Below are 57,671 nucleotides of genomic sequence, written 5' to 3' on the forward strand. Positions count from 1 at the left end.
TTTTACGGAAGCCGTCATACCTCTCATATTATAGGTAAAACTCAGCATGAAATACCGCGACAAGGTTGCCACACGACGCTCGGAATAATAGTTCTGACTCGTGTTCTGGCTGATACCCAGGTTTCTTTTGAACACGTCGTTGGCAGTAAGACGGATTTCGCCTTTTTTGTTTTTCAAGATCAATTTGTAAACCGAAAGCGTCAAAATAGGCACCTGCTGGTTGAAACCGAACTGATCGTTTTTATAAGTCCGGTAATTGAGACGGCCGTTGAAATAGATCTCTTTCGGCATCTTGATATTCATGTCGGCATTGTAATTCGCATTGAGGATCTTCTGGTTCTGATTCGTGTTAATCGAATACTTTGTTTCACTGATATTCCAGTTTGCATTGGTATAAAGTGTAAACACATCGCTCGGCGTCAAATCCAGTCGTGCCCCAAAGTTGTAGCCATCTGTATTCGTCTCGTTTTTGACATTGTTAATATAAGTCAGGTTATTACTGAAGTTAATACCTGTATTCACCCCAAATGTCGCCTTGGTCTTCTTCAACGGAAACCCGAAACCGATGTAAGTACCATAATTGTTTCCTCCGCTGATGTTCATCGGCTTGGTTGTCGTTACCAGATCAGCATTGATGGTCCGGTTATAGACGATCTGATCCTCATTATAATTGTAATAGGCATTGATATACAAGTTGGTGAAGCTCGCCGGGTTGAACATATTGAAACCTGCATATGCATTGTGCGTCGTCTGCGGGATCAGGTCCGGGTTACCTTCCACGATGTAGAGCGGATTACTGTTGTCCACGATCGGTTGCAAATCGGTAATCGACGGCTCGCGTACGTTCAGCCCATACTCGGCGTAGAGGTATTTGTTGTTTTTCAGACTATAATTCAATGAAACGTTCGGTACCAGCTTTTTGAAGGTCCTGTCCACACGCGTCATGTTATGCTGCGACTCATCGAGCGCGAACTTGCCTTTCAGATCAAACTGCACGCCCGCGAGTCCCAATGCGAGGTTCAGTCCCTTGTGTGAATAGCGCACGCTGGTTCCGAGACGATTGAAGGTGAAGTCGTTGGTATAATAACGCGTCAGGAACGGATTCACTTTATCCTCTGTACCTTCGACATCAAAAACATCCCGATCGACTTTGTCTTTCCGCATGCTGTAATTATAGAAAGTCTCCCAGAAAAACTTCTTGGCGAAAGGCTCTACGTACGACAAGCTTCCTTTAAAATTTCCCCGCGTGCTCTCGGTTTGCTGCAATTGGTTGATGACACTATTCTTGGTAGAATCCTGCAAGAACAGGTTCTCCGAGTTTTGACGGCGGTCTTCATCGGAATTATTGATATTATAACCTACGCTGGCCGCAAAGTTTCGTCCCTTTTTCTTGAACTTATGACGGTACAACAGCAGGTTGGCCATGGCAAACGAGTTATAATCGCTCAGATTCTTCACATCCGACCGGTTGGTGAGCATATTCGCATTGCGATAGGACTGCGTTTCGCTCGAATACTCATTATCTCCACTGTTGATCCGCGAGTTGCTGATCAGGATCAGCGTGTTGAGCGAGTCGATATTGTGCTCGAAACGGAATGCCGGACGATGATTGCCCGTAAACCCAAGCGTCTTGTTTTTACCTGCCGTGATATAGGAATCATTGGTGAGGAAGTTCTCGGAGCTAGTCTCGACGTCCGTAACCGAGCGCGTCGAGTTATAAAAATAGCTGGTACTCAGCTTGGTTTTCTTGGTATCGAAGTTATAGTTGGCACCGCCGGCCCAGTTTTTGGTAAAACCTTCCGAGCCTTGTCCGCCCCAGTTGGGCTGGATCGTAATGTCGTCGCCACCGTAATAGCGGCCACTGCTGAAACCGAAATCACCGTCATCGCCCCAGTTGAACGACTGGCTGCCCTTGAAGTCCTGGTAATCATTCCGCGCGATACCCGACTGGTTGGTATTGTTTCCAAATCCAAGCACGGCGAATTGCTGTTTTTCATCGAAACGGTTGTAGCTCACCTTACCTTCGAGCCGCGAGTCCGTTCCAACACCCGCAACGGCCTTACCGAAGCCGCCCTTTTTATGGCTGTCCTTCAATTCCAGGTTCATGGTTTTCTCCCGCTTGCCATCGTCCACACCGGTCGCTTTGGCCTGCTCTGTCTTACCATTAAAAACCTGTACTTTGTTAATAGCCTCAGCCGGGAGGTTTTTCGTGGCCATTTTGGGATCGTCGCCAAAAAAGCGCTTACCGTCTACCGTTACACGTTTGATCTCTTCGCCCTGTGCCCGGATGTTACCGTCGCCATCCACCTGTACGCCCGGGAGCTTACGCAGAAGGTCTTCTACCGATGAGCCCGGAGGTACCTTAAATGCCTTGGCGTCAAATTCGACCGTGTCCCCACGTATACTCAGCGGTGCCCTGGCGGTTTTGATTACCACTTCGTACAATTCCTTTTGCAGGACCTTCATTCTAGCCTTTCCAATATCGACAACTTCCTGATTTTTAGGATCTATTATCTCCTGATAAGGTACATAACCCACGTAGGATACTTTAAAAATGTAAGTTGCACGTTTAAGGTTCTTCATTTCGAATGACCCGTCTTTGGCGGTCCTTCCGAAATTGACGAGCGAGGAGTCCTTAGGCAACAGCAACATGATCGTCGCTTCGGGTAATATCGTCCCGGAGGTATCGGTGACGGTTCCTTTTAACGTAAATCGCCCTCCGGTCTGCGCGTGCGCAGCGAGCATAGGAAGGCATAACCATAACAGAAGTAGGATTTTTTTCAAGGCTAGTTTTTTGGTGGTTATGTGAGTAGAGGTTTGTAACTGAGGTATTACATTTTTGCAATTATAGAGAATGCAAACCAAGTTTACAACTAAAAATATAGTTAAAACGTGATTTTATATCGAATTGAGAAATATTTAACTTTTATTAAGAATAACAACTGTGAAAGTACTCTTTTTGGTATATATAAGTTACTTTAATTCGATAAATTTTTTGTTAAATTATTCCTGGCTGGATTTCATTGACCATATTTGCCCTCTAGTTGTTATAGTTTTAGCTTGAAATGAAAAGTATCGGAGTAATATCAGACACACACGGCTACCTGGATGAACGCGTTTTCGATCATTTTGCCAATTGCGACGAAATATGGCACGCAGGCGATATAGGCTCGGCGGAGATCGTGAGCCAGTTACAGGCATTTAAGCCTACCCGTATTGTTTTTGGAAATATCGATACGCCTCAGGTTCGCGCACTCACATATGAAAACCTGCATTTCGAAGTGGAAGGCTTTCGCGTGTGGATCACACACATCGGCGGCGCACCACCGCGTTATAACCCGCAGGTAATGCCAACATTGAAGTCAAATACACCGGACATTTTTGTGTGCGGCCACTCCCACATTCTTCGGGTGATCCGCGACAAGTCTTTGAATAATATGCTCTATATCAACCCGGGGGCTGCGGGGCGCGAAGGGTTTCATAAATTCCGAACATTGCTCCGTTTCAACCTGCATGAAGGACTGATCAGCCAGATGGAAGCGATTGAACTAGGTAAGCGGGGGGCGATAATTAATGATTGAATGAGTGAATGATTGAATGACCGAATAATAGAGGGGACTTTACAATCATTTGAAAGTCAGGTTACAAATTCCCTGGACCTATTCAATCATTCAGTCATTCAAAATTCATTCATTCAAAACGTCACCCTAACTACCTTCGTTTCGCTCCCACGCAGCAATTCTGCCTCGACGGTCTGCCCTTTTTCGTGTTTCCCGAGGATTTCCATGTAATCATAGATGGTGCCGATCGGCTCACCGCCCAGCCTGGTAATGACATCTCCGACAAGTATCCCGGCCTTTTCGGCTGGCCGTGCCTTTGATACGCCATCGATCTTCAAACCCTTTCCGGTGTAGCTGTAATCGGGCATGACCCCGAGTGTTACCTTGAAATTGCTGGTCGTATTTCCGGAATGCGGGTTACCGGCCGTGAGGAACTCCGGTTCTGCAGGTTCTTTGTCCAGGCTTTCCAACAACCCGGATATCAACGTGAGTATGCTGGCTTCACCTTCGTAATTGATCTTGTCCGGATCGTCGGATATTTTGTGGTAATCGCCGTGGGCTCCGGTGAAGAACTGTACCACCGGGATATTTTTCAGGTAGAACGAAGTATGGTCCGATGCTCCCACCCCTGACGAGTCAACGGTATATTTCAAGTTCTGACGTTTGGCCAGATCCGGGATCAGTTTTCCCCAGACTTTACTCGTGCCCCACCCTGATATAATAATGCCTTTCTGCGCATCCAGCCGGCCGATCATATCCATATTGATCATGGCCGAGAAGGTGTTCAACGGAAGCGTCGGCTTTTCGACATAATGCTTGGAACCCAGCAATCCCAGCTCTTCCCCTGAAAACGTGATGAACAGGTAATTATGCCTCTCTTTCACATTATTACCTGCGAAGAACCGTGCCAGTTCCAGCACACCGGCAGTTCCCGAAGCATTGTCGTCAGCCCCGTTATGGATTTTGTTCTTGCTGTCGGGTGAAAGCGAGCTCCCCTGAAAGCCTTTGCCTAAATGGTCGTAATGCGCGCCTATTACGATGGTTTTGGCAGCACCGTTGTCCAGAAAACCGGCCACATTCCGACCGGTCAGGTCATGGGCCTCGCCGTCGATCGCAAATGAGACATCAAACGGCTGAAAATACCCTTTTGTCCCCGCGGGCTTCAAACCGATTTCTTTGAAAGCGGCAGCAATGTAATTGGCCGCACGCACCTCCCCGAGACTGGCCGTTCCGCGGCCCTCGAGGTCATCGGAAGCAAGATATTCAATGTGCTTACGGATCGGCGCGGTCTGAAACCGCTGCCCAAAAGTCGGTGAAGCGCACGCCAGTGCGATTACGGCCGGAAAAAAGTATTTCATTTAGAGTACTTCCTGAATATCCGTCAAAAATTTCCTTACCCGCATAAGACGTTGGATCAACAGCTGGGCTTCTTCCTTGCGGCGCAACTGCTCGCGCGTGCCCTTGATGGTACGGCCCTGCTTATCGCGCTGGTGCATGATTTTGCGGATAATCTCGATGTCGCGCTCGGTGTAGCGCCTGCGGTTTCGCGAATCGCGTTTGGGGTTGAGTTGCGGAAATTTCTTTTCCCAGAAGCGTAGAGCGGAAGGCTCACAGCCTACCATTTCAGCAACTTCGTTGGTGTCGTAGTATAATTTGGTATTGGGTTCCATAAGTTCAAAGCGGTTATTACAAAGATAATCGTGCCCGCTGTTAAACCCGGTTTTCCGACAAATTTTTGATTTTTTCGAGTGCCATCTCCGCAAATTCCTCCGAGGATGCGTAATAATCCTTCCCGTCCGGCAACACCGAAAAATCGCCTATTTCCAGTTCCAGGAGCGTTGTTTCCCCTTCTTCTGCCAGTCTGTAACGGTAAGCGATATCGTAGTATGAAGGGGGGTGCTCCCATTTCGATACATAAAGCGAAAAAATGAGCAGCTTGTTCGGCTCGTACCCCGTGACCGTAAGCCGCGTCATCCCCGACCAATCGATTACTTTTCCGTATTCGAGATAGTAATCTTCGAAATCGTTCGGGAGATCGTCCCACTGCCGGATATATTTAGGGGCTATCAACACTTCCCACACCTTCGCCACAGGTGCTTCAATGGTAATTTTCTTGCTGACGGTAAGCTCCTGTGCCATAAAAAGATATTTTGTTTTATTCTTCCAGACATCGAAAAAACTGTGCCGTATCAGGGGTACTGATATTTTTACTTATTGTGAAGGAAAAGCACTTTTTGCTATCTTTCCCCGCTGACACGGTTCGAGCTATTTCGGTGTCAAAGTATTCAAAAACGAACAAATAACTTATCAATTCTCATCGGAATGGGACAGGAACAAGGCCCGGGCCGCGTCACTCGTGAATCCAAATTAGACAGCATTCAGGTTTTGAGGGGCATTGCTGCATTGTACGTCACGATTTATCATTTAAAAGACGTGATCCCCGGTGACGCCCCTTTCCGGAAAGAAATTGATTTCATTGCGGGATCCGGCCCGGCCGGGGTAAGCCTATTTTTCGTGATCAGCGGTTTCATTATGGTGTATATCACCCGCAATACCGTGCCGTCGATGGGGAGTATTTTCCGCTTTATCGCCAAGCGGCTCATCCGCATCTGGCCTGCGTACGCGATCATTACCCTCGCATATTGCCTGCTTCACAGCCGCATGTCACCCAACCCCGAATGGGCGTCCGAACTTTTGCGCAGCCTGCTCTTTATTCCTTTATCCAATACACCGGCGCCTTTTTACGGCTATGCCACGCTCAATGTAGGATGGAGCCTCAACTATGAGATCTATTTCTATCTTTTGATCGCCATTTCGATGCTTTTTTCGCGCCTCCGCTGGTATGCGTTCTTCCTGATGATCGCGGTTACGCTGGCAGGCATTCCGGCCTATTATGGGGTTTTTACTTTAAAAGCGGATAAAATGCAGAATCTAGGGGCGCCGTACCTTAATATGATCACCAACCCGATTATCTGGAACTTTGTATGCGGCGTATTCCTGGGACTGGCCTATTACCATAATTCGATGCATGAGCGGATCCGCGCATTGCTTTCCATCAAAATGGTTGCGCCTACGGTCCTTTGCCTCGCTATATGGCAATTCCTTTCAGGCTTCCTGGGCGGATTCGGACCGTTGGAATGGGGACTCGGATCCACGCTCGTTTTTGCGGCATTCGTATTTCATTATCAGGAACGCATTCAGAAATTCCCGCCGTGGCTCGTCCGTTTAGGGGATATGTCGTTTTCGATTTACCTCTTGCACGTTCCCATCGTCGTAGGACTTGGTTTTCTGTTCCGCAAGCTGGGCTTTCCGGTTTACAGCGAAGGCACGGCGATGTTCCTGTTATCGCTGGCTCTGACACTTATCGGTTCACGTATTTCCTATGAATATATTGAAGTAAAACTCACCTCCTACCTGAGCCAATGGCTTCGTAAAAGCAAGCAGCTGCCCGTGAAAAAGCACGCAAGCAACCAGGTCTAACGGAGTTTTACATCTTCCACGGTTTTATAGCCGTTGTTGGTGATCTGCCGCGGATTCTGCGACCACAGCCGTTTCATGAAACCGGCATAACGCCCCACCACATATTCCTCCGGATAGCTGAGCTGATGCCCTTCCAGGTTTTCGAAGTTCAGTTCAAATGGTATTTTAAACTTTTTCAGCTGATCCGAAGCGACTTTCGCGCCTACCATCCCCGGATAGGTAGGACACGAAAGGAAAGTACCGCCATAATACGGTAACACATTATCCCCTATTCGCTGGAAAAAGACCGTCGGCATGGCGTTCGACGCATTAATATACTCGCTTCGGAATATCCCGTAACCCATCTTTGTAAGCAGCGCCCGCACCCGGAAAGGACTGTCCTCAGCCTGGGGATCGAGACGGCCCAATGCCTTGGTAATGCCTGGTGCAAGTGCCTCGAAATCCGCTTCATTCATGTAAACCAACGCTGTGATGGTAATAGCTCCGGCGCTGCTGCCTGCCAGCATGATCTGGCGTGTATCGATACCGAACTCTTCCGCACGGTCCACGAAGTAATGGATCGCGGCATAAGTATCTTGCACGGCGCGGTACACTGCACGCACTGCTTCCTGGCTGTTGCCTCCGCAAGCGAAACCTTCGCTCGCCCCGTTGAATCCAAGGCGATAGTTGATCGACGCCGCTGCATAACCTCGCTGTGCAAGCCCGCGGGCCATCCCCATTTCGTTGTCCAAATCCCCAAAAATAAATGCTCCTTCGTGTACCATCAGCACAAAAGGCCGGTACTGCAGGGTATCGTTATTGGGAGCGACAAACTTGTATTTCAATTCTGTGGCTTTTCCGCGATAATCGGTTGCCGTATCGAAAACCCCCTCGCTGGTTTTGAGATTGGTGTCGGTAAAAATTTTATCAGCACCAAAGCGGGCGGTATTTGCAAGGGAAGAATCAGGGTTCTTGGCCGGAATCGTGTCGATAATCACGGTATCGGGCTTATTAGGCACCGTCGTGTCATCGCCGCCTTTCGGTCCCGGGTCTGAGGCCGGGTAACGGCAGCTTACAATCATCCCGATCAGTACCACCAGACCATACGTCCAGTAAAATTGTTTCAACATTTTTAGGGTCAATAATTTCTGATAGGGTTTGCCGGTTCGTGGTAACGCAAAGACGGCCGGACAATGAATACCGGCCGTCTCTATGCTATCCCGGCAATCCGTACACGAAAATACGCTGTTTTCGCTTTAAGTGTGTCCATTCCCGGTGCGATTGATTTAATTATTTATGTTTTTTCTGACGGTACTCGAATCCCTGGTGGTGTCCTGCTCTGCCTGATGATAGAAATACCCCTCGGTTTTGTTCTTTTTGGCCATACCTTCTTTTTCCGTGTTACCCGCCTGCATGCGCTTCCCGCACGAGATCACGAACAGGAATAGGACAACCCCTGTTATGATGCCAATGGCTATGCTCTTTTTCATGATTGATACCCGTTTAGTTTGTCGATTTAACAGACGGGCCATCTACAAAAAAGATACCAGCACCAGCCAGCCAACAAGGCGTCAGAATGCTTTTGGTATGGTTTTTACAAGGCGTTGGCAATCACCCACTATATGAAGTCATGGATATCATCATTTTTCTCAAAGTAATCGGCAACCTTCTTTTCGCAGTGATACTCTTGCTGGCGGTGGCATTTTCGTCCGCCTTTTCGGTACTGACATACATGTTCCGCAGCTCCCGGCCATCGGCAGCCGGGATCAAAAGCCTGGTCAGGAGAAAATACACATCGCGCTAAGGCCTACGAAAGCAGGTTTTGCCGGAGCAGGAATTCGAGCTGACCGTTGACGTCAATCAGCTTTTCGATCAATTCCTTGTTTTCTTCCCGCAAGTGGAAGATTTCGTAGGCATTCTTGATGATAATGCGTAGCTGCTGTTCGTCCCAGGGTTTATTGAGATAATAGTAGATATGTCCCTTATTTACAGCGTCGATCACTGCGGTAATATCGGTATAACCCGTAAGCAGGATGCGCACGGGATCGGAGTAATCCTTTAACACTTCTATCAGAAAGTCCACACCCGTCATCTCCGGCATGCGCTGATCGGTAATGATCACATGCACGACGTTGTGTTTCAAAAGTTCGAGACCTTCTCTTCCCGAAGTTGCAATTAAAATGTTGAAGTCTCTTCTGAAAGCGGCCTTGAATGAGTTGAGGTTGTTGATTTCATCATCCACATACAGTACGCTTATTTTTCCTTTTTCCATTCTGAATACTTGGTGCTTGACAGGGTAAGGAGATGTCCACCCCGAACTAATTGATAATATTATAATATTAATTCTATATTCGCATCAACAGCCACGGCACTTTCGACAAATTTTTCACACAATGCATAAGCGCAAGCTTCTGCTAATAAGGGAATTTTACACGCATACGTCCAAATATTTTGTCCCCCATTGAACCAGAGGTTAGTTTTACAAAAATAAATTCAGCAATTTGTGTAATTATTGAAGCGAGTAAAAATGCGTGAATATACGAGATTCAGGCTATGCGATAGCCGGTCCGGTGAATTTTATACGAAGATCGGCACAATTTTGTGATTTGTTAAATCCGGCCACGGCCCATAGAAGGACAGGCTTCACAATTATTCTAAAATGCACCATAACATAGAGATCAACTATATCTACAAACCGGTTTTCATCTCCAAAGAGCGCCACGCAGATAAAACAAGTTTCCTCTCCTTCATTGAAGACTATCGCGGCAAAACCATTCTGGATTTGTTTGCTTCCCAGAAACAAGAACTCATTCGGATCAGGCATCCCAAAAAACGGCTCAATGCCGCGGAAACAGAACAAAGATACCGCGAATGGGCCGAGGGTAAGGATACTGATGCCGAGGGCGTATGGGTATACTATCCATGGTCGGAACGACTCTTGCACCTGGTCGATGAAGCGGAATTCATTGAACTCAGGACAAGCCGTAACCAATACAAAATCACGCCCGATGAGCAGCTGCACCTTTCCAAACGCTCAATAGGCATTATCGGACTATCTGTGGGGCATTCTGTGGCGCTGAGCATTGCCACTGAACGGGCGTGCGGGAAACTGAAACTGGCTGATTTTGACACGATTGAACTCAGCAACCTCAATCGTATACGTACAGGGCTTCACAACATCGGCGTCAACAAATGCATCGTGACCGCCCGGGAGATAGCCGAAATCGACCCCTTCCTGGACATCGAATGCTTTCCTGACGGTATTACCCGGGAGAACCTGGATGGTTTCCTGCTCGATGGTGGGAAACTTGATATCCTGGTCGACGAATGCGACGATATTGCACTGAAAATAAGCGCGCGTATCCGTGCGGCGCAGCTCAGTATTCCGGTTGTGATGGAAACCAGCGACCGCGGCATGCTCGACGTTGAGCGGTTTGACACGGAGCCGGAGCGGCCCATTTTCCACGGTTATTTGCAAGGGCTCCCGCTGGACAAATTCGAACATATTTCCGAAGAAGACCGGCTTCCGCTCGTGCTTCGGATCGTGAATGCAATCAACGGCTCCAAAAGAGGCAAGGTCTCACTCGTCGAAATCGGTCAGAGTATCGGTACCTGGCCGCAGCTGGCCAGCGCGGTGACGCTCGGAGGCGGTGTTGTGACGGACGTGTGCCGACGCATCCTGCTTAACCAGTTCCATGAGTCGGGCAGGTACTATATTGATCTGGAAGAACTCGTCGGCGATAAATCGGAGAAGTCCCAGGGCTATTTCAGGCATAACCCGCATGCTCCTTTCGACTTCACCGAAGCGGTTCGTATAGCTGATTCGTTACCTCAAAAACAGACAGTAGCTATCCCGGAAAACGTGTTGGCCGACATTGTGAATGCTGCCTGCCAGGCTCCTTCCACGGGGAACGACCAGCCCTGGAAATGGCTCTACCACCACGGCAGGCTGTTCCTTTTCCACGACCGTTTTCGTTCGTTCTCTTTCGGTGATTTCGACCAAATCGCTTCCAACATTTCCTTCGGAGCTTCCTACGAGAATATATTATTAAAGGCTCATGAGGCCGGGCTTGGCGTAAAAGCCGAAATTTTCCCGCTGGGCGAGGATTCACCACTCATCGCAGCGATCGATTTTCAGCATAACGACGCAAACGGTACCGAACCGGTCTACGCCCCGGAGGCCGTCGGCGTGATCTACGAACGTTGCACGAACCGCAACCCCTCAACGCCGGTAGAAATTCCGGAAGCAGTCGTTCATCAATTAAAGGACGCAGCCGAAAGCGTCGCGGGAGCGGAATTCCATTACTTTTCCGACAAACAGGATATTATGGCCATCGGTGAGATCATAGGCGAATGCGATCGGGTGCGCCTGCTGAACCCGGAAGGACACTACGATTTCGTGCACCGCGAAATGAAATGGTCGCCTGCCGAAGCCGAATTATCCAGAGACGGGATCGACGTACGGACACTCGGGCTCAACAATGCGCAGATAGCCGCGCTTTCGATCATCCGCGACCGGGAAATTTCCCAGACATTGAAAGGCGTGCAGGGAGGCGGTGCGCTGGTAGACGCGGCGCTAAGATCGGTCAGTACAGCCTCTGCCCTGGGGATGATCACCATGCCGAAGTACAGTTACAAGGACTTTTTCCTGGGCGGAATAGCCATGCAACGCCTGTGGCTTCGGGCCGAACAGTTGCAATTTGCGATCCATCCATTAATTTCCCCGTTTTATTTGTTTCCCCGCATTACGAAGGGCGACAATGCAGGCCTCGATGAAGCGGAAGCTGCGAGATTACGTACTTTAAGAAAGAGATTCATGGAACTTGTACCGTTTGGAGAGGACGCGGCAGAGGTGTTCTTGTTTAAGATTGCAAAAGCGGAAAAACCCGGGATCAAGAGTTACCGATTGCCGTTAAACGAAACGCTATTTATTGTAAACCCATAACAGTACATGGTAGCACATATTAAAGCATACCGTGCACCGGATGATGTGGAAACGAGCCTGAGATATGTCGACGGACACCGCAGGGTACTCGAAGCATACGGCGTGAAGCAGGTGACATCGGCCAATCACACCTGGTTGGAAGACCCGAATACTTACGTGATCATCGTGCAGTCGGAGGACGGCAAGGACATTTATGGTGGTACCCGGGTGCAGGTCCGCTCGGCAAACCTCAAAATGCCGATGGAGGATGCAATTGCAAAGATCGACAAGAGCATTTACAGTTACGTCGACAAGATCGGCGACTATAACGTGGCCGAGTTTTGCGGGCTTTTCAATTCGAAGGAGGTAGCCGGTTATGGCATTGGTAGCGTATACCTGGGAAGAACGGCTATGGCGATTGCATCGAAAGTCGGGATTCATTGCCTGATGGGCCTTTGCTCACCTATCACCTTGGTTATCAGCCAGCGGATCGGGTTCGAGGTATTAACCGACCTGGGCAACAACGGGACATTTTATTATCCCAAAGAAGGATTGATCGCCACATCGCTGATCGCCAGAGATCTGATCAACCTGCCTTTTGCCACCGATGAGGAACGTGAAAAAATATTCAGCCTGAGAGCAAACCCCACTCAAACCGTTGTTGAAACCGGTCGGCGCGGGGACCTAACCATAGTTTACGATATTAATAAATGGATGTAAAGTTCTACCGCAGGATTATTGGAACCCTTCTGCTACTGATGAGCTTGCTTACCCACGCTCGTGCAGGCGAAGTCGTGTTCAAGGGCAACGACGTGACGATCGGAAGGCAGGTAGAAATACTGGAAGACACTTCCGCGTCATTGACGATAGACGAAGTAAAAGCCCATGGAAAATTTACGCCCAGCTTCGAGGATACACCCAACTTCGGCGTCAGTGCTTCCACTTTCTGGGTGCGCGTTAATATCAAGAACAATAGTGCCGAGGACAATCTGTTTCTTGAACTCGCATATCCCCGAATTGAATCGGTAACATTGTACTCAGCGGAGCGTGGTAAAACCAAGGAGGAAACCATTTCCTGGAACGACGCTTTCGACAAACGGCATGTCAAACACCAGAATATTGTATTCAAACTCGATATTCCCAGGCAGACTGCCCAAACCTACTACCTGCGAATCCACGGAAGCGAGCAGATTGTGGTCCCGCTCATCGTCCGTAGCGAGATGGGCTTTTTCCAGTTTGCATTAACCAACGAAATCATATCCGGTATACATATCGGAGTACTTTTCGTGATGATGCTCTACAACTTCTTTGTGTACTTCTCGATCCGCGAAAAGAGCTATTTATATTACGTGCTGTATATCCTGTTCATTGGGCTCACACAAACGACCATCACGGGCTATACATTCAAATTTCTCTGGCCTGAAACACCGGCCTTTAATGAATATTCGATCATCCTGTTCCCGGCGCTGGCGGGAAGCTTTGCATTGCTTTTTTTCCAGAACTTCCTGCACATCCGCGAGCGATCTGCCATCAATTACCGGATCATTATCGCGATCATCGTTACCTACGGCATAGCGGTGGTGTTCAACCTCCTGGGATTAAACATGGTCAGCTATCGTATCATCGATCTGCTTGCGCCTTCGGCTGCGCTTTTCGCGCTTGTGGTGGCGCTGATGTTGTCCCTGGAAGGCTACCGCCCGGCGAAGTTCTTCCTGGTTGCCTGGTCGATATTCCTGGTGGGGATCGTACTCTACTCGCTGCGAAACCTCAACATCCTGCCTTACAACAGCTTCACGAACTACACAATGCAGGCAGGTACGGCCATCGAGGTGATATTGCTGTCGTTCGCATTGGCGGATAAGATCAACATTTTCAAAAAAGAGAAAGAAATATCCCAGGCGCAGGCACTGCGGATTTCGATGGAAAACGAGAAAATCATCCTCGAACAGAATGCCTTCCTCGAAAAGAGCGTCAACGAGCGCACTGCCGAGTTGCAGTTTGCCAATACCGAGCTCAACCTGGCCCTCACCAAGTTGAAAGACGCACAAACCCAACTGATCGACTCGGAAAAAATGGCATCGCTCGGCCAGCTCACCGCGGGCATCGCACACGAGATCAACAACCCGATCAATTTCGTCAGCTCCAACATCCGTCCGCTGCGGAGGGATATCGACGATGTCCTGGAAATCCTCGACTCCTACGACGGCATCAGGGAGATCGATTCCATAGAAGGACTTCAGGGAAAAATAAAGGAGATCGAACGCCTCAAAGAAGATCTCGATCTGGACTACCTCAAGACCGAGCTCGGCACATTGCTGAAAGGCATGGAGGACGGCGCCCACCGTACCGTCGAAATCGTGAAAGGTTTGAAGATATTCTCCCGCGTGGATGAAACCGATCTGAACCTGGTGAATATCAATGAGGGAATCGAGTCCACACTCATTATCCTCAACTACCAGATGGGGAATTCGATCACGCTGGTGAAGGAACTGGGCAATATCCCGAGCATAGAGTGCTACGCGGGTAAACTCAACCAGGTATTTATGAATATCCTGACCAACTCGATCTACGCATTGCAAAAAGAAAAGCAAGAAGGCAAAACCCCGACCATTTGGGTAAAATCATGGCTGAAAGACCCCGAGACGGTGGCGATATCGATGCGTGACAATGGCCCGGGCATGACGCCGGAGGTCCGTGCCAAGATTTTTGAACCGTTTTTTACCACCAAGCAGGTGGGCGACGGGACCGGTTTGGGACTTTCAATTGTCTTTAAAATTATCGAAGTTCACAGCGGTAACATTCAAGTAAATACCGAGGTCGGAGAAGGAACAGAATTTTTGATCACACTGCCAGTAAAAAGAAAAGCACGCCCAATCCCTGATTTTCAATGAGCGAAAAAGCTATCACCATTCTGTACATTGACGACGAGGAGCACAACCTGCATTCGTTCAAGGCTTCGTTCCGCAAGCAGTACGATATCACGATTACCTCTTCGGTAGTGGAAGCGGAGCAAATGCTGGACGAAAAGGACTTCTGCATTATTTTGGCAGACCAGCGGATGCCGGGGCTGACGGGTGTTCAATTTTTCGAAAAAATCAGGACCAAATTCCCGAAACCAATACGTATCCTCATCACCGGGCATACTGATATCGGGGCGGCAATCGACGCGATCAACAAAGGGGAAGTGTTCCGGTTTATAGACAAACCCTGGGACTACAAGTATGTTGAAAATGCGATTTCCAATGCATACGATATTTATAAAACCCGCGAGGACCTCAAACAGCGGAACATCGAACTGCAAAAGGCCAACGAGGAACTCGACAAGTTTGTGTACAGCGCCTCGCACGACCTGCGCGCGCCGCTGATGTCGGTGCTCGGCATTGTGAACCTCGCATTGCTGGAAGAAGACGTCAAATCCCAGAATGAATACCTGGAACTGATCCGGCAGTCGGTGAAGAAGCTGGATACTTTCATTATCAACATCATCGATTATTACAAGAATGCACGCGGCGTTCCCGTCGTAACGGACATCAGCTTCGAAGAGCTGGTTACCGAAGTGCAGGCCACAATTCAGTACCTGCCCGAATATGGCAATCTGAAAATGACAACCGATATTCAGCAGGACGGGGTATTCCATTCGGATGTGATGAAACTTCGGATCATTTTCAATAATCTTATCAACAACGCGATCAAATTCCAGGATAAGAACAAACCCAATCCGTTTGTTCACCTGACCGTAAAATCCACCGATTCCGACGCACGAATCATCGTCGAAGACAACGGGACCGGCATCAAAGAGTCGGATCAGGATAAAATTTTCAAAATGTTTTACCGCGCGGGGGCTACCAACAGTGGCTCAGGAATAGGGCTTTACATCGTACACGAGGCGATCTCTAAACTGGGAGGGGAAATCAGCGTAACTTCAAAAATCGGACAGGGTAGTATTTTTGAAATCAATATTCCTTCTATTAACAAATAACCCGACATGGAGCCACTGCTTAACTTCTTTTTGATAGATGACAGCGCATTTGACCTGTTCATCTACGAAAAGTTATTGATCAAAAGCGGGATTACAAATTCAGTCAAAACCTTCAACTCGGCGCGCGACGCCCTCAAACACCTCATTGCCCAGGCCGAAAGCCTGCCGGACACGATCATTCTGCTCGATCTCCAGATGCCCGACATGAATGGCTTCGAGTTCATCGATGAATTCGATCGGCTGCCGGAAGCGCTTCGGGAAAAAGTCAGGATTTTTATGCTCTCCTCGACTATCGATACACGGGATATCGAAAAAGCCAAAGCCAGCCAGCACATTATTGACCTGCTGCCAAAACCATTGGAGATTCCTTTCCTTAAAAAGAAGCTTGCTATCTAAATCTTTGTAGTATAATTTTTTTAGGATATTAAATTAAGTGGACGAGCTCGCTAGCATTTCCTTCCACGGTTAAGGGTACGTCCAGCGTTAAATGGCCCTCCGTCGCATTTTCGGAGGGTAAGACGTCAGATGGAGCCCCTATACGTTGATTGTCAAGCCAATAAGCCAACAATCAAAATCAAACGCACCTCCACAAATTGTCCTATAATGTAACAATCAGCGCGACCATTGTCCGAAACAATGCGTGGTAAGAGTGCTGTTCCCTAAACGATACTATAAGGTTTCAAATCAAGAATATAATTTTTCAAATAATAAAAGATCTTACGAAGGGTTGGGTACGTTCTTATTGCATACTATCTGACAACCAGTGCAAACTTTAACACAATGTTTAATGAAAACTGATAGCAAAACCCTGGCCGAGATTTTGAAATTGCACGCACAGTACGTTAAAGAGGTTGAGTTCAGTGGCATCAAGCCTCTATCCATGGAGATTTACAAAACTAACTCCCACAATTTTGTACGCTGGATCCAAGACGAATTTCACCCCGGAAAAAAATTACGCAAAGAGGCCCTGTCCTGAATTGCAAGCAAGCACTCATTATACTCAACGTTTTATGACTGATGCTGCCGGTGAATGGGAACACCGGCAGCTCTTTTTTTATAGCGCGTTCTTTGCTAAGTTTGGGTATATGATGGGTTATCCGCCCTTAGTTACCTAAAGAATATGATTTTCACGATTTTCAAACTGCTGAAAGGCCGTTTTTCCAAAGACGCCATCGAAGAAGCCAAGTCCAACGAAAAAGCGATGACACGCCAGGAAGCATTGCAGCAAATGCGCAACATCGCCAGTCGCCGGTCGGGAAGCAGTGGCTCTACTAAAAAGAACTAGCAGCCCTGGCCGTAATAGGCATCCTTGCCGTGCTTTCTGAAATAATGCTTGTCGCACAGGCTCTGCTTGATCGCCGCAGCCGACGGATTGATCTGCAACGTCAGATAGGCCATTTTCGCAATCTCTTCCAGTACAATTGAATTGTAGATGGCCTTGGCCGGGTCTTTTCCCCAGGTAAATGGCCCGTGGCAGGCCACCAGCACCATTTCCACTTCTTCATAGCTTAGTCTTTCCCGCGCAAACAGATCGAGTATCTGGTTGCCCGTTTCGAGCTCGTAATCGCGCTGGATCATTTCATCGGACATTACCTCCGTCACCGGGATCGATACTGTCAGGTGATCGGCATGGGTAGTGCCGAGGTTCGGGATAGGCCGGATCGCCTGTGCCCACGCCACTGCGTACGTGGAATGCGTATGACACACGCCCCCGATCGACGGGAAACTTTTATAAAGCAACGTGTGCGTCTTGGTATCGGAAGACGGTCGCATATTTCCTTCTACCAATGCATTGTCCAGATCTACGATCACAATGTCTTCGACTTTCAACCGGTGGTACGGCACGCCGCTGGGCTTGATCGCCACCACGCCTGCCGCCCGGTCGATACCACTGACGTTACCAAAGGTCACGATCGCCAGTTCCTCCCGCGGGATCTCCATATTGGCCTCGTAAACCTGCTCTTTGAGGTATTGATATTTCGACATTTCGGATTATCTGTAATAGGCTTCACTCCAACGCAACTCGTTTTTCAACTGGCGCAACGTGGTATTTTTATCGATCACCACCAGTTCCACACCTACCATTTCGGCAAAGGTTTCAATATATTCCGTGGTAAGATTCTGGCTGAATGCCGTATGGTGCGCGCCGCCGGCGTAAATCCAGGCTGCGCAGCCAGTCTGCATATCCGGCTGAGGTTTCCAGAGCACGCGTGCCACCGGCAGCTTCGGCAATTGTTCGGTTGCTTCTACGGCTTCCACTTCGTTCACTAATAAGCGGAAACGATTGCCCATGTCCACGAGCGAAACGTTCAACGCGGGCCCGGCCGTCGCATTGAATACGAGCCGCACAGGGTCCTCCTTACCTCCTATCCCCAGCGCATGTACTTCCACGGAAGGCTTGCCTTTGGCAATGCTTGGGCAGATTTCCAGCATGTGCGATCCCAGCACCAGGTTATTCGATGGATTAAAATGATAAGTATAATCCTCCATAAATGAGTTGCCGCCCGGCAGGCCACTGGCCATTACTTTCAAGGCGCGCACCATCGCCGACGTTTTCCAGTCGCCTTCGCCGGCATAACCGTAACCCGCCGCCATCATGCGCTGTGAGCCGATGCCCGGCAGCTGTTTCATGCCATGCAGGTCTTCGAATGTATTGGTATAGCCTTTGAAATTGCCGTCTCTGAGAAAGTATTTCAAACCCAGCTCGATCTTCGCCGCGTCTCGCAAACCCTGGTGGCGCTGGCCGCCGTTCTCCAGGCCCGAAGCGAGTTGATACACGTCGATATACTCTTCAATCAATGCGGAGATTTCGGCATCGGAAACCTGGTTAATTACCGCTACCAAATCGCCAACTGCATACGTATTTACAGAGAAACCGAAAGTCATCTCGGCAGCCACCTTATCACCATCGGTAACGGCTACTTCCCGCATATTATCGCCGAAACGAACAAATTTCGCCCCTTTCAGGTCGTGACGGCCGGCGGCTACCCTCGCCCATCGCCCGAGGCCTTCCACCACATGATCCTGCTGCCAATGCCCGACGATCACCTTCCGGTTCAGTCGCATGCGCGTCATCATAAACCCAAATTCGCGATCGCCGTGTGCCGACTGGTTCAGGTTCATGAAATCCATGTCGATCTCGGCCCAGGGGATATCGCGGTTGTATTGGGTATGCAAATGCAATAGCGGCTTTTGCAGGATCTGCAAGCCACGAATCCACATTTTTGCAGGAGAGAAAGTGTGCATCCAGGCTACGATACCGATGCAATTCGGGGCACTGTTGGCTTCCTGGATGATGTGGTAGATTTCATCCGGTGATTTAACGACCGGTTTGAAAATCACCCGCACAGGTACCTGCGGGGCTTCGTCGAGGTAACGGGCGATGACCTGCGAATGTTCATCGACCTGGCGGAGCGTTTCCTCGCCGTACAAATGCTGACTTCCGGTGATAAACCAGACTTCAAACTGTTTTAAATCAAGCATCAGGTGAATTGTAAATATCCTTTTTGTAAAAATTCGTTCTCAATATAAGCGCCGGCGTCCAGGTACTTCTGATAAAGCTGCTGATACACTGTCGATTGCGCCTCACGCGGCTGGTACACGGCATCGAAGCCCGAGCTCATTGCTTCCTGCGCCTCCTGCAAGGTAGCGTGCACTCCGGCCGCCACCGACGCGAACATCGCCGCCCCTAGTGCGCAAGCCTGATCGGACGCCGCTACTTTAATAGGCATATTGAGTACATCGGCCAGCGTTTGCATGACAAATGCCGATTTTTTCGCTACTCCGCCAATCGCGATCACCTGATGGATCGGCACACCTTCACTCCGGAAGCGCTCCACGATGGCCTTCGAACCATAAGCGGTGGCCTCTACCAAGGCCTTGAATATCCGGGCGCTGTCGCTCGCGAGGTTCAGGCCAAGTAAAGCGCCCTTCAAGGTATGCTTCGCGTCGGGCGTACGTCGGCCATTCAGCCAGTCGATGGCGATAATGTCCTTTTCAGTAACCGGAAGTTTAGCCGCCTGTTCCGCCAGGTACGGGATGAGTTGTCCGGAAAGCCGTGATGCCTCTTCTTCGCCCAATAAAGTCCGCACAGGCTCAACAATGAGTTTGGAAAACCATGCGTAAATATCCCCGAAAGCCGATTGCCCGGCCTCCATACCCAGCATACCGGGCACAATGGAGCCGTCGACCTGCCCGCAAATGCCTTTGATCAGCAGATGTCCCACTTCCTCATTCGGAGCCACCAGCATATCGCAGGTGGAAGTACCAATTACTTTACATAAGGAATAAGGCTCGATGAGCGCACCTACTGCGCCCATATGCGCGTCGAATGCGCCCACGCCTATTACCACGTCTGCGGGAATGCCCAGTTTCGCGGCCCATTCTTTGGAAATAGTACCCATTGGCTCGTCAGAGGTTGCCGTATCAGCGAAGAGGCGATCGCGGAGTCCGTCGAGCAAAGGATCGAGCTCGCGGAAGAATGTATTGGATGGAAGGCCCTCAAAATCCTGGTGCCAAAGCGCTTTGTGGCCCGCGGCACAACGTGAACGTTTCAATTGAAGTGGGTCGGTAACGCCGGTCAGCTCTGCCGAAATCCAGTCGCAATGCTCTACCCACGAGAATGCATGCTCGCGTACGGCCTCGTCCACGCGCAGTGTGCGCAGGATCTTGGCCCAAAACCATTCCGACGAATAGATTCCGCCTACATATTTGGTAAAATCAATATCATAACTATGCGCCAGCCGGTTAATCTCCTCGGCCTCCGCGTTAGCGGTATGGTCTTTCCAGAGAATAAACATACCGTTGGGATTCTCGGCAAATTCAGGAAGCAATGCCAGCGGCGTACCATTTCGGTCTACGGCCACGGGCGTGGATCCTGTTGTATCCACCGAAATACCCCGCACATTTTGCCTTACGGACGGCGGAGCCTGGTCCAGTGCGCTGCGGACGGCGTTTTCCAGACTCTCGAGATAATCGAGCGGATGTTGCCGGAACTGTGAAACGCCCGCATCGCAATATTTGCCTTGCTTCCACCGGGGATATTCCTGTACGGCGGTTCCAGCCTGCTCACCTGTGTCCGCATTCACTACCAATGCCCTCACAGAGTCGGTACCGAAATCGATACCAATGACGTAATTCTCCTTCATAAATGTCGGTTTAGGATGTTCTCAGACCAATTTGACGCATTTATTTAACTAATCACCTAACAAATATAAATAAATTTGTTTTTAGTGTAACATTGACACAATCTAAATTTTAAGCGAGCGGAGCGAGCAGGCGCAAAGGTCTGCCTTCGTGCCTACCATTCGCAGGCCTCCGGCCGGTCAATACCGCAAGAACGAAGTTACCGTATCGACCGGCCGGAGGCCTGCGAATAGTGGGTACAAATCAAGAGATTTGCGCAAGCGCGCTTAATTACTCTTCATCGAATCCGGCATAAAATTCCAGAACGAGTGGAATTTCGTCTTGTACCGCTCAGCGTCCAGCTTGTAAAGGGTGGCTTTTTTCGTAGCACTATTGTTGTTCTTCTGCCCGGTATCGATGAGCAGACCGGTAGAAAGCAATTTCCGGCTGAAATTCCGGCGGTCTATGGGAATGTTGTAAATGGCTTCGTAGAGCTTTTGGAGTTGGGGAATCGTGAAGCGCTCGGGTAGCAGCTCGAAGCCGATCGGGTGCAGGGCTGCATTGTATTTAAGATGCTCGATGGCACGGGTGACCATTTGTTCGTGGTCGAATATCAGCTTCGGACGGGCGTCGAGGGTGATCCAGGAGGCATTGTGGCTTTTGACAGCCTCCGAATCGTGGTCGTCGATTTTGATCAATGCAAAAAATACGACGGAAACCGTGCGCTCGCCCGGGTCGCGATCCGCTTTCCCGAAAGTCTCAAGCTGCTCGACATAAATATCTTTGAGGCCCGTCAAATTATGCAGAATACGGACCGCCCCGTCGGCAAGGTCTTCATCCGCATTCAAAAAGCCCCCCATCAGCGACCATTTCCCTTTTTCGGGCTCGAAATTCCTTTTGATCAACAGCAGTTTGATATCCTTTCCGTCAAATCCGAAAATGATACAGTCAATGGCCACGAGAATGCGGGAGGCCTGGGGATAGTTATTCATCTAATACGTTATCGTAGAAGTATTGTCATTCAAGGCACTAACTCAACTACTAGTTACAAAATATTTTCACGGCGAATCCCGGAAAATGTTAAGTTTATGTTAAGAAAGTAAAAAAAAGTACGAGAATACTTAATCTGTTTAAAGAGTTAGTCACAAATTTAAGTACGAATTTTGTACCGCTTCTCAGCGAAAATAATCAGATTATTAAAAGGCTATCTTCATGATGAACAACTTTTACGCTACCTGTTCCGATGAAAATATCCTTGCGCTGATCAGTGAGCAGGACGATGAGCTGGCTTTCGCGGAACTTTACGACCGTTACTTCAAAACTCTGTTCAATTACGCTTACTCCAAGGTCAATGACCGGTTCACGGCGCAGGAAATCGTCCAGGAGCTCTTTGTGAGCCTGTGGCAACAGCGCCGCCAACACCAGGTGCAATGTGGTCGGTCGTTCCTGTTTACAATGGCCAAACGGCTGATCATATCTTTCTACCGGAAAGAATACACCCGCCAGCATCATTACGGCCAGTGGGAAATTCACCACAGCGATGTATCTGACTTCGCCGACCAGCCTACCCTCGCCTCCGATCTGCAAAACCGCTATGAGAAAGGCCTGCATTTGCTTTCCCCGAAATGCCACGAAGTATTCACGCTGAGCCGCCAGGGTTTTTCCAATAAACAGATCGGCGAACAACTCAACATCTCCGAAAAGACAGTAGAACAGCACATTACCAAAGCATTACGCATCCTTAAAGAGCATTTAAAAGAGCATATGCTTTGTGCGCTGATCCTTTTTGCTTCTTTTTAAAAAAATTTTCAAAAACTACTAAGGGTTCCCCTTCCGGCGCGCGACTTCTGGGTTGACAACATCCCCGATCTCATGAAGCCAAACGGTATTCCGCCCGCATTACTCGAAAAATACCTGTCCGGTGCATGCACCGAGGCAGAGAAAGAAATCGTCGAAGCCTGGTATGCATCGCTGCAAGGCGAGCCGCGCTATCTCGACCATTTGCCCGATGCGGAGCAGGATGAAATACGGAACGAGGCATTCGGGAATATCCGGCGCGAATTAAATCTCGGAGAAGGAGAGCCTGTACAAACTTCCTTGTGGCGGGCACTTCCATGGCGTCTCGTGACAGGCATCGCAGCGTCCGTTGCCATTGTGCTGGGCGTCTACCTGGCCGTAAACCTGCGAACTGGCCAGCGACCTGACATTATTGTAAAAAGTGACACCAAGAACATTCAGCTCCCTGTAACCATATTTGAAAACACCGGTATGCAGATCGTCCGGCACGAGCTCCCCGACGGTAGCATGGTGACAATGCACCCAAACGCCGTAATCGAATACCGTACGGGTTTTGCCAACGACAAGCGGTTCGTGGAATTTTCGGGGGAAGGCTTTTTTGACGTGAAAAAAGACAAAACACGCCCATTCAATATCAAAAGCGGCGACATGGTCATTCGCGTGCTCGGGACGAGCTTTAACGTGAAGGCGGTCAAAAACCAGAAAAAATTCCAGGTAGATGTCGTGACGGGCAGTGTGCAGGTGACCGCGCAGGGTGAATCGTTCGACAAGCAGGAGGTGATTCTCAAACCACAGCAGCAGGCATTGTTCGAACTGGATTCCAAACGGCTTATTTCCAAAACACTGCCCGCTCAGGCGAAAAAGGAAATTTACGAGCCTGTGACCATTGTCTTTGAGGAAACGCCATTGGACAAGGTAATCGAACAGCTTGAAAAACGCTTCAATGTGTCGATCTCCCTCGCGAACCCCGGGCTGGCCCGATGCGGCCTGACAGCCAATTTCGAGTCACAGCCTTTCTCCAACATCCTCGAAATCCTTTGCACTTCACTTGAGGTAACTTACACTATATCAAACAATAACATCACCATCAACGGAGAACCATGTGAATAATCCTTAATAGCTACCCATGATCTTATGAACCCATCCGTACCACCGTAAAAAGGGCCAGAAGTGTACCACCACTACCCGGCCCGAAATGCCATCCTTTTTCTTCGTACCACCGTTTCAAAAGGATGTTTTATCCAATAGTGCCTAACCATCAGACAATCAAAATTATGCAAAAAACAGTACGTAACAAGCCGGTCGACTGGCGAAAAATTATGCGCATTGGACTGCTTCAATGGATTTTTGCCGTCTCGCTCGCAGCCGGCAGCTATGCGAAGGAAACTGCGGCCCAGTCTGTGCTGAGCAAGGATATGACGCTCACACTCCGCAATGTTTCGCTCAAACAGGCCCTGAACGAGATACAGGCCCGTGCCAATACCCGCTTTGTGTACAGCAGCCGGGTCTCCGTCAAGGAAAACGTAACCATCGAGGTAAAGAACCAGAAACTTTCCCGGATACTGGACCAGTTGCTTGCGCCTCGCGGAATCAACTACAAGGTGATCAACAACCAGATCGTGCTTGCCAAGACGCGCGTGAGCCGGCAGGAATCGGTGATCCCCGACTTGGAAGAGAAACTGCTTCAATATGTACTGCCGACTGAAATCCAGGTGCGCGGAACCGTGAGCTCGTCCGACGGGCAGGGTACGCTACCGGGTGTAAGCATCGTCGTGAAGGGTACCTCACAAGGCACCACGACCGACGGCAACGGAAAGTTTGAAATCACTGTGCCGAACGTGGAATCGGCATTGGTTTTCAGCTTTGTGGGTTATGTTTCGCAGGAAATCGTCGTTGGTAACCGCACCGAAATCAATGTGACTTTGCAGGCAGATAACAAAGCATTATCGGAACTCGTGGTGGTGGGTTATGGCACGCAGAAACGGGTCAACCTGACCGGTGCGGTGTCCCAGGTCCAATCCAAAGACCTCGAAAACCGGCCTTTGAACAACATGTCGCAGATCCTGCAAGGCATGGTACCCAACCTCAACATCACATTCAGCACCGGGCAGCCGGGTAAGGGAGGGGCGCTGAACGTGCGCGGGGAAACTTCCGTGAACGGCGGGTCGCCGCTCGTGCTCATCGATGGTATTCCGGGCGATATCAACCGCATCAACCCTGGCGACGTGGAGTCGGTATCCGTGTTGAAAGACGCCGCAGCCTCCGCCATTTACGGTGCACGCGGTGCTTTCGGGGTGATTTTGGTTACCACCAAAACCGCGAAAAACGGCAAGACTACCGTTTCTTACAGCAACAACTTCGGATGGTCGAAACCGACCATCAACACTGATTTCATGACCAACGGTTATGACTATGTGAAGATTAATGACGAAGCATTCATCCGGGCGACCGGCAACAGCTATACCCGCTATTCGGAGGAAGATTACAAGGAAATCGAAGCGCGTCGTTACGACAAAACGGAAAATCCGGCACGTCCCTGGGTGGTAGTGAAGAATGTGAACGGAAAAGACATTTACAACTACTACGGTAACTACGACTGGTGGAATACGATCTTCAACATGAGCCAGCCGTCGCGCCAGCATAACCTGAACCTCTCGGGCGGTACCGATAAAATCAACTACTTCCTCTCAGGTTCCGTATTTGAAAAAGACGGTATTATGCGCATCAACACGGATAAATTCACTTCCTACACATTGCGCAGCAAGATCAATGCCCAACTCACACCCTGGCTGAAAGTGAGCAACAATACCCAGTATTTTGACTCGAAATACAAATACCCGGGCCTGGAAGGCGGTGCCAATGCGAACTTTGTAGCGATCACCGTGCATGCATTGCCTATTTACGCGCCGCGCAACCCGGACGGCACGCCTACCTATAATACGCTAAAAAACAACTACTCCATCGGTGACGGTTTGTTTGCCAACCTTTTGAAAGGCGTGGCAGGCGGAGAGCAGAAAGTGCATGAGCTTACGACCATTAACACGGTTCAGATAGATTTGGCTAAAAACTGGAACGTCACCGCAAACCACTCCTACTCGTTCTACATCGCCGACGACTGGTACCGTTCAGCCGTAGCGACGTATTCAATCCAGCCCGGCATTCTGACGACGGTTCCTAATTACAACACCGACCAGTTCAAGAAAACCATGTGGTTCGATCCGCAGAACGTGGTCAATGTGTTCTCATCCTTCAACCACACCTTAGGGAAGCACTTTTTCAGCGCCACGGCCGGTATCAACTACGAGTCGCGGAAACACCAGGTGTTGGCCGGCTCACGCAAGAACCTGCTCTCGGAAAGCCTCAACGACCTGAACCTCGGAACGGGCGAGCAGCTTTCGGGCGGCGGCGCTTACCAGTATGAACTGTTCGGAGCATTCTTCCGGGCTAATTACGACTACCAGGGTAAATACCTGCTTGAAGTGAATGGCCGTTACGACGGTACTTCCCGGTTTGGTGAAGGCAAGCGTTACGGGTTCTTCCCGTCGGTGTCGGCCGGCTGGCGTTTGAGCGAGGAAAACTTCTTCGAAACGGCGCGTAATGTCGTGAATAACCTGAAAATCCGTGCTTCATACGGTACTCTGGGTAACCAGCTGCCGCCGAAGTTTAACGACAACCCAAGCTCGGCCAGCTTCTATCCTTACGTTCCGATGATGCCTACGGCGCAGTCGACCTGGATTACGAACGGCCAGAAACTGCAATATGTAAGCAGCCCATCCCCTATCTCTTCGGGATTGACCTGGGAATCGGCCACGACTTCGAACATCGGGCTCGACGCGACATTGCTGAAAAACCGGCTGAACCTTTCATTCGACGGCTACATCCGTAAAACCACCGACATGCTCATTCCGGGCCAGGTTCTTCCCTCGGTGTATGGTGCGACAGTTCCGACCCAGAACGCGGGAGACCTGCAAACCAAAGGTTTTGAACTTTCGATCGCCTGGGCGGATATGTTTAAACTGGCCGGTAAGCCGCTCAGCTACAATGTGTCTTTCATCGTTTCAGATTCCAAATCCAAAATCACCAAATACGACAACCCGAACAAAGTGCTTTCGAGTCCTTACGTTGGCCAGACGATAGGTGAAATGTGGGGGTACTCGATCGACGGAATGTTCCAGAGCAACGAAGAGGCTCAGGCTTTCAAGATCGACCAGTCGTTCGTCAATAAGCAGCGCCTGAGCGCACCCGGCGAATGGGCCAAACTGCAAGCCGGTGACCTGCGTTTTGTAGACCTGAACGGCGACGGCAAGATCAACAACGGCTCCAACACGCTCGCCGACCCGGGTGACTTGAAAATCGTTGGTAACAACCGCGTTCGCTTCCGCTACGGTATCAACCTGGGCGCTTCGTGGAATGGTTTCGATATTTCGGCATTGGCGCAAGGTATTCTCCGCAGAAACTGGTATCCGGGTAACAATGCCGACAAATTCTGGGGCCCCTATTCACGTCCATACTACTCGTTTATCCCGAAAGATTTTGGAAACGATATCTGGACGCCTGAAAACCCCAATGCCTATTTCCCGGTGTTGCGCGGCTACACGGCACTTAACGACGGTGGCGACCTCCGTGCTACCAACGACCGCTACATCCAGAATGTAGGATACCTGCGCCTGAAAAACGTGGTGATCGGCTACACGGTACCGGAGCGTATCAGCAAGCTGGTGCGCATTCCGAGAGCGCGGATTTACATCAGTGGCGAAAACCTGCTGACCTACACCCCGCTCCGCTCGAAATACATCGACCCCGAGCAGTTCGACGGCGACGGAACCAATGGACGTACTTATCCATTGTCGAAAACCATTTCAGCCGGTCTTAACCTCACATTCTAAAAGGCATTCATACCGATGAAAAAAATATTTAGCATTATCGCCATTTCACTTGGCCTGGTGGCTTGTGATCTGGATCAGCTCCCGCAGGACGCGATCTCGCCGGAGACTTTCTTCAATACCGAAAACGATCTGTTGCTTTATACCAACTCCTTTTACAACGCACTGCCCACGGCAGAGGATGTGTACAATGAGGACGTAGACAATATTGTCAAAACCAGCTTGCGCGACGAGTTGCAGGGAACGCGTGTAGTACCTACCAGCGGTGGCGGATGGAGCTGGGGAAATTTGCGGAACATCAACTATTTTCTCGCAAACTCCGGCAAATGTCCCGACAAGAAAGCCGTTGCCAAATACAATGGGCTGGCCCGCTTTTTCCGTGCCTATTTTTATTTCGGGATGGTCAAACGCTTCGGCGATGTGCCCTGGTACTCGACTACCATCGAACTCGAAGACCAGGAGTTACTTACCAAACCCCGCGATCCGCGCACGCTCGTGATGGACTCGGTGATGGCTGATATCGATTACGCGATCGCCAACCTCGATGCCAGCCGCCAGGTAACGACCGTTACCAAATACACGGCATTGGCATTGAAATCGCGTATCGGATTATATGAAGGTACTTTCCGCAAATACCACCCGGAATTTAACCTGCCTGATGCCGATAAATTCCTCGACGCCTGTATTTCCGCTTCGGAAGACCTGATGAAAAACAGCGGCTATTCCATTTACAAAGCCACACCGGCCACTGCGTATATGAAGCTGTTCTCCTCCGACAATGCGATCCCCGACGAAGTGATCCTCGCCCGCGATTTCAGCGACGAATTGCAGGTTTATCATAACCTCAACTATTACACGATGACCGCTTCTTATGGTCGTCCCGGCCTGGAAAAGAAACTGGTGAATAGCTATCTCATGGCAGATGGTTCCCGTTTCACCGATAAGAAGGGTTATGAAACCATGCAGTTTTTTGAGGAAGTTCAAAGCCGCGATCCGCGCCTCACGCAGACAATCCGCACCCCAGGCTATACCCGTATCGGCGAAAATACCCCGCTCGTACCGGAATTCGGGGCTACCGTGACAGGCTACCAGCTGATCAAATTCGTATCGGCTCCGAAATGGGATACTTTCTCGAAAGACATTACCGACATGCCGATCTTCCGCTATGCCGAAGTGTTGCTGAACTACGCCGAAGCGAAAGCCGAAAAAGGCACATTAACTCAGGCCGATCTCGACATTTCGACCAAGCTTATCCGCGACCGCGTAGGCATGCCGAACATCAATATGGAGCAGGCTAATGCCAAACCGGATCCTTACCAAGCCGAACAGTACACGCAGATCAGCGGCAAAAATTTGGGGGTAATCCTCGAAATCCGCCGCGAACGCCGCATTGAGCTCGTGATGGAAAATTTCTTCCGCTGGGACGATCTTATCCGCTGGAAAGAGGGCCAGGCTTTGACCAAACAATTCAAAGGCATGTACTTTCCCGGCCCCGGCCAGTACGATCTCGACAAGAGCGGAACCATCGACGTGGTGATTTATGAAGGCACCAAGCCGGACATTAAAGGCGCGCAACTCCTGAAACTGGGCAGCGATGTGTCGCTCGAAAACGGCGCGAAGGGCGGTAATATCATCGTGAATGGCCACATCACCAAGAAATTCATTGAAAACCGTGATTACCTTTACCCGATCCCCAAACAGGAGCGCCTGTTGAACACCAACCTGACGCAAAACCCTAACTGGGAGTAAACTATTATCGACTATTCCTAACCTTTAACTTTTATGCTTTCAGACAGAAGGTCGTTTCTTGAAAAAATGTCCCGGATTGGGGCGCTGAGTTTGTTGCCGATGGCGGCAGAAGCTGCTCCCGCAGTGGAAGAGAAAAACCATTTCGTGGCCGGCCCCTATTTACAGAATATGGGCGCGAACGAGGTCACCATTATGTGGATCACCCACAAAAACTGTTTCAGCTGGGTCGAGTACGGCGCAGGCACTTATACGAGCAAGCGCGAGTTCGGCTACAACAACGGGCTCATCGAGGCAAACAACCGCATTAATAAGATTACATTAACCAACCTCACGCCGGGAACAGAGCACAAATACAAGATCGTATCCACCGAAGTACTGGGCTACAAAGGCTCGAAAGTGGAATTCGGGGAAACGATCGCCAGCCCGATGTACGGTTTCAAAACCTGGGGACCGAACGAAGACGAATTCAAAATGGTGGTATTTAACGACATCCACGACCGCCCGCAGATCATTCCGCAGCTGTTGTACCGCCATGGTTATACGGGTAATACCAAAGATTACGATTTCGTAGTTTTCAACGGCGATTGCTTCGACTGGGTTACGGAAGAGCAGCAGATGGTCGACCATTTGATCAAACCGTCGGTCGACATTTTCGCCACCGAATTCCCCTTCCTGCTCACCCAAGGCAACCACGAATGCCGGGGCAGTTTCTCGCGACATATTCCCGAGTACTATGCCTATCCCGACAATAAGTACTATTTCTCGTTCACCCGCGGCCCGGTGCATTTTATCGTGCTGGATTCGGGCGAGGACAAGACAGACGACAGCGTCGAGTACGGTGGTTTGTCGGCATTCGATCGCTACCGCGAGGTGCAGAAAAAATGGCTGGAAAAGGAAATCGAATCGCCGGAATTCAAAAAGGCCGATTTCCGCGTGCTGCTGATCCACATTTCGCCCTACCATTCGGGCGACTGGCATGGTACCATGCATTGCCGGGCATTGTTCGGACCGGTTTTGAACAAAGCTAAAATCGACCTGCAAATCTCCGGACACACCCACCGGTACATGACCCACGAGCCTGACGCAGACCATAACTGGCCGATCGTGATCGGCGGCGGGCCGCTGGAAGGCAAACGGACGCTCATCAAACTCCATGCGACGCGTAAGCAACTGGATCTGAAAATGATTCGCGACGACGGCGAACTCGTGGGTAAGTTCCTGATCCCGAAGAAAAACAAGTAATGTATCTCAGGGCAGCAGATCAACCGGTTTGCTGCCCTATTTTTTTTAGTCGCCCGGTTACTTAAAGTATTACCTTAACATTAAATAATCGTCGCCGCGCACACCGGATTTTTGCCAACAAAGAAAAATGGTACATTTGCTTTTAACGTAACCCATTTTTCGTGGAACAGGATTCGGTACTTTGGCAGAAGTTCAGGGAAGGCGACCCGCTTGCCTTTGAACAACTCCTGCGCAGTTACTACCGGCCATTATTCGATTACGGAAGGCGTTTTGTCAGCGATCGTGACGTGCTGAAAGACCTCGTGCACGATCTTTTTCTCTACTTATGGGAACGAAGGGAATCCCTCGGCAAGACCGATCAGATCAAGCCCTACCTGCTCACGAGCCTCCGAAACCGCATTTTCAGGAACAGTAACCGCCTGGAAGCCCGGCCGGAAGTTTTTCTGGCATTGGAACACACTCCCGAAGATTTTCACGAGACAGCTAACTCCATCGAAAGCGAACTGATCCTTACCGAGTTTGCGGCGGAGAAGCATTCGCGCATCCAGCATATTATCCAGTCGCTCACGCCCCGGCAACAGGAAATCATCCATTTGAAGTTCTACCAGGATCTTTCCAACGAGCGCATTGCCGAAATCCTCAATATATCGCGCCCGGCTACGGCTAACCTCCTGTATGAGAGCCTGAAAGTGTTCCGTCAAAAATGGCTTCTGCTCGCCGGTCTGCTTCTCCTATTCCTCGTTCGCGGGCATTGATCTAAAAATTTTTAAAATTTTTCATGATTCTTCCATGATCCTGGCGGTCGCGGCGGATTATACTTTTAGAACACATTCCCGACAAGCCGATGCATCCATTTTACCACTACAACCTGGAAGACTTTCTTACTGACGACGATTTCAGGGGATGGGTAAAAAACGGCCGGCCGCGTAACGACTTTTTCTGGGCCAAACTCCGCTCGGAGTACCCGGAGAAAGCGCTGCTGATGGACCAGGCGGCCGAGCTGATCCTTACCTGGGAAAAACAACCCAGTGACCTCACGCATGAAGAGCTCGACCACGAGGTAAACCGGATCCTGAATGATTCGGTCGTACGTACGATGGCCTCCCGTAAGGCTAATATCGTCCGGTTACGGTGGTGGTACGCCGCGGCCGCGGTGCTGGTTCTGGTGGGAATAGGCTGGCTGGTTTCGGGAGAAAAGGCATTCCCTAAGAGCCAGTATACGTATAAGCGCTACGTTGCAGTGTCTCCCGTCCCGCTGAAAGAGGTCATCAACAAAGGTAAAAAGCCAATGCAGGTCAGTCTGCCGGATGGCAGTGAAATACGGCTGATGCCCAATGCGGCTGTCAGCTACGCTCCGGCTTTTGTCCAGAATCATAAAAGAGAAGTATTTCTCTCGGGAGAGGCGTTTTTCGAAGTGCAAAAGGACAAAGCCAACCCATTTTTTGTGTATGCCAATGACCTCATCACGCGGGTAGTAGGAACGAGTTTTACCATCAAATCTTCTTCGGAGCGTGTGGAAGTGATCGTGCGTACGGGAAAAGTAGCGGTAATGCAAGCGAAGGACCTTAATGGCGATAAGCAAGGCGTCGAAATGCTGCTTACGCCGAACCAGCAGGTGGTATTCACTACGGAGACGCCCGTTCTCGCGCGCGGCATTACTGAAAACCCGGTGGCCATCGCCCGCCCGGTCGTAAAACCGGATTTCACATTTGATAATCAACCGGTTGGAGAGGCATTCAAGTTATTACAGGAAACTTACGGGATACCGATTTTATACGACTCCACCAGGCTCGAAAACTGCTATCTGCGCGTGGCGCTGCGCGACGAGCCATTCTTTGACAAGTTAGGAATAATCTGCTCTACCATCGAAGCAAGCTACCAGGTAACCGACGGACAGGTCGTTATCACCGGGCAGGGCTGCGAATAACCAAATTTTCCTTTCAACCAAAACAACCCTTCTACTTATGGCTAAATCTTGACCCAGATTCAATAAAAAAGCCGGCAATGATTGCAGCATTACCGGCCTGATTCTCCCGGTTCATTTCAACAGAAGGACAGTTCCGCCCAAATCGGAGCACGGGAGGGCTTTGTCCAGAATTCATCAAAACCATTCGAATTTATGAAAAAAAGTAGTCGACCACTAACGTACCTGGTGACTGTGATGAAAATTGCATGCATACCATTCATACTGACCCTGCTGTTCAGCAGCCTGTCGCTCGCCAGTAACGGGCTAGCGCAGGAACTGCTGCAACGCAACGTAACCCTGAAAGCCGAACGCCAGGACCTGCGCCAGGTGCTCACCAACCTCGAAAAATCTACGGGCGTGCGCTTCTCGTATGTGCCTTCGCTCGTGCGTAATCAGAAAGTGAGCGTTTCGGCCGAAAACCAGCGGCTCTCGGTCGTACTCGACCAGTTGCTTGCGCCGCTCAACATCCGGTATTCAGTTTCCAAAGAATACATTATCCTGAACCGCAAACCCAGCAAAGCTGCCGGTGCAAACGACACCAGCCTGCTCGATACATTCGGTGAAGATGACGTTATCGACCGTGTAATTCGCGGGAAAGTCATCGCCTCCGATACCAAAGAGCCGCTGCCGGGCGTAAGCGTGGTGGTAAAGGGCACTCAGCGCGGTACTTCCACTGAAGCGAACGGGACATTTGAAATAGAAATCCCCAACGGCGATACCCAGCTCATTTTCAGCTTCGTGGGTTACCTCGCTCAGGAAGTGAATGTAGGCAACCAGTCGGAGCTGGATATAACGCTCCTTTCGGACACAAAGTCGTTGCAGGAAGTGGTGGTAATCGGTTATGGAACTGTTAAAAAGGCCGACTTATCGGCTTCCGTTGCGACTGTACCCGATATGGAACAGATCAAAAACCGGCCGGTACTTAATGTAGGTAGCATGATCCAGGGCAAAGTCGCCGGTGTAACGGCGATCAGCAACGGCGGTCACCCTAACCAGACGCCCAATATCACCATTCGCGGGACGGGCTCGCGCGGGGGTGAGAGCGTGCTATACGTGGTCGACGGCGTACCCAATGCTCCATACAACCCGGCTGACATCGAATCCATTACCGTTTTGAAAGACGCAGCGTCGGCAGCGATTTATGGCGCATTCTCTGGTTCCGCCGGGGTTATCCTTATCACCACGCGTCAGGCCGCGCAAGGCAAACCGAGCATTGAATACAGTGGTTTTATGGGTATGAAACAGGCCTGGAAGCTGCCACAGTCGCTCACCGCGGCCGACGAGGCCAAAGTGTCCAACCTGGCTTATACCAATGCAGGCCTCGCACCGCTCGACGGTTGGGACGCTACCAAAAATCCGTACGCACAAGTGACCCGCACAGACTGGATCGACGAAATCTTCCGTACAGGTCTCATTCAACGCCACAACATTAGCTTCAATGCCGGTACTGACAAGTTCTCGACCCTTTTGCAGGGCCGCTACGAACGCGACGAGGGCACGCTCATCAATACGTATGCGCAGAATTTGTCCGTGCGTTTCAATGCGATGTACAAGTTCACGGATAAAATTAAACTTCGCCAGGAGCTTTTTTACAATAATAACGACAACCGCGGAACTGAAACGACCAGCGGTTACAGCGGAACCGTGCTGTCGGCCATTTACATGCCGCGCTCGGCTGTGCCTTATTATGAAGACGGTACATTCGGCGGCGTAGGCCCGCGTGACTCGCAATACCTGGGTATCCATGGCGATGCGATCAGCCCCGTAGGTACATTACTTCGCAACAGGCCGTACAACAAAAGCAATGATATGCAGTCGGTTACCGAGCTCGGCTATTCCGATATTATCCCCGGCCTGAGCTTTCTGACCCGATTCAGCTACCGCCAGAACAGCTCGCTCTGGAAAAATTTCGAGCCTAAAAGAACGGAACCCGGAAAGCCTAATAACCAGAATACCCTTTCCTATTCCACTAATCGCGGTTACCACTGGATCTGGGAAAATACAGCGAACTACTCGCGTGTATTCGGCCGTCACAACGTAGGTGCGATGGCCTCGATGACCGCACAGGAGAATGGTAACCGCTATTTCAGTATCGCCGCAAGAGGTTTCGAAAATGAAGCGGACTGGGCACAATTCTTTGTAAATGCCTCCATTTTTGACCAGAACCGACCTTCGGATGACGAATGGAAAGACCGTAATGCATCCTATGTAGGCCGTTTGTCATACAGCTGGGCTGATCGCTATTTCGTGACTGCCAGCTATCGCTACGATATTGCCGGACGCCTCGCCGAGGGTTTCCGTGCCAAAGGGTATCCTGGTTTTACAGGTGCCTGGAAACTCAGCTCGGAACCGTTTTTTAATGTAAAAGGTCTGGATTTGCTCAAACTCCGCGCCAGTTGGGGCCGCATTGGTAACATCGGCTCTATCGGCAGATACTATGGTTATCCCAATCTTACCCCGAACCAAACCTACCAGGTCGGTAATGGTGCCCCTATCAGCAATGGTTTATATGTGAGTTCAAGATTTAACCCTGAATTATCGTGGGAAACTTCGCAACAGACGGATTTTGGATTAGATATCAGTCTGTTGAAAGAAAAACTGACCATCACTGCCGACTACTTCAACAAGCTCACCTACGACCTGATCAAACAGCAGGACACCGAATGGACAAATACTAACGGCTACGGCGCGCCCTTCATCAACCAGGGCAAGATCCGGAACACCGGTTTTGAATTTGCTGCCAACTGGCGCGACCAGGTCGGCGAGTTCAATTATGAGATCGGCGGTAACTTTGCTACCCTTAAAAACCGCGTCGACTACATCGACGAGAATCCCAACTCGGTATGGACGCATGGCGATGCGTGGAGAAGTATTCTGGTACCTTTCCGCTCGACGGTCGGCCAGCCTTATTTCTCTTACTGGCTGATTAAAAATGCGGGTATTTTCCAATCAGACGAAGCCGCTGCGGCTTACGTGGGGCCGAAGGGCGATCGTATCCAGCCGAACGCAAAAGCGGGTGACCTGAAATTTGTAGATGAAAATGGCGACGGCAAAATCGACGATTTGGACCGCGTGTATATGGGCAATGCATTCCCGAAAATCACTTACGGTATCACTGCCAATGCGAACTGGAAAAACTTTGATTTCAGCATCTTCTTCCAGGGAGTTGGGGGCGTGAAACTCTTCAACGCATTCAAGCAATCGACATTGAATGGTGCTGAGCAGGGCTATAACCGTTGGGACAAAATTCTGGACGCATGGTCGGAAACCAATACCGGTTCTGATATTCCAAAGATCCGGGCGAACGATCCGAACAAAAACTTCTCGACCAACTCGGACTGGTACCTCGAAAACGGCAATTACCTGCGCTTGAAAAACCTGATTATTGGCTACACATTCAAAAGCAAGCCAGGCAAGCCTAGCCTGCGCGTGTACGTGAGCGGCGATAACCTGCTGACATTTACCAAATATTCGGGCATGGACCCTGAGATCGGTAGTCAGCTCATCGATGGCCGCTACACCGCACCAGGCCTCGATGGAGGTCAGTATCCGGTAGCACGCGTGTATTCAGCCGGTGTGAAGCTCAAATTCTAACACCTAAGTTCGACCAAACAAAGACTTTGACTCATGAAACATATCATTAAAAATGCGGGTCTTGCCATTGTCATGGCCGTGAGTGCATCCGCATGTACAGAAAGCTGGGTAGATACCAAACCGAACGGCTCCCCCACCACCGCATTCTTCTGGAAAAGCGACGAAGATCTGAACAAAGCTGTTGCCGCGATGTACGCGCCGATGGGCTACGAAAATACCTGGGGCCGCAACCTGTTCTGGATGCAGAATGCCTCCGACGACATCGTGACCGGCCGCGTGCGTGCGGAAAGTGACAACATCAAAAATTTCAACATTACCGGCCGCGAAGGCTCCATCTCCAACTGCTGGAACGATGTGTACTGGATGTTAAACAAGGCCAATCAGGTGATCCAGGGTATTCCTACGGCTACTGGCGTATCCGATGCCGTGAAGAACCGTGCACTGGGGGAAGCATACTTCATCCGCGGATTCGCTCACTTTTGGATCGCCTATTCATGGGGCCACAAAGACCTTGGCGTACCTTTCGACGGGCCTGAGAACGCGGAGTTCGGCAAGCGCATTCCGCCGCAACTCCCTTCCGTAACCGACAACTACGCGCAGATCATCAGTGATTTGCAAAAAGCCGCCGACCTGCTCCCATTGTTCCAAACTTACGGCGCGGGCGATCAGGGTCGCGCACACAAGGCTGCCGCATGGGGTTATATGGTTAAAACCTACGCTTACTGGGCGCAATATGATGCTTCCAAATGGGCACTGATCCCCGATCTGGCTGATAAAATCAAGAATGAAGGTGGACGCGCGCTCATTACGGGCAAGGGCAGTCCGGCAGCCAACTATCAGGCGGTGTTTACGATCGATAACAACTGGACGAGCGAATACATCTGGTCGGTGAACTCCGGTATTCAGGGCGGCTCGATCTTCCCGGGTGTCGCATTGGAGAACAAAGGCTGGGGCATTTTCAATGGCTGGGGCTATTTCCAGCCTACCGAAGAATTGTATGAAGAATACGAAGCGAAAGATCCACGCCGCGAGGTGACCATCCTGAAATTCGGGGATAAATTCACCTACTTCGGCAAAGAGCGCTCCTACTTCTCGACCAATAGCCTCTCGGGCTTCCAGATCCGAAAATATATGGAGCCTTACAGCTACGGAAGCAATGAAAATGCAGGAAGCAACACGATGATCAACCAGAATGGCGATGGTCCTTCGACGCGCCTGAACCTGCCGCTGATGCGTTATGCGGAGATCCTGCTCTTCAAAGCCGAGGCATTGATCAAACAAGGTAAAAATGCTGAAGCAGCAGCGCCATTAAACGAGATCCGCGCCCGCGTGGGACTCGCTCCGATTGCAACGCCAACATTGGCGGACCTCAAACACGAGCGCCGTGTGGAGCTCGCCTGCGAGTGGACTGACCGCCTGGCCGACTTGAAACGCTGGGGCGATTACGACAAGATCAATATGCCGCTCCACGGCCGCATCCACGACAACAAAACCGATCCGGCTTCGCCTTACAAAATCCAGGTAATCTGGCCAGCCCGCAACTTTGATCCGGGCAAGCACATGGCCTGGCCGATGAACCCGGATGAGATTTCGCGCAGCAACGGTGCCTACAAGCAAACACCGGGATGGTAATGGCGACGCAAATGCGAATTTTCATCATGAGTTAACATTAATCGCATATTTTTGGCTTCACAACAGGAGACCCTTCGGGGTCTTTTGTTTTATAGTTAATTAATCATCTCTATACCCAATGAAAAAAATTGCCCTTTACCTACTGGCATTCGTCTCGCTCGCAAGCGCGTCGTATGCGCAGAAAACCGCAACTATGAATGTAGCGTCCTACAACCTTCGCTACAACACCCCCAACGACGGCGTAAATGCCTGGCCCAACCGCAAGGAGAATGTAAAAGGCCTCATCCGTTTCCATGAATTCGACATCTTCGGCGTACAGGAAGCATTGGTAGGCCAGCTGAAAGACGTAGCCGAGCTGACTGAATTTGCCTATTACGGCAAAGGTCGCGACGATGGCAAAGAAGGTGGAGAGCACTCCGCCATTTTCTATAAAAAAGACCGTTTCAAACTGCTCAAATCGGGCGACTTCTGGCTCAGTGAAACCCCCGACAAACCGGGTCTTGGCTGGGATGCCAAATGCTGCAACCGCATTTGCTCATGGGCGCAGTTCGAGGATATGAATACCAAAAAGAAATTCTACTTCTTCAATGTGCATTTCGATCACCAGGGCGTTGAAGCGCGTCGACAATCAGGGCATTTAATGGTGAAAAAAATCAAGGAAATAGCAGGCAATAGCACTGCCATCCTCACCGGCGATTTCAACTCATCACCGGACACCGAGCAGATCAAAACGATCGCCGGCCTGCTCAACGACACTCACGACGTGACCAAACAAGCCCCATATGGCCCGGAAGGCACCTTCAACAGCTTCAAATTCGACGCCGAAATGAAGACCCGGATCGATTATATTTTTGTGAGTAAGAATGTAAATGTTCTGAAATACGGCGTGCTGACCGATTCCAAGGAGCAACGCTATCCATCGGATCACCAGCCGGTCTTGGTGAAGGTGGAGATTAAGTAATATAGACTTCGGCTTACGGCAGTCGGCTATTGGCGATCGGAAGAATGTTCGATCGCCGATGGTTGACTGCCGTTATTTTTTGTCGAATTTCGGGAGGCCGTAGGTTTTTACGATATGCTCAGCCAATTCTATCTTTTCTTTGAAATAACCCTTATTCAGGAGTTCGTCAAGGCTCTTATCAGCCTTTTTCAAGATAGGTTTTCGCAGGCGTTCAAGTTCTTTCTCCATTTCACAATCGCTTTTTTCTGATAACAAGAAATGCTTCATACTGGGTGTTGGGTACAAACTCTTCCCAACCAGCGTTTACAAAACCATAAACCTGAAAATCAAGCCTTATAGTTTCAAGATTGTTCGAAATCCCCATTCTGTACAACCTGGTCCGGGATTTTGTGCTACCGGCTGCAAATATCATTGCACCGGGAAATTCTTCCGTGAAAGACAGCAATGTCGATGCCACCGTTGCCATTACTTTGACACTGTCTCCATTATTGGTGACTACTTTGTCGTCAAGCTGTCCGGTCAATTCATTCTTATCCCCAAATCCCAAGTTAAAAAAATTTGGTATGCTGGTTGGACTGTACATCACAACTTTCTTCACATCACCTTTGGGCCCCTGGCTCACAAACTCGTAAACCAAGGCTGTATCGCCGGGTGTTATTTCATATTGATCATAGTGCATGTAATGCAAAGATAAATACTAAATTGTAGGCATCATTCCGAAGCATCTAACCTGTGGTAAGCCGTACAAACCTTTTGATAATCTGTACAGTAGCGTGTCTGGCATTCGTGTCGACGCAGAGCGTCAAAATCAAAATTATTGCTCCTAAGGCCTGGAATGACAGAAAGGCGCTTTTACTCACACGGGAGAAAGGATTTGCGGCGGTGGTGCATTCGATCAAGCTGGGATTTGATACGACACACCTGAATATGGATTCGGATTTGTTGCCGGATTTATATCAGTTTCAGGTTTCGCAGAAGAAGGGCGCGTTGACATTCTTCTTCGATCCGGGCACACAAATACGGCTGGATACTTCCAACCTCGCCAAGTCGACGGTAACTCATTCGAAGAGCAATGAGGAATGGCGGGAATATCAATCGCTCGTGCAATCCCCTTCCGACCATCGCCTGAATGCATACATTGTGGCCGAAGCACGTGCGAAAAAGCATAATCAGCCCGATAGCGTACGGTACTGGGTAAACGAGCAGGCAAAGGAGCGCGAGAAGTTATGGGAGGCAACGGCCGGTTTTATTGCAGAGAACCCGAAATCCTATGTCAGCTTATATTTACTGAAAGTCAATTGGTTTGCATTGAAAGACAAGGGATTGTTTGAAAAGCTGGACCGTACTCTGGCGCATCACAGAAACTACCGTTTTTTGAGCGAAAAGAATAAGGGACTTGCCAAAAGCACTTCATCCGGCGCCCGAAAATAACCGCCTTGGAAGTTCATCGAGACTGGTCAGGGAGCATCGGGCAGTGAAAACAGGCCGACCTGACCCCGACAAAAGGCGATCCATTGAAGAACATATCCGATACCCGGCACGTTAGTAGGGTTATGCTATATGGGATTTGAGTTAAATAAGTAGGAATCGCTACATTGCTTTTAAACAACATCATTATGAAAAATCTGCTTCTGATCGTCCTGAGCGCATGGATGTTCTGGACAAGCAACCAGGCATTCGGCCAGGCCGAAGAAGAAAAGCTTGATCTTCCCGGCGATAACCTCAATCTCTATGCGGTTTTAAAGCTATTCCAGGAATCGGAAACGCTCGAAGGTTTCGAGCGGAAACTCAATGAGGAAGATTCAGAAATCAACAACCTCGACCTCGACGGCGATAACGAGATCGACTACATCCGCGTAGAGGACAATGTGGAGGGTAATCTTCATACGATCAGCCTGAAAGTAGCAGTCAGCGAAAGCGAGGATCAGGATGTAGCTGCATTTTATGTCGAAAAAAAGGACGATGGCGAAGTATGGATCCAGCTCGTAGGGGACGAGGATCTTTACGGCAAAGATTACATTGTCGAACCCAATTCACAGTCGGGAACGGTCACTGAGACGCCTAATCCGGGTTATAACGGAAACAGGGAAGTTGAGCCTGCTGCGGTTCAGCAGAATGTGGTTTATGTGTCCAGCTGGCCAGTTATTCAATTTATTTTTGTGCCAAGATATGTGGTATGGCGATCGCCGTGGCGGTGGCATTACTATCCTTCCTACTGGCATCCGTGGAGGCCGCGATACTGGCATTATTATTATGGATACCATTACCACTGGCATTACTATTACAACGGGCACTTTCGCCGCTGGCCCAGCTACCGCAACCCGGCCTGGCACACGCATTACTATGGCGGCAATTTCCGTTCACGCTCGGTGATCGTGCATACACGCTACACGCGGGGCGATTACCGCGCCACCTATTCACGTCCTTCAGCGGCACGGGAGGGATCTGCATTGTTTGTAAAAAGATATCCCAAAGCTCCAACGACTCGCGAAAGGCTTCCAAGCTTTGATAAAACGGGCCGTCCGGTGATCACCCGCCCATCAACCGGCCGCCCGGGTACGACCCGGCCGGGGAACGACGGCACCGCGCGCCCATCTGTTGAAAGACCAGGAAGCGGCAACAGCGGTCGTCCGGGAACAGGCAGACCAGGTACTGACCGTCCCGAAGTTACGCGTCCCGGCATATCACGACCTAATCCAGGCGTATCAAGGCCGGACATCGAGCGGCCGACACGGCCAAGCAACCCGGATGTGTCCAGACCAACCCCAACGCCTCGTCCCGAGGTAACGCGCCCGACGCCGTCGCCCAGACCAGAAGTGACCCGGCCTACACCAACGCCTCGTCCGGAGGTCACCCGGCCAAACATTGAACGGCCTACACGGCCGACCCCTTCTACACGGCCAGCACCGAGCCGGCAGGAGGCACCACGACCATCGACTGCCCCATCGAGTCGTCAGCAAAGTTCGCCCCGTTCATCAAGAGAGCCGGAGCGGCCTTAACCACGCAGTTATAGAAATTCGTTTAAAGATCCGCCAGATACTTCTGCCCGCCCAGGTAGCGCATCTGGCGGACGATCTGGTTGGTACGCTTGTTCACATACGCAGACGGATTCTGGATCGAAAACCGGATCGGATTGGGCAACACCGCTGCAATGCGCGCAGCTTCGTAGCGGGTTAGGCGTTTAGCCGACTTATTATAGTAACGCAGCGAAGCCGCTTCTACACCAAAAGTCATTTTCCCCATTTCAGCCACATTCAAATATACTTCCAGGATACGCTCCTTGCTCCACAGCACTTCGATCAGAACTGTAAAATAGGCTTCAAGCCCCTTGCGGACGAAACTCCGGCCATGCCAGAGGAACACGTTCTTGGCGACCTGTTGGGAAATCGTACTGGCGCCGCGCGCTCGCTTGCGGTCCTCGGTCATTGCATTGTAAATCTGATCGAAATCAAAACCCCAGTGATTAGGAAAATTCTGGTCTTCAGAAGCTACTACTGCCAGGGCTACCTCTTTGGAAATGTTTTCGTACGGCTCCCAGTCATGGTAAATCTCGGTATCCTCGTCGGCCCTGAACGCGTCGATCTTCCGGGAGATCATGTAGGGCGTTACCCAAACGGGCAAAAACCTCAGAATAACCACCCAAACCACTGAAAGCACGAGAAAAGCAAGGAAGATTTTGAGCGCAATAAATTGCAGACGGCGGAGCATAAAACTTTTTTACTTCTACAAACAGAAACCAAGTAACAAAAACAGCGTACAAAGAACAGAAACTAATCAGGTTTAGGCAAAGAAATAGGCGCCTTAATCGTCAAATTTTTAAACACGCTGTATATGAATGAGGATTTATTGAGTTTTATCTGGCGCTTCCAGTATTTCGATAAGAAAGGGCTGGCGACCGACGAGCACTCGCCGCTTTCCGTTATCCGTCCCGGCCAGAGGAACACCGACGCCGGACCGGATTTTTCCGAGGCCCGCGTTATCATCAATGGAGTGCTTTGGGTAGGAAGTATCGAAATCCACGTAAAAGCCTCGGACTGGTGCCTCCACGAGCATCAGCAAAACGGTGCCTATGATTGTGTGATCCTCCATGTGGTGTGGGAGAATGATCATCCGGCAACGCGGCGCGACGGTACAATCGTCCCGACATTGTCGCTGAATGGCCTCGTGAAAGCCTCCGTTATAGAGAGATACCGCTGCCTGCTTGATGAAAACGATACAGTACCTTGCAATCGCCAGTTTGGAGATGTGGAACAGATCCGCAAATATGCCATGCTCGACAGGGTGCTCCTCGAAAGGCTGGAACGTAAAGCATTGGAAATTCAGCATTTGCTGGAAGCGAACCATCAGGATTGGGAGCAAACGGCGTATCAGTGGCTTGGTCGCTATTTCGGGTTTAAACTCAATGACGCCCCGTTTCAGCGACTGACCGGCATTGTTCCCTGGAAAATCATCCGCAAACATACCGACCGACTCGTTCAGATTGAAGCGTTACTATTTGGTTGCGCGGGGCTTATTTCAGAGAATTCGGAGGAAATATATGTACGCCAGCTCCAACAGGAGTTTCGCTTTCTCAGCGCCAAATACCAATTACAGGACGAGACAATGCACCCGCATGAGTGGAAATATGCGCGGTTACGTCCCGCAGGGTTCCCGACGATCAGGCTGGCGCAGTTCGCGCAGTTGCTGTGCAATACCGGCGGTATGCTGAACCGGTTTATTGTTTCGGAGCATTTTGATGAAATAAGGGAGCTGTTCCGGATCGAGCAATCCGCCTACTGGCGTGAACATTACTTATTCGGGAAGAAAGCGCGGGCCCAGGTACCCGTGCTGGGGGTCGATGCCGCCCATTTACTGATTGTCAATGCCGCGGCACCATTGCTGGTCGCCTATTCGAAGCACCGGCAGCAACCGGAACTGCTCGACAAGGCCATTTACTGGCTTTCGGAGATACCTGCGGAAGATAACCGGATCACGCGCCAGTGGGCATCGCTGGGTATGCGCGTGAAAACCGCGGCGGACTCGCAGGCATTGATCGAATGGTTTAACAACTACTGCACGCCAAAACAATGCCTGGAATGCATGGTGGGCGCAGCACTCGTAAGGGACGCCTAGCCAGGGGCGCTCAGCCAGGGGCGCTCAGCCAGGGGCGCTCAGCCAGGGGCGCTCAGCCGGGGGCGCCTAGCCTTTCACCAGGTTTACGCCCGTTAGTAGAAATACCGTTCCTACCAAAAACGGCACAATCGACTCCCATTTGGATACTGTGAGCCCCAGTACGGGCTTGTCTGACAAAAATGCGACGCACGCAAATAACAATACCGCAATACCCAGAATAGTGAGCAAAGAGCCGAAAAAACGTTTGAACTGAGCGTTTTCCATGAAATGTGTCTATGAGGAGATTAAAAGTTCGCAAAAATATCAAATATGCGCTGGCATTGGCGTGGTTAATATAAAAAATGGGCCTCACACACGGGTGAGGCCCATTTTTTCACCCTCCGCAATCATAAATGCGAAAGCGGGCTCGTACTCATTGGGAACGATACCTTCCAGGATAGCCTCACGCACGGCTTCTTTGATAATGCCCACTTCCCGCGCCGGCTTCAATCCGAACGCCTCCATAATCATTTCACCGGTAATCACCGGCTGGAAATTGCGGAGTTTGTCGCGTTCTTCGAGGTCTTTGAGTTTCTGTTCCACTAAGTCGAAGTTGCTAATGAAACGCCGCACCTTTTCCGGGTTTTTGGAGGTAATATCCGCACGGCACAGGTTCATCAACGCCTCGATGTCCTCACCGGCTTCCACCAGTAAACGCCGCATCGCCGAATCGGTGATTTCGTCTTTGGAAAGCACTATCGGACGCAAATGCAGTCTTACCAGCTTTTTCACAAACCGCATTTTCTCGTTCAGCGGCAGTTTCATGCGACGGAAAATCACCGGTACCATCCGCGCGCCTACTTCCTCGTGGTTGTGGAACGACCAGCCGTGGCGCTTGTCGAACTTCTTGGTAGCCGGCTTGGCAATATCGTGCAGGATAGCCGCCCAGCGTAGCCAGAGGTCGTCGGACACCTGGCAGACGTTGTCGAGCACCTGTAATGTGTGGTAAAAGTTATCCTTATGCCCTTTGCCTTCAATGTGCTCCACGCCCTGTAACTCCACCAATTCAGGGAAAATAATGGCCAGCAGCCCGGCGTGGTAAAGGAGTTTGAAACCGTAGGAAGGGGTTTTAGAAAGTATGATTTTATTCAGCTCGTCGGAAATGCGCTCCATCGACACAATGCTGATGCGCTCCTTCATTTTCACGATCGCATCGAAAGTATCGGGCTCGATATCGAAGTTGAGCTGGCTAGCGAACCGGATCGCGCGCATCATGCGCAGCGGATCGTCGGAGAAAGTGATTTCGGGATCGAGCGGGGTACGGATGATCTTTTTACGGAGATCGCTCATCCCGTCGAATGGGTCGATCAACTCGCCGAATGTGCCCGCATTGAGGCTGATACCCATTGCGTTGATAGTGAAATCGCGGCGGTTCTGGTCGTCGGCCAGGGTACCGTCCTCTACCGCAGGCTTGCGGGACTCGAAACGGTAGGATTCTTTTCGAGCGCCTACAAATTCTATTTCGAGGTCGCCCTGGCGGATCTGAGCAGTACCAAAATTTTTAAAAACACTCACAAAAACATCCGGCCCCAGCCTACTGGCGACCATCTCGGCGAGCTCGATGCCGCTGCCGATGGAAACAATGTCGATGTCCTTGCTGTTCCTTTTGAGTATCAGGTCCCTGACGAACCCGCCGATTATATATGCTTCCACACCCAGCTCCTTCGCGGCGCCGGCAACTTTTTCCAGAACGGGGTATGGTGTCAATTGCTCTTTGAAATTCATGCCGCAAAGGTAGGGAATTCTTGGTCGACATGAAGCGCACCGCGATTACTGTACCAGTTGATAATCGCGAATAAGCGTATTTACTGATAGGTGGAGCCGCTTGGAGAGGTTTCTGATCATTTCAAGACTGAGTTTTCTCTTTCTACCCAATACTTCCGAAACTCGGCTTTTACTACCAATTGCATCAACCAAATCCACCTGCTTGAGCTGCATTTGCTCCATTCTTATCTTGATCGCATCGATCGGGTCCGGAGGTTCAATTGGATAGTGTTTGTCTTCATAGGCGCCTACCAATAGTGTAAGCACATCGCACTCATCGCCTTCTGGTGTACCCACGGGCGCGCCGAAGACTTCTCCTAGTCGCTTCAATGCAACCCTATACTCATCTTCCGTCTTGATTAATTTCATAGTCAAATTGAATTTGCGTCAATTTTGTCATATTCTTTATGAGAGCCCATGAAGCGGATGTAAACCATTTGCCTTTCAAAGTCAAAGTGGGCTACCAGCCTGAACGAATTACCTCGAATATTGAAAACGATCCTCCCGTTCTTCAATATACTGGCTGTTGCATATTGCCGCTTCACATCCGACGGGGATTTCCAGTCTGCTGCTAACACATCGTCGTACCAAACTTTTAACGGCTGCTCCATTTCCGGGTGGTTCTCCCAAAAATCACGAAGCGTTCCTCTCGAAAATATTCTTTTCATCTGAATGGACATGCAAAAGTACAATGTTCCCAAATATGGAACACCATTTAGACGTCAGAATATCAAAAGGTAACGTGTTGTAGAATAGACTTTTACTAAGTATTCACCATAAAAAACGCCGTCCTTGGAAACCGGTCGAACAGCTCATCCTTCAATTCCTTGCTCAGTGGAAGCGACTCCACGGCGGAGGCCATGCATTGCAGCCAGGCGACGGCATCGTCTTCGGTGATGGTGTGGGGCATATGGCGTGCGCGCATCATCGGGTGGCCGTATACTTCGGAATAGAGTTGCGGGCCACCTAGGAATTGGGTGAGGAAAAGACGCTGCTTTTCTTTGATGAGGTCTTTATCGGTCTTGAAAAGCCGGGAAATGAGCTCGTGGCTGAATACGAGGTCGTAAAATTTATCGGTAAGTTGCCGGAGCGCGGCATCACCGCCAATACGCTCGTATAAGGTCTGATGTTCCATAAATAATCAGCGGAAAACTGCTGGCCGCCGAAGGTTAAACCTCCAACGAGCCTCGACAGGTTCCCGCCGCTATTATGACAGTTATCAGTTCTCGAAACGCAAATGCTTCACGGACTCGCCTGAGCGCGCGAGTTCCGTCAATGCGTCGATACCAATTTCCAGATGATGTTTTACGTAGCTTGCCGTCACTTTCTTGTCGCTTTCCTCCGTTTTTACTCCTTCGGGTACGAGCGGGTTATCCGACACAAGCAGCAATGCACCGTGCGGAATGGAGTTTGCGAAGCCTACGATGAATATGGTTGCGGTTTCCATGTCAATCGCCATGGCGCGGACGGCCTGCAAGTATTCTTTAAAACTGGCGTCGTGCTCCCAAATGCGGCGGTTGGTGGTGTAAACGGTGCCGGTCCAGTAGTCAAGTTTGTGTTTTTTGATGGCAGCCGAAACGGTGCTTTGCAGCCGGAATGACGGTAATGCTGGAATTTCGGGTGGCATATAGTCGTCGCTGGTACCTTCGCCGCGGATAGCGGCGATCGGCAGGATCAGGTCTCCTACCTGCGTCTTTTTTAATCCGCCGCATTTGCCTAAAAACAAAACAGCCTTGGGATTAATGGCTGAAAGCAGGTCCATTACAGTTGCCGCCATGGGGCTTCCCATCCCGAAATTGATAATGGTAATGTCCTTGGCGGTCGCGGTTTGCATGGCACGGCCGGCACCCTTTACTTCCACCCCGAACTTCTCGGCAAACATGGTTACATAGTTTCCGAAGTTGGTCAGGAGAATGTAACTTCCAAACTCTTCCACAGGCGTACCCGTATAGCGCGGCAGCCAGTTTTCGACGATCTGTTCTTTGGTGGTCATGAATTCAGCAGGTTTGTTGGCGAGGCAACCCGGGGTTCATTATCTTCGTTCATGGAATCATTGAATCTTCCCGGATTTGCTTACAAAGTTAAGCAGGTTAACGGGAAACCGCATATTTTCGACATTATCCGCAGGAAATTCGTCATGCTCACCCCCGAGGAATGGGTGCGCCAGCACTTCATCCATTTGCTCATCACGCATTATGGTTATCCCAAGTCGCTGTTCGCGGTAGAGACTGGTTTACAATACAATACCCTTTCCAAACGCACCGATATCATGGTGCTTTCCAACAATGCGCTGCCGTTCCTCCTCGTCGAATGCAAAGCACCGTTCGTAAGCGTAAACGACGCTACTTTCGCGCAGATCAGCCGTTATAATTTCACATTACAACCTCAATATCTGGCAGTTACCAACGGCATGGCGCACTATTGCTTCCAGGCCGTGAACGGGCAAATCCACTTCATGGACGATTTCCCCAAATACCGCGATTTCAATCCGTAACAACAAAAAAAACCTGCCCAAACCGGACAGGTCCTTTTAACATTCAGGTCATACAATTGCAGACGGCTGATACCAGGCAACCGCCCGCGGGTAATTATTTTGCAGCAACCAATTTCACGTCGATAGAGAAATCGTCGTGGATCATTTTGTCGCCCAGGTTATCGAAGAATGACTTCGAGTTGTATTTGATGTCGTATTTCGAACGGTCAACAACCAATTTACCAGTAGCTTCCGCACCAGTAGCAGTAGTTTTCACGGTTACAGGGAAAGTAACAGGTTTGGTAATGCCTTTGATAGTCAGGTCACCAGTTACATCGTAAACGCCGGTTGCCTTTGGAGTAGCTTTGGTTACTACGAAAGTGGCAGTGGGATATTTTTCAACGCCGAAGAAATCGTCTGATTTCAAGTGCCCGATCAGTTTGCCGTTGTATTCTTTATCAGTAAGATCTGTACAAGTGATGCTATTCAGGTCGGCAACAAATTTACCGCCAGTCAGTTTAGCGCCGTCCAACACGATTGTTCCTTCTTTCAAAGTGACTTTTCCTGTGTGTTCGCCGGTAACTTTTTTACCCAACCAGGTCAGTTCGCTTTTAGCAGGATTTACTTTCAGGCTTGTAGCTTTTTTACCATTATCTGCTGAAACAGAAGAAGATACAAACAATGCTACTGCAAGAGATGCGACAAAAAATTTAACTGATTTCATTGTAGTTTTGATTAAGAATTAAATTGATTTATGGATTTGTGTTAATTGTGTTTTAAGCTTGATTTTCATTTTCCCGCAGCTTATCGAGCAATGCACTGATCTGCTCGGCTTCTTCTTCGGAAATAATATTGAACCGGTTTTCCCAATCCTCGATAAACGGATCGAGCTCTTTGAGCAACGCCAAACCTTCCTCGGTTATCACGACATCCACAGCGCGGCGGTCGCTTTCACATGACGTCCGCTTTGCCAGATTCTTCGCCAGCAGCTTGTCAACGAGCCTGGATGTGTTGGAACTCTTGTCGAGCATGCGCTCGGTAATGTCGCTCACCTTGATCGGGTTGCCTTGCTGTCCCCTCAGAATCCTTAGCACATTATATTGCTGCGGCGTAATGTCGTACTCCTTGAAAGATTCAAGCTGCTTATATTCGAGCCACTTGGTGGTATACATCAAGTTTAATGCCAACTTTTGGAAGGGGCTCCGAAATTTTTTCTGCTTTATATCAGTTTCAATAGACATAGCCAATCGCGTTAAATGCAATAATGATGTATATACATTTAATGTAGAAACATCTATTGACAAAGAAATAGTTCAGTGAGGCGAAAAATATTTAAAAAAAATTTCCGCAGCCCGCCCAAAAAGACAACAAGCAACTGATTACAAGCACATTAAATCTTATCACAACAATACCTGACGATTAATGACCATAACTTGACCACACCTGACAATCAACGACCATCACCTGAGCACACCTGACAATCAATAACCTTAACCTGACCACACGCGACCATTGATAATCACCCAACATGATCGACCTTAAGAAATCCCTGATCCTCGCCTCGAACTCCCCCAGAAGAAAACAATTACTCCACGATGCAGGCTTCGCATTCACTGTCGAAGTCCTTCCAACCGACGAAAGTTACCCAGCGGACCTTCCTGCGGAGGAGGTAGCCGGCTATATTTCACGGGAGAAGGCCGAGCAGTTCCGTGGCATTCGCCCTGGTTCGCTCGTACTGACTGCCGATACGGTGGTAATCGCCGATCATTACATTTTAGGCAAGCCGACTGACGCCGCCGATGCATTCCGGATGATCAAAATCCTCTCAGGCAGAAGCCATAAGGTCGTAACGGCGGTGAGTTTGTTATCGGATGGCATCATCGAAACTATATCCGACGTGGCAGAAGTTTACTTCCGCGACTTGGAAGATTGGGAAATCAACCACTATATTGAGCAATGCAAGCCCTTCGATAAGGCCGGCTCCTATGGCATTCAGGAATGGATCGGGATGGTCGGGATAGAGAAAATCGAAGGGTCGTTCTACACGATCATGGGCCTGCCGGTCCAGGTTGTTTACCGGTTATTGAAACCGCATTTTCAATAATGTCCCGCTATGTTCGCAGACAAGTCAGCCAGTATCCCGAAAGTTTGTTATGAGATATTCGTCCGTTCTTTCTGCGACTCCAATGGTGACGGCATCGGCGATTTAAACGGCATTATTTCCAAACTCGACTACCTGGCCGACCTCGGCATCGAGGCGATCTGGCTCACGCCTATCCACCCTTCGCCAAGCTACCATAAATACGATGTTATCGACTATTACGCGATCGAGCCCGAATATGGGACACTGGCCGATTTCAAGCGCCTGCTCGCGGGTGCGCATGAGCGCAGGATTGCCGTTTATCTCGACCTGATCATCAACCACACCAGCACATTGCATCCTTGGTTCAAGGAGGCACGTAAAAGCAAGGATAGTCCCTACCGGCAGTTTTACTGGTGGATGACCGAAGACCAGATTGACCATCTGGGCATTTCCGAGCGGGAAACTTCCGATGACTCCCAGGTCGTATACCCGTGGCACGAAAATCCGGGCGACGACGAAAAGTATTACGGTCTTTTTTACAAAGGGATGCCCGATCTCAATTTTCATTCGGAAGCATTGCGGGAAGAGATCGCCAAAATCGTCCGGTTCTGGCTGAACGATATCGGTGTGGACGGATTTCGTCTCGATGCTGCGCGGCACATTTACCCTGTGTGGGACAGCGAAGATAGCGTCACCTTCTGGCAGTTTTTTTCGAAAATTATTGGCGAGGCCAAGCCAAACGCATTTACGGTGGGCGAAGTATGGGCCGACACGGAAGAAGTAGCCCCCTATTTCCGTAATCTGAATGCTACTTTCCATTTTGACCTCAGCTTTGCGCTTCAACGTATGCTCATAGCCCAGCGGGACGAACAGATCATCGACAAGTTACAGGCCAGCTTCAAACTATTCCAACAGTATAATCCGCTATTCGTGAATGCGATCATGCTCACCAACCACGACCAGGAGCGGATTGGTAGCGTTGTGGACCGAAACATCAAAAAGATCAAACTCGCGGCCAGCATTCTGCTCACCCTTCCGGGGCAACCGTATCTATATTATGGCGAAGAAATCGGAATGCTGGGCAAGAAACCGGATCCGTATATCCGCGAGCCATTCCTATGGACCGATGATCCCGACGATCCCCAGCTTACCAGCTGGATCGAGCCGGAATTTACTACCCTGAAAACAGTGGCGCCCCTTTCGGAACAGACAGGCGATCCCACTTCTGTTTTCAATCATTACAAAAATCTCATACACCTGCGCAGGACCGAGCCCGCGCTGCACCAGATCCTGGCGCCTAACCTGCAACCAGTGCACTTCCACGATGAGCAGTTGCTCGGCTATTTCCGCCCGCACGTCGACCGTTCGCTCATTGTTATTCATAATCTAGGGGACGATGAAAGGGAATTTCAACTGCCGGATGACAAGTCACTGTTTACCGAAGTGCTGTTTTCGACGGACCTTTTACATGAAACTACGTTGACTACGAACCGCCTGGCCCCACATTCCAGCATTATTCTGGCACCGGCGCGGAATGTCGGCCCGTTCGATAAGCAGTAGGGAAACACCGCTTCGGTTCTTTATTGCTAAATCGATGTCGGTACTGCTAATGCATTCCCTATGAAATCCGGTATTATTTCCGCTTGTCTGATCGTCCTTCTGACCTGTACTGTTATGGCGCAAAAGTCCTACCCTACCATGGGCAAGATTGTTTATGAAGATCCCGCATTCGAAAAACTGCTGTCCAAAGACGCCAAAATTGAAGTTTTGGCATCGGGATTCGATTGGTCGGAAGGGCCGGTTTGGGTAAAGGAGGGCGGTTACCTGCTGTTTTCGGATGTGCCCAGGAACAAGGTTTATAAGTGGGATGAAAAAGAAGGGCTTTCGGTGTTCCTCGAACCGTCGGGCTATACCGGAAGGGGCGTTTACAGCGATGAACCTGGAAGTAACGGGCTCATCATCGACCACAAAGGTCGCCTCGTTTCCTGCGAGCACGGCGACCGCCGCATTTCCGCGATGCCACTCAATGTGGGCGGAAAAATCACATTGGCCGATAACTTCGAAGGCAAGCGTTTCAACAGCCCGAATGATATCGTACAGCACAGCAATGGCGATTACTATTTCACCGATCCGCCATATGGCCTTATGAAGAAACACGAAGATCCGACGCGCGAAATCCCGCAGTTCGGCGTGTACCGCATTAACAAGGATGGCAAAGTGACAATGCAGGTCAGCGATCTCAGTCGCCCGAATGGCCTCGCATTCTCTCCGGATGGCAAGACATTATATGTCGCGCAATCCGACCCTGAAAAGTCGATCTGGATGGCCTATCCGCTCGATGCGAACGGCAATGCAGGCAAGGGAAAACTCATTTACGACGCTACGCCTATGGGCAAGCGCGGCATGGCAGGCCTGCCCGACGGTCTCAAAATCGACAAAGATGGTAACCTGTGGTCGTCGGGACCTGGCGGAATGCTCATTATCAGTCCCGCCGGAAAGCTGCTCGGCCGCATAGAAATGGGCGAACTGACCTCCAATTGCGCCTGGGGCAACGATGGTTCTACATTATATATGACCGTCGACAGCTACGTTTGCCGCATTAAAACCAATACAAAAGGCGCAGACTGGTAATCAGTTTTTCTTCCGGTATTCGCGAAGCGTGTTATCTACATCGCGTTTTACATTCGCCCAGTCGGATTTGCCGTTACGGTAAATGTTCGTATAGGCTTTGTACAGCATTAGTCGGTCGTCGCTGATCTTGTCGAGCTCCATAGCCATGACCTGCCGTGACGACGACTTTGCATTCCTGTATTCGTTAAGCAGGTTGTTGTACCTGTTTTCGAGGTTGTCCAACTCATACAAAACCACTTCCGCGAGCTTGTCCATATCGGCATATTGGTTCAGCAACCGCTGGTTGTAATCCGCATTGCCGCTCGCGGGTGTGGTTACGCTTCCTGCCGAACTGTTGCCGTCCACTACCCGATCATAATCCTTCCGGTAACCCGGATCCCCTGCCTGATCATTTCTTTCACCCGCGGGATCGCGGGAAGAGCGGTCCGTCGAGGTCGAGGCTGACGAAGTGCCGTGCATGCGGTCGTAGCGTCGCTGCAATGCGGCTGAGCATGAGAAAGCCAGTGCGGCAAATGCTGCCATTACCGACCATATGTAAAGTTTTTTCACCGATAATCCTGTTAGAAGTTGTACCTCAGGCAGACGCTGAGATGGCGATTAAAGTAAAAGAATTTGGGAATAAATTCAAGGCTGGCACCACTGTCAGCGTAAAATGGACACATAGCCCCGGCGCTCCCATTTACTCAAAATCGAAGGTCCTGTTTTGTTTCCAGACCATTTTCTTTCTAATATTGGGGCCTCATTCAGGTTCGCCGTTCCAAACAAACTAACACACCAGTGACCCAAATCAAGCAGAACAAGATCTTCAATCCCAAAGATATCATTGCCTATTTTCTTGTCGCGGGTACCGGTGCCTTGATCCAGTTAGTTTCCAGCAGTCTCATTCAGGACTGGTTCAATATCTCCTGGAGTGACTCCATTGTCCCTTCGTACATTATCGGTTTTTTCTGGGGTTTTACACTTACCAAACTGTTCGCATTCGATGCGCGACGCAGTAATCAGACACGCCGCGAGATGGTGAAATTCCTGATGGTTTCGATGGTTTCGCTTTTCATTACCTGGGCATTCACCATCGGGTCCTCGAAACTACTCATCGACTACCTGGGTATGGAAGTCTATAAAGTGAAGTTTTCCTTCGCCAAAAAAGAGGTGAATGTAACCGAAATGGTTTGCTACGTGATCGGGATGGGTTTCAGCTTTGTGAGCAACTACATTCTGCACAAAACCTTCACTTTCAAAAGCACCGGTTTCTACAATCGCCTGAAAATCCTGATCCGCTGATCATCACAATCTTTCCACGATTATAGCGGAAGCCCCTCCCCCGCCGTTACAAATGGCGGCGAGGCCATATTTGCCGTTATTTCTCTTCAAAACAGACAGTAATGTGGTGATAATGCGCGCACCCGACGCACCCAGCGGATGCCCGAGCGATACGGCCCCTCCGAAGACATTCACCTTTTCAATATCGAGGTTCAATGCCTGAATATAGGCCAGTGCTACCACGGCAAATGCCTCGTTTACTTCGAAATAGTCGATGTCTGAAATTTTCAAGCCCGCCTTTTTCAACACTTTTTCCGTCGCTAGCACGGGTGTGGTCGTAAACCAGGCTGGCTCCTGCTCCGCGTCGGCGTAAGCAACAATGCGGGCAATAGGTTTGAAGTTCTCCGCATTCACCACACCACTACCGGCTAGCACCAATGCCGCTCCACCGTCATTGATCGTCGAAGCATTAGCGGCCGTTACTGTTCCGTCTTTCGAAAACACTGGCTTTAAAGTAGAAATTTTGTCAAATTTGACACGTTTGTATTCTTCGTCTTCGCCCACAACTGTTGTCTCGCCTTTGGGGGATACGGTTTCAACCGGCACGATTTCATCGGCAAACGACCCATTAGCCGTAGCCTCCGCCGAACGTTGATATGAACGGATCGCGAACTCGTCCTGAGCCTCCCGCGAAATGTTGTATTTCAATGCCGTTTTATCGCCACAAACACCCATCCCGATCTGGTCGTACACGTCGGTAAGCCCGTCTTTCAGGAGCCCATCAATAATTTCGCCGTGCCCGTAACCATAGCCGTTCCGGCCTTTGGATAAATAATAAGGGATTTGGGACATATTCTCCATTCCGCCGGCCACCACGATGCGCGCATCACCCAGTTGAATGGCCTGCGCACCGAGCGACGTTGCTTTCATCCCGGAAGCACAAACTTTGTTGACCGTCGTGCAAATCACCGAAACCGGTAGTCCAGCGTAAATAGCAGCTTGCCGGGCTGGCGCCTGCCCGAGATTGGCAGAAACTACATTGCCCATCAGCACCTCATCGACCGAAGCCGGCTCGATTCCGGATTTCGCAAGCGCGCCCTGAATAGCAGTCGCACCCAATTTTGCGGCATGTACGGAAGAAAGAATACCCCCGAAACTGCCAATGGGTGTGCGGGCGGCGGAGAGAATGAAGGTGTCGGTTTGCATGATGAATTTTAAATGATTGAATGAGGGAATGATGAATGAATGACTGAATGATTGAATGATTGAATATTTTAGATAATTTGGCCAACCCTCGACCCCCAATATATAAATTATCTCACTATTCAAAACAAAACTATTCAGTCATTCATTCATTCAGTCATTCAATCATTCAATCATTCAAAAATCATTCAAAGCTCCTCCGAACTCTCCGGCAGGTGGTCGTACTCGCCCTTCCAGGCATAATAGCCGAAGATTACCAGACCGGTGCAGATGGGGATAAAAATCAGGATAATAATCGCCCACTGCAGGGTGGTGTTCGTGCGGGCGATGCCTTCGGTTGCCGCGGCGATTTTATCGGCTGCCTGCATGAAGAGGAACAGGATAATAACAGGACCCAGTGCGATCCAGAGAAGACCTAGTATTTTTTTTAAACCACTCATTTTCTATTGGTTATTTAAATGTCAAATGCTATTCTCAAATACTCAATCCATGACATTATCGTCGCGGCGATTGTCGATGTAAACGGCCCCGATGATAAATGACAATGCGGCGATGCCAATGGGATACCAAAGCCCCGAAAGCGGCGTCGAGCCCTGGAATGAGGCGATGAGCGTCGCAATGAAGGGTACCAGCCCGCCGAAAACGCCGTTCCCGATATGGTAAGGCAGCGACATCGAAGTGTACCGGATTTGAGTCGGGAAAAGCTCCACGAGGAATGCCGCTATCGGGCCGTAAACCATCGTCACGAGCACCACCTGAAAGAAAACCAGCAAGATGATAACGATATAAGAGCTCTGCGATAAAGTCACGTCTTTAATTACCGTTTGCACCGCAGGAACCTCGGCCAATACATCTTGTGTGATCACTTCGATCTTCGATTCTTTGAAAGTCATGCCGTTTGTCAGCGTTTTGGTAACGGTAGTCGTAATCAGGGAATCGGCCTTATCCGGCACCAGCCCACGCTCTACAACCGGTTCCGATTCACTCAGGAGCATGGTTTTCTGCATTTCCTTCACATTCGTGGCATCGAGGAAATATTGATAAATAGGACGGTAGCAAATCACTCCGAGCAACATCCCCGCCAGCATGATCCATTTTCGGCCTACTTTATCGCTCCAGGAACCGAAAATCACAAAAAACGGCGTCGCAAAAACGATCGCCCACAGCAAGATATACCGCGATTCGTTGAAGTCGAGTTTGCAGGTATTTTCCAAAAAAGATTGCGCATAAAACTGTCCGGTGTACCAAACGACACCCTGTCCCATAGTAGCTCCAAATAATGCTACAAGAACCATTTTAAAATTCGCTTTCTTCTGAAAACTTTCTTTCAAAGGGTTAGCGGAGACTTTTCCTTCGGCTTTAAGTTTCGAGAACACCGGCGACTCATGCATTTTCATCCGGATGTAAATCGATACCACTACGAGCAGGATCGATACCAGGAAGGGAATGCGCCAGCCCCAGTCGGCGAAGTTTTTGGCCCCAAGGATATTTTTGGTCAAAACGATTACACCCAGGGAAAGAAATAGCCCTAGTGTAGCAGTGGTCTGGATCCAGCTTGTAAAAAAGCCGCGTCTGCCCGCCGGCGCATGCTCGGCCACGTACGTAGCCGCGCCTCCGTACTCGCCCCCGAGCGCGAGTCCTTGCACGAGGCGGAGGATCAAAACAAGAATAGGCGCCGCATAACCTATGCTCGAATAGGAAGGAATAAGGCCAATGAGAAACGTGGAACCGCCCATCAACACGAGCGTCAGCAGGAACGTGTATTTACGTCCAATTAAGTCGCCCAGGCGACCGAACACTAATGCGCCAAAGGGGCGAACAATAAATCCTGCGGCGAAGATTGCCAGCGTGTTGATGAGCGCCGAGGCACCGGCGTCGCTCGGAAAAAGCTGCTGGCCGATGATAACCGCCAGGCTCCCGAAAATGTAGAAATCATACCACTCAATTAAAGTACCTAATGAAGAAGCAGCGATTACCTGTGTAATGCTTTGGGTAACATTGGATTCGGTTGAACGCATGAGTTTAGGAAAGGTGAGGAATTGAACAATTTAGGTGAATAAGGCACAACCATCGTTTCAATACTCATAACGCATGCATAAAAAAGCCCCTGGAAATGATCCAGAGGCGCGTCTTAATTCGCTAACGATTATCAGAAATCGTCGTCGTCATCATCGAAGTCGTCCAGTCTTCTGAGGAGTTCGTCTCCGTCCTCGATAACTACTTCGCGATCTTCTAT

General features: G+C 50.0%; 54 protein-coding genes (2 of these 54 running past the window's edge). 27 read left to right on the forward strand and 27 right to left on the reverse strand.

The window, feature by feature from the left end:
• Positions 1-2,784, reverse strand: the 5' portion of a protein-coding gene (locus tag AC2YIT_RS00620; protein ID WP_487277927.1) for a TonB-dependent receptor domain-containing protein. Its footprint begins 18 nt before the window's first position; the window shows 2,784 of its 2,802 coding nt (coding positions 1-2,784); the start codon lies at positions 2,782-2,784; its stop codon lies off the left edge, out of view.
• A gap of 281 nt (positions 2,785-3,065) precedes the next feature.
• Between AC2YIT_RS00620 and AC2YIT_RS00625 the strand changes: the two genes are divergently transcribed.
• Entirely contained in the window at positions 3,066-3,581 is a 516-nt protein-coding gene (locus tag AC2YIT_RS00625) for a metallophosphoesterase family protein (protein ID WP_430843437.1), read from the forward strand.
• A gap of 113 nt (positions 3,582-3,694) precedes the next feature.
• Here AC2YIT_RS00625 and AC2YIT_RS00630 read toward each other — a convergent pair whose 3' ends face one another.
• Genes AC2YIT_RS00630 through AC2YIT_RS00640 form a run of 3 tightly spaced genes read right to left on the reverse strand, consistent with a single transcriptional unit; the run spans position 3,695 to position 5,699 of the window.
• A complete protein-coding gene (locus tag AC2YIT_RS00630; protein WP_487277928.1) occupies positions 3,695-4,918 on the reverse strand; it encodes a M20/M25/M40 family metallo-hydrolase in 1,224 nt (407 codons plus the stop codon).
• Positions 4,919-5,230 carry a MerR family transcriptional regulator gene (locus AC2YIT_RS00635; protein WP_188935454.1) on the reverse strand — a complete coding sequence of 104 codons (312 nt, stop codon included), beginning with the start codon at positions 5,228-5,230 and terminating at the stop codon, positions 4,919-4,921.
• 40 nt (positions 5,231-5,270) lie between these two features.
• Positions 5,271-5,699: an SRPBCC family protein gene (locus tag AC2YIT_RS00640; RefSeq protein WP_430843435.1), complete on the reverse strand. Its 429-nt coding sequence runs from the start codon at positions 5,697-5,699 to the stop codon at positions 5,271-5,273.
• A gap of 183 nt (positions 5,700-5,882) precedes the next feature.
• On the opposite strand from AC2YIT_RS00640, the gene AC2YIT_RS00645 reads away from it, so the two are divergent.
• Positions 5,883-7,040, forward strand: coding sequence for an acyltransferase family protein (locus AC2YIT_RS00645; protein WP_487277929.1), 1,158 nt, complete (start codon positions 5,883-5,885; stop codon positions 7,038-7,040).
• On the opposite strand, the gene AC2YIT_RS00650 is transcribed toward AC2YIT_RS00645, so the two are convergent.
• Positions 7,037-8,149 carry an alpha/beta hydrolase gene (locus tag AC2YIT_RS00650; RefSeq protein WP_487277930.1) on the reverse strand — a complete coding sequence of 371 codons (1,113 nt, stop codon included), beginning with the start codon at positions 8,147-8,149 and terminating at the stop codon, positions 7,037-7,039. The two genes, AC2YIT_RS00645 and AC2YIT_RS00650, sit on opposite strands and share 4 nt — an antisense overlap.
• A gap of 156 nt (positions 8,150-8,305) precedes the next feature.
• Positions 8,306-8,509, reverse strand: a complete 204-nt coding sequence (locus tag AC2YIT_RS00655) for a hypothetical protein (RefSeq protein WP_430843432.1) — start codon at positions 8,507-8,509, stop codon at positions 8,306-8,308.
• A 140-nt stretch (positions 8,510-8,649) separates the two neighbouring features.
• Here AC2YIT_RS00655 and AC2YIT_RS00660 point away from each other — a divergent pair, with 140 nt between their 5' ends.
• Positions 8,650-8,823: a hypothetical protein gene (locus AC2YIT_RS00660; protein WP_487277931.1), complete on the forward strand. Its 174-nt coding sequence runs from the start codon at positions 8,650-8,652 to the stop codon at positions 8,821-8,823.
• 3 nt (positions 8,824-8,826) lie between these two features.
• On the opposite strand, the gene AC2YIT_RS00665 is transcribed toward AC2YIT_RS00660, so the two are convergent.
• The gene (locus AC2YIT_RS00665) at positions 8,827-9,291 is read right to left on the reverse strand and encodes a response regulator (RefSeq protein WP_019940883.1); all 465 of its coding nucleotides are present in this window, start codon (positions 9,289-9,291) and stop codon (positions 8,827-8,829) included.
• A 387-nt stretch (positions 9,292-9,678) separates the two neighbouring features.
• On the opposite strand from AC2YIT_RS00665, the gene AC2YIT_RS00670 reads away from it, so the two are divergent.
• From AC2YIT_RS00670 to AC2YIT_RS00695, 6 genes are all read left to right on the forward strand, one after another.
• Positions 9,679-11,964: an Rv1355c family protein gene (locus AC2YIT_RS00670; RefSeq protein WP_487277932.1), complete on the forward strand. Its 2,286-nt coding sequence runs from the start codon at positions 9,679-9,681 to the stop codon at positions 11,962-11,964.
• 6 nt (positions 11,965-11,970) lie between these two features.
• Positions 11,971-12,663, forward strand: coding sequence for a hypothetical protein (locus AC2YIT_RS00675; protein ID WP_430843429.1), 693 nt, complete (start codon positions 11,971-11,973; stop codon positions 12,661-12,663).
• Entirely contained in the window at positions 12,654-14,834 is a 2,181-nt protein-coding gene (locus AC2YIT_RS00680) for a sensor histidine kinase (RefSeq protein ID WP_430843428.1), read from the forward strand. The genes AC2YIT_RS00675 and AC2YIT_RS00680 overlap by 10 nt, the downstream gene beginning before the upstream one ends.
• Positions 14,831-15,922 (forward strand): sensor histidine kinase, encoded by a 1,092-nt coding sequence (locus AC2YIT_RS00685; protein WP_487277933.1) that lies wholly within the window; start codon positions 14,831-14,833, stop codon positions 15,920-15,922. The genes AC2YIT_RS00680 and AC2YIT_RS00685 overlap by 4 nt, the downstream gene beginning before the upstream one ends.
• Positions 15,923-15,928: 6 nt before the next feature.
• Entirely contained in the window at positions 15,929-16,318 is a 390-nt protein-coding gene (locus tag AC2YIT_RS00690; RefSeq protein ID WP_430843426.1) for a response regulator, read from the forward strand.
• A 724-nt stretch (positions 16,319-17,042) separates the two neighbouring features.
• A complete protein-coding gene (locus tag AC2YIT_RS00695) occupies positions 17,043-17,207 on the forward strand; it encodes a hypothetical protein (RefSeq protein WP_430843425.1) in 165 nt (54 codons plus the stop codon).
• Here AC2YIT_RS00695 and AC2YIT_RS00700 read toward each other — a convergent pair.
• The 4 genes from AC2YIT_RS00700 to AC2YIT_RS00715 all read right to left on the reverse strand — a co-directional run bounded on the left by AC2YIT_RS00700 (position 17,204) and on the right by AC2YIT_RS00715 (position 22,038).
• Positions 17,204-17,908, reverse strand: coding sequence for an L-ribulose-5-phosphate 4-epimerase (locus AC2YIT_RS00700; protein ID WP_430843424.1), 705 nt, complete (start codon positions 17,906-17,908; stop codon positions 17,204-17,206). The two genes, AC2YIT_RS00695 and AC2YIT_RS00700, sit on opposite strands and share 4 nt — an antisense overlap.
• 6 nt (positions 17,909-17,914) lie before the next feature.
• Positions 17,915-19,405 carry an L-arabinose isomerase gene (gene araA / locus AC2YIT_RS00705; protein ID WP_487277934.1) on the reverse strand — a complete coding sequence of 497 codons (1,491 nt, stop codon included), beginning with the start codon at positions 19,403-19,405 and terminating at the stop codon, positions 17,915-17,917.
• Positions 19,405-21,069, reverse strand: a complete 1,665-nt coding sequence (locus AC2YIT_RS00710; protein WP_487277935.1) for a ribulokinase — start codon at positions 21,067-21,069, stop codon at positions 19,405-19,407. The genes araA and AC2YIT_RS00710 overlap by 1 nt, the downstream gene beginning before the upstream one ends.
• A gap of 264 nt (positions 21,070-21,333) precedes the next feature.
• On the reverse strand, positions 21,334-22,038 hold the full coding sequence (locus AC2YIT_RS00715) for an NUDIX hydrolase (RefSeq protein ID WP_430843421.1): 705 nt from the start codon (positions 22,036-22,038) through the stop codon (positions 21,334-21,336).
• A gap of 220 nt (positions 22,039-22,258) precedes the next feature.
• Between AC2YIT_RS00715 and AC2YIT_RS00720 the strand changes: the two genes are divergently transcribed.
• The 10 genes from AC2YIT_RS00720 (at position 22,259) to AC2YIT_RS00765 (ending at position 38,870) form a co-directional block, all read left to right on the forward strand.
• Positions 22,259-22,846: an RNA polymerase sigma factor gene (locus AC2YIT_RS00720; RefSeq protein ID WP_487277936.1), complete on the forward strand. Its 588-nt coding sequence runs from the start codon at positions 22,259-22,261 to the stop codon at positions 22,844-22,846.
• A 72-nt stretch (positions 22,847-22,918) separates the two neighbouring features.
• The gene (locus AC2YIT_RS00725; protein WP_487277937.1) at positions 22,919-23,953 is read left to right on the forward strand and encodes a FecR family protein; all 1,035 of its coding nucleotides are present in this window, start codon (positions 22,919-22,921) and stop codon (positions 23,951-23,953) included.
• Positions 23,954-24,117: 164 nt separating this feature from the next.
• Entirely contained in the window at positions 24,118-27,729 is a 3,612-nt protein-coding gene (locus AC2YIT_RS00730) for a TonB-dependent receptor (protein ID WP_487277938.1), read from the forward strand.
• A gap of 15 nt (positions 27,730-27,744) precedes the next feature.
• A complete protein-coding gene (locus tag AC2YIT_RS00735) occupies positions 27,745-29,475 on the forward strand; it encodes a RagB/SusD family nutrient uptake outer membrane protein (protein ID WP_487277939.1) in 1,731 nt (576 codons plus the stop codon).
• A gap of 33 nt (positions 29,476-29,508) precedes the next feature.
• Positions 29,509-30,717, forward strand: a complete 1,209-nt coding sequence (locus AC2YIT_RS00740; RefSeq protein ID WP_487277940.1) for a purple acid phosphatase family protein — start codon at positions 29,509-29,511, stop codon at positions 30,715-30,717.
• 161 nt (positions 30,718-30,878) lie between these two features.
• Complete coding sequence (locus AC2YIT_RS00745; protein WP_430843415.1) at positions 30,879-31,472, forward strand: RNA polymerase sigma factor; 594 nt, start codon at positions 30,879-30,881, stop codon at positions 31,470-31,472.
• A gap of 89 nt (positions 31,473-31,561) precedes the next feature.
• Complete coding sequence (locus AC2YIT_RS00750) at positions 31,562-32,644, forward strand: FecR family protein (protein ID WP_487277941.1); 1,083 nt, start codon at positions 31,562-31,564, stop codon at positions 32,642-32,644.
• Positions 32,645-32,836: 192 nt separating this feature from the next.
• Positions 32,837-36,277, forward strand: coding sequence for a SusC/RagA family TonB-linked outer membrane protein (locus AC2YIT_RS00755; RefSeq protein ID WP_487277942.1), 3,441 nt, complete (start codon positions 32,837-32,839; stop codon positions 36,275-36,277).
• Positions 36,278-36,310: 33 nt separating this feature from the next.
• On the forward strand, positions 36,311-37,909 hold the full coding sequence (locus AC2YIT_RS00760) for a RagB/SusD family nutrient uptake outer membrane protein (RefSeq protein ID WP_487277943.1): 1,599 nt from the start codon (positions 36,311-36,313) through the stop codon (positions 37,907-37,909).
• Between the two features lie 118 nt (positions 37,910-38,027).
• Complete coding sequence (locus tag AC2YIT_RS00765) at positions 38,028-38,870, forward strand: endonuclease/exonuclease/phosphatase family protein (protein WP_430843411.1); 843 nt, start codon at positions 38,028-38,030, stop codon at positions 38,868-38,870.
• A 72-nt stretch (positions 38,871-38,942) separates the two neighbouring features.
• Here the strand turns inward: AC2YIT_RS00765 and AC2YIT_RS00770 are convergent, their stop codons facing one another.
• Together AC2YIT_RS00770 and AC2YIT_RS00775 are read right to left on the reverse strand one after the other, a co-directional pair.
• The gene (locus AC2YIT_RS00770) at positions 38,943-39,098 is read right to left on the reverse strand and encodes a hypothetical protein (protein WP_430843410.1); all 156 of its coding nucleotides are present in this window, start codon (positions 39,096-39,098) and stop codon (positions 38,943-38,945) included.
• 1 nt (position 39,099) lies between these two features.
• Positions 39,100-39,549 carry a DUF6934 family protein gene (locus AC2YIT_RS00775; RefSeq protein WP_430843409.1) on the reverse strand — a complete coding sequence of 150 codons (450 nt, stop codon included), beginning with the start codon at positions 39,547-39,549 and terminating at the stop codon, positions 39,100-39,102.
• A 74-nt stretch (positions 39,550-39,623) separates the two neighbouring features.
• On the opposite strand from AC2YIT_RS00775, the gene AC2YIT_RS00780 reads away from it, so the two are divergent.
• Positions 39,624-40,301: a hypothetical protein gene (locus tag AC2YIT_RS00780; RefSeq protein WP_430843408.1), complete on the forward strand. Its 678-nt coding sequence runs from the start codon at positions 39,624-39,626 to the stop codon at positions 40,299-40,301.
• 185 nt (positions 40,302-40,486) lie between these two features.
• Positions 40,487-41,869, forward strand: a complete 1,383-nt coding sequence (locus tag AC2YIT_RS00785; protein WP_487277944.1) for a hypothetical protein — start codon at positions 40,487-40,489, stop codon at positions 41,867-41,869.
• Between the two features lie 22 nt (positions 41,870-41,891).
• On the opposite strand, the gene mtgA is transcribed toward AC2YIT_RS00785, so the two are convergent.
• Positions 41,892-42,578, reverse strand: coding sequence for a monofunctional biosynthetic peptidoglycan transglycosylase (gene mtgA, locus AC2YIT_RS00790; RefSeq protein WP_430843406.1), 687 nt, complete (start codon positions 42,576-42,578; stop codon positions 41,892-41,894).
• A 123-nt stretch (positions 42,579-42,701) separates the two neighbouring features.
• Here mtgA and AC2YIT_RS00795 point away from each other — a divergent pair, with 123 nt between their 5' ends.
• A complete protein-coding gene (locus AC2YIT_RS00795; protein ID WP_487277945.1) occupies positions 42,702-43,982 on the forward strand; it encodes a DUF2851 family protein in 1,281 nt (426 codons plus the stop codon).
• Positions 43,983-44,048: 66 nt separating this feature from the next.
• On the opposite strand, the gene AC2YIT_RS00800 is transcribed toward AC2YIT_RS00795, so the two are convergent.
• From AC2YIT_RS00800 to AC2YIT_RS00825, 6 genes are all read right to left on the reverse strand, one after another.
• Positions 44,049-44,246, reverse strand: coding sequence for a hypothetical protein (locus AC2YIT_RS00800; RefSeq protein ID WP_015811882.1), 198 nt, complete (start codon positions 44,244-44,246; stop codon positions 44,049-44,051).
• Positions 44,247-44,330: 84 nt separating this feature from the next.
• The gene (locus AC2YIT_RS00805; RefSeq protein ID WP_487277946.1) at positions 44,331-45,746 is read right to left on the reverse strand and encodes a CCA tRNA nucleotidyltransferase; all 1,416 of its coding nucleotides are present in this window, start codon (positions 45,744-45,746) and stop codon (positions 44,331-44,333) included.
• A gap of 45 nt (positions 45,747-45,791) precedes the next feature.
• Positions 45,792-46,154: a helix-turn-helix domain-containing protein gene (locus tag AC2YIT_RS00810; RefSeq protein ID WP_430843403.1), complete on the reverse strand. Its 363-nt coding sequence runs from the start codon at positions 46,152-46,154 to the stop codon at positions 45,792-45,794.
• 2 nt (positions 46,155-46,156) lie between these two features.
• Entirely contained in the window at positions 46,157-46,453 is a 297-nt protein-coding gene (locus AC2YIT_RS00815; protein WP_487277947.1) for a type II toxin-antitoxin system HigB family toxin, read from the reverse strand.
• A 95-nt stretch (positions 46,454-46,548) separates the two neighbouring features.
• On the reverse strand, positions 46,549-46,920 hold the full coding sequence (locus AC2YIT_RS00820; protein WP_430843401.1) for a globin domain-containing protein: 372 nt from the start codon (positions 46,918-46,920) through the stop codon (positions 46,549-46,551).
• Between the two features lie 84 nt (positions 46,921-47,004).
• Entirely contained in the window at positions 47,005-47,778 is a 774-nt protein-coding gene (locus AC2YIT_RS00825) for an AMP nucleosidase (RefSeq protein WP_430843399.1), read from the reverse strand.
• A gap of 51 nt (positions 47,779-47,829) precedes the next feature.
• Between AC2YIT_RS00825 and AC2YIT_RS00830 the strand changes: the two genes are divergently transcribed.
• The gene (locus AC2YIT_RS00830) at positions 47,830-48,279 is read left to right on the forward strand and encodes a type I restriction enzyme HsdR N-terminal domain-containing protein (RefSeq protein ID WP_487277948.1); all 450 of its coding nucleotides are present in this window, start codon (positions 47,830-47,832) and stop codon (positions 48,277-48,279) included.
• 94 nt (positions 48,280-48,373) lie between these two features.
• Here AC2YIT_RS00830 and AC2YIT_RS00835 read toward each other — a convergent pair whose 3' ends face one another.
• Both AC2YIT_RS00835 and AC2YIT_RS00840 read right to left on the reverse strand, forming a co-directional pair.
• Complete coding sequence (locus AC2YIT_RS00835) at positions 48,374-48,982, reverse strand: YceI family protein (protein WP_430843395.1); 609 nt, start codon at positions 48,980-48,982, stop codon at positions 48,374-48,376.
• A 52-nt stretch (positions 48,983-49,034) separates the two neighbouring features.
• Positions 49,035-49,499, reverse strand: coding sequence for a MarR family winged helix-turn-helix transcriptional regulator (locus AC2YIT_RS00840; RefSeq protein WP_430843393.1), 465 nt, complete (start codon positions 49,497-49,499; stop codon positions 49,035-49,037).
• A 287-nt stretch (positions 49,500-49,786) separates the two neighbouring features.
• On the opposite strand from AC2YIT_RS00840, the gene AC2YIT_RS00845 reads away from it, so the two are divergent.
• The 3 genes from AC2YIT_RS00845 (at position 49,787) to AC2YIT_RS00855 (ending at position 52,972) form a co-directional block, all read left to right on the forward strand.
• On the forward strand, positions 49,787-50,362 hold the full coding sequence (locus AC2YIT_RS00845) for a Maf family nucleotide pyrophosphatase (protein ID WP_487277949.1): 576 nt from the start codon (positions 49,787-49,789) through the stop codon (positions 50,360-50,362).
• Between the two features lie 9 nt (positions 50,363-50,371).
• Positions 50,372-51,901, forward strand: coding sequence for an alpha-amylase family glycosyl hydrolase (locus AC2YIT_RS00850; protein ID WP_487277950.1), 1,530 nt, complete (start codon positions 50,372-50,374; stop codon positions 51,899-51,901).
• 114 nt (positions 51,902-52,015) lie between these two features.
• Positions 52,016-52,972: an SMP-30/gluconolactonase/LRE family protein gene (locus AC2YIT_RS00855; RefSeq protein WP_487278480.1), complete on the forward strand. Its 957-nt coding sequence runs from the start codon at positions 52,016-52,018 to the stop codon at positions 52,970-52,972.
• On the opposite strand, the gene AC2YIT_RS00860 is transcribed toward AC2YIT_RS00855, so the two are convergent.
• On the reverse strand, positions 52,973-53,521 hold the full coding sequence (locus tag AC2YIT_RS00860; RefSeq protein WP_430843385.1) for a hypothetical protein: 549 nt from the start codon (positions 53,519-53,521) through the stop codon (positions 52,973-52,975).
• Between the two features lie 228 nt (positions 53,522-53,749).
• On the opposite strand from AC2YIT_RS00860, the gene AC2YIT_RS00865 reads away from it, so the two are divergent.
• A complete protein-coding gene (locus tag AC2YIT_RS00865) occupies positions 53,750-54,253 on the forward strand; it encodes a GtrA family protein (RefSeq protein ID WP_430843383.1) in 504 nt (167 codons plus the stop codon).
• 3 nt (positions 54,254-54,256) lie between these two features.
• Here the strand turns inward: AC2YIT_RS00865 and AC2YIT_RS00870 are convergent, their stop codons facing one another.
• From AC2YIT_RS00870 to AC2YIT_RS00885, 4 genes are all read right to left on the reverse strand, one after another.
• Positions 54,257-55,438, reverse strand: a complete 1,182-nt coding sequence (locus tag AC2YIT_RS00870; protein ID WP_487277951.1) for a thiolase family protein — start codon at positions 55,436-55,438, stop codon at positions 54,257-54,259.
• Positions 55,439-55,623: 185 nt separating this feature from the next.
• Complete coding sequence (locus AC2YIT_RS00875; protein ID WP_430843379.1) at positions 55,624-55,875, reverse strand: DUF6814 family protein; 252 nt, start codon at positions 55,873-55,875, stop codon at positions 55,624-55,626.
• Between the two features lie 42 nt (positions 55,876-55,917).
• Complete coding sequence (locus tag AC2YIT_RS00880; RefSeq protein WP_430843377.1) at positions 55,918-57,453, reverse strand: MFS transporter; 1,536 nt, start codon at positions 57,451-57,453, stop codon at positions 55,918-55,920.
• Positions 57,454-57,584: 131 nt separating this feature from the next.
• Positions 57,585-57,671, reverse strand: partial view of a hypothetical protein gene (locus AC2YIT_RS00885; protein WP_223403178.1) — the final stretch only. 201 nt of this gene lie beyond the right edge of the window; 87 of the gene's 288 nt are visible here — the last part of the coding sequence; its start codon lies off the right edge, out of view — the gene reads right to left on this strand; it ends in the stop codon at positions 57,585-57,587.

It is taken from the genome of Dyadobacter sp. SRI_021, assembly GCF_057586235.1.

What these genes read in the sequence shown, in the direction of transcription:
- AC2YIT_RS00625 (WP_430843437.1), top strand. Translation starts at nt 3,066, where the DNA reads ATGAAAAGTATCGGAGTAATATCAGACACACACGGCTACCTGGATGAA.
- AC2YIT_RS00630 (WP_487277928.1), bottom strand. Translation starts at nt 4,918, where the DNA reads ATGAAATACTTTTTTCCGGCCGTAATCGCACTGGCGTGCGCTTCACCG.
- AC2YIT_RS00635 (WP_188935454.1), bottom strand. Translation starts at nt 5,230, where the DNA reads ATGGAACCCAATACCAAATTATACTACGACACCAACGAAGTTGCTGAA.
- AC2YIT_RS00640 (WP_430843435.1), bottom strand. Translation starts at nt 5,699, where the DNA reads ATGGCACAGGAGCTTACCGTCAGCAAGAAAATTACCATTGAAGCACCT.
- AC2YIT_RS00645 (WP_487277929.1), top strand. Translation starts at nt 5,883, where the DNA reads ATGGGACAGGAACAAGGCCCGGGCCGCGTCACTCGTGAATCCAAATTA.
- AC2YIT_RS00650 (WP_487277930.1), bottom strand. Translation starts at nt 8,149, where the DNA reads ATGTTGAAACAATTTTACTGGACGTATGGTCTGGTGGTACTGATCGGG.
- AC2YIT_RS00655 (WP_430843432.1), bottom strand. Translation starts at nt 8,509, where the DNA reads ATGAAAAAGAGCATAGCCATTGGCATCATAACAGGGGTTGTCCTATTC.
- AC2YIT_RS00660 (WP_487277931.1), top strand. Translation starts at nt 8,650, where the DNA reads ATGGATATCATCATTTTTCTCAAAGTAATCGGCAACCTTCTTTTCGCA.
- AC2YIT_RS00665 (WP_019940883.1), bottom strand. Translation starts at nt 9,291, where the DNA reads ATGGAAAAAGGAAAAATAAGCGTACTGTATGTGGATGATGAAATCAAC.
- AC2YIT_RS00670 (WP_487277932.1), top strand. Translation starts at nt 9,679, where the DNA reads ATGCACCATAACATAGAGATCAACTATATCTACAAACCGGTTTTCATC.
- AC2YIT_RS00675 (WP_430843429.1), top strand. Translation starts at nt 11,971, where the DNA reads ATGGTAGCACATATTAAAGCATACCGTGCACCGGATGATGTGGAAACG.
- AC2YIT_RS00680 (WP_430843428.1), top strand. Translation starts at nt 12,654, where the DNA reads ATGGATGTAAAGTTCTACCGCAGGATTATTGGAACCCTTCTGCTACTG.
- AC2YIT_RS00685 (WP_487277933.1), top strand. Translation starts at nt 14,831, where the DNA reads ATGAGCGAAAAAGCTATCACCATTCTGTACATTGACGACGAGGAGCAC.
- AC2YIT_RS00690 (WP_430843426.1), top strand. Translation starts at nt 15,929, where the DNA reads ATGGAGCCACTGCTTAACTTCTTTTTGATAGATGACAGCGCATTTGAC.
- AC2YIT_RS00695 (WP_430843425.1), top strand. Translation starts at nt 17,043, where the DNA reads ATGATTTTCACGATTTTCAAACTGCTGAAAGGCCGTTTTTCCAAAGAC.
- AC2YIT_RS00700 (WP_430843424.1), bottom strand. Translation starts at nt 17,908, where the DNA reads ATGTCGAAATATCAATACCTCAAAGAGCAGGTTTACGAGGCCAATATG.
- araA (WP_487277934.1), bottom strand. Translation starts at nt 19,405, where the DNA reads ATGCTTGATTTAAAACAGTTTGAAGTCTGGTTTATCACCGGAAGTCAG.
- AC2YIT_RS00710 (WP_487277935.1), bottom strand. Translation starts at nt 21,069, where the DNA reads ATGAAGGAGAATTACGTCATTGGTATCGATTTCGGTACCGACTCTGTG.
- AC2YIT_RS00715 (WP_430843421.1), bottom strand. Translation starts at nt 22,038, where the DNA reads ATGAATAACTATCCCCAGGCCTCCCGCATTCTCGTGGCCATTGACTGT.
- AC2YIT_RS00720 (WP_487277936.1), top strand. Translation starts at nt 22,259, where the DNA reads ATGATGAACAACTTTTACGCTACCTGTTCCGATGAAAATATCCTTGCG.
- AC2YIT_RS00725 (WP_487277937.1), top strand. Translation starts at nt 22,919, where the DNA reads ATGAAGCCAAACGGTATTCCGCCCGCATTACTCGAAAAATACCTGTCC.
- AC2YIT_RS00730 (WP_487277938.1), top strand. Translation starts at nt 24,118, where the DNA reads ATGCAAAAAACAGTACGTAACAAGCCGGTCGACTGGCGAAAAATTATG.
- AC2YIT_RS00735 (WP_487277939.1), top strand. Translation starts at nt 27,745, where the DNA reads ATGAAAAAAATATTTAGCATTATCGCCATTTCACTTGGCCTGGTGGCT.
- AC2YIT_RS00740 (WP_487277940.1), top strand. Translation starts at nt 29,509, where the DNA reads ATGCTTTCAGACAGAAGGTCGTTTCTTGAAAAAATGTCCCGGATTGGG.
- AC2YIT_RS00750 (WP_487277941.1), top strand. Translation starts at nt 31,562, where the DNA reads ATGCATCCATTTTACCACTACAACCTGGAAGACTTTCTTACTGACGAC.
- AC2YIT_RS00755 (WP_487277942.1), top strand. Translation starts at nt 32,837, where the DNA reads ATGAAAAAAAGTAGTCGACCACTAACGTACCTGGTGACTGTGATGAAA.
- AC2YIT_RS00760 (WP_487277943.1), top strand. Translation starts at nt 36,311, where the DNA reads ATGAAACATATCATTAAAAATGCGGGTCTTGCCATTGTCATGGCCGTG.
- AC2YIT_RS00765 (WP_430843411.1), top strand. Translation starts at nt 38,028, where the DNA reads ATGAAAAAAATTGCCCTTTACCTACTGGCATTCGTCTCGCTCGCAAGC.
- AC2YIT_RS00770 (WP_430843410.1), bottom strand. Translation starts at nt 39,098, where the DNA reads ATGGAGAAAGAACTTGAACGCCTGCGAAAACCTATCTTGAAAAAGGCT.
- AC2YIT_RS00775 (WP_430843409.1), bottom strand. Translation starts at nt 39,549, where the DNA reads ATGCACTATGATCAATATGAAATAACACCCGGCGATACAGCCTTGGTT.
- AC2YIT_RS00785 (WP_487277944.1), top strand. Translation starts at nt 40,487, where the DNA reads ATGAAAAATCTGCTTCTGATCGTCCTGAGCGCATGGATGTTCTGGACA.
- mtgA (WP_430843406.1), bottom strand. Translation starts at nt 42,578, where the DNA reads ATGCTCCGCCGTCTGCAATTTATTGCGCTCAAAATCTTCCTTGCTTTT.
- AC2YIT_RS00795 (WP_487277945.1), top strand. Translation starts at nt 42,702, where the DNA reads ATGAATGAGGATTTATTGAGTTTTATCTGGCGCTTCCAGTATTTCGAT.
- AC2YIT_RS00800 (WP_015811882.1), bottom strand. Translation starts at nt 44,246, where the DNA reads ATGGAAAACGCTCAGTTCAAACGTTTTTTCGGCTCTTTGCTCACTATT.
- AC2YIT_RS00805 (WP_487277946.1), bottom strand. Translation starts at nt 45,746, where the DNA reads ATGAATTTCAAAGAGCAATTGACACCATACCCCGTTCTGGAAAAAGTT.
- AC2YIT_RS00810 (WP_430843403.1), bottom strand. Translation starts at nt 46,154, where the DNA reads ATGAAATTAATCAAGACGGAAGATGAGTATAGGGTTGCATTGAAGCGA.
- AC2YIT_RS00815 (WP_487277947.1), bottom strand. Translation starts at nt 46,453, where the DNA reads ATGAAAAGAATATTTTCGAGAGGAACGCTTCGTGATTTTTGGGAGAAC.
- AC2YIT_RS00820 (WP_430843401.1), bottom strand. Translation starts at nt 46,920, where the DNA reads ATGGAACATCAGACCTTATACGAGCGTATTGGCGGTGATGCCGCGCTC.
- AC2YIT_RS00825 (WP_430843399.1), bottom strand. Translation starts at nt 47,778, where the DNA reads ATGACCACCAAAGAACAGATCGTCGAAAACTGGCTGCCGCGCTATACG.
- AC2YIT_RS00830 (WP_487277948.1), top strand. Translation starts at nt 47,830, where the DNA reads ATGGAATCATTGAATCTTCCCGGATTTGCTTACAAAGTTAAGCAGGTT.
- AC2YIT_RS00835 (WP_430843395.1), bottom strand. Translation starts at nt 48,982, where the DNA reads ATGAAATCAGTTAAATTTTTTGTCGCATCTCTTGCAGTAGCATTGTTT.
- AC2YIT_RS00840 (WP_430843393.1), bottom strand. Translation starts at nt 49,499, where the DNA reads ATGTCTATTGAAACTGATATAAAGCAGAAAAAATTTCGGAGCCCCTTC.
- AC2YIT_RS00845 (WP_487277949.1), top strand. Translation starts at nt 49,787, where the DNA reads ATGATCGACCTTAAGAAATCCCTGATCCTCGCCTCGAACTCCCCCAGA.
- AC2YIT_RS00850 (WP_487277950.1), top strand. Translation starts at nt 50,372, where the DNA reads ATGTTCGCAGACAAGTCAGCCAGTATCCCGAAAGTTTGTTATGAGATA.
- AC2YIT_RS00855 (WP_487278480.1), top strand. Translation starts at nt 52,016, where the DNA reads ATGGCGCAAAAGTCCTACCCTACCATGGGCAAGATTGTTTATGAAGAT.
- AC2YIT_RS00870 (WP_487277951.1), bottom strand. Translation starts at nt 55,438, where the DNA reads ATGCAAACCGACACCTTCATTCTCTCCGCCGCCCGCACACCCATTGGC.
- AC2YIT_RS00875 (WP_430843379.1), bottom strand. Translation starts at nt 55,875, where the DNA reads ATGAGTGGTTTAAAAAAAATACTAGGTCTTCTCTGGATCGCACTGGGT.
- AC2YIT_RS00880 (WP_430843377.1), bottom strand. Translation starts at nt 57,453, where the DNA reads ATGCGTTCAACCGAATCCAATGTTACCCAAAGCATTACACAGGTAATC.